Source organism: Kribbella orskensis, from assembly GCF_004342085.1.
In the GTDB taxonomy this organism is placed as follows: domain Bacteria; phylum Actinomycetota; class Actinomycetes; order Propionibacteriales; family Kribbellaceae; genus Kribbella; species Kribbella orskensis.
Window position 1 is genome coordinate 1 of record NZ_SLWM01000012.1, and the last position, 57,671, is coordinate 57,671.

At 67.2% G+C, this 57,671-nt stretch carries 43 protein-coding genes and 9 tRNA genes (1 of these 52 running past the window's edge); 19 read left to right on the forward strand and 33 right to left on the reverse strand.

The window, feature by feature from the left end:
• On the forward strand, positions 1-522 hold a 522-nt coding region (locus EV644_RS27345), incomplete at its 5' end, for an MFS transporter (protein ID WP_132191833.1).
• A 436-nt stretch (positions 523-958) separates the two neighbouring features.
• Positions 959-1,981, forward strand: a complete 1,023-nt coding sequence (locus tag EV644_RS27350) for an alpha/beta fold hydrolase (RefSeq protein ID WP_199240024.1) — start codon at positions 959-961, stop codon at positions 1,979-1,981.
• 1,174 nt (positions 1,982-3,155) lie between these two features.
• On the opposite strand, the gene EV644_RS27355 is transcribed toward EV644_RS27350, so the two are convergent.
• Positions 3,156-3,713: a TetR/AcrR family transcriptional regulator gene (locus EV644_RS27355; protein ID WP_132191835.1), complete on the reverse strand. Its 558-nt coding sequence runs from the start codon at positions 3,711-3,713 to the stop codon at positions 3,156-3,158.
• 98 nt (positions 3,714-3,811) lie between these two features.
• Between EV644_RS27355 and EV644_RS27360 the strand changes: the two genes are divergently transcribed.
• Complete coding sequence (locus EV644_RS27360; RefSeq protein ID WP_132191836.1) at positions 3,812-4,654, forward strand: alpha/beta fold hydrolase; 843 nt, start codon at positions 3,812-3,814, stop codon at positions 4,652-4,654.
• 587 nt (positions 4,655-5,241) lie between these two features.
• On the opposite strand, the gene EV644_RS27365 is transcribed toward EV644_RS27360, so the two are convergent.
• Together EV644_RS27365 and EV644_RS27370 are read right to left on the reverse strand one after the other, a co-directional pair.
• Positions 5,242-5,955, reverse strand: coding sequence for a DUF1214 domain-containing protein (locus tag EV644_RS27365; protein WP_132191837.1), 714 nt, complete (start codon positions 5,953-5,955; stop codon positions 5,242-5,244).
• 721 nt (positions 5,956-6,676) lie between these two features.
• Positions 6,677-13,501, reverse strand: a complete 6,825-nt coding sequence (locus EV644_RS27370; protein ID WP_132191838.1) for an RHS repeat-associated core domain-containing protein — start codon at positions 13,499-13,501, stop codon at positions 6,677-6,679.
• 332 nt (positions 13,502-13,833) lie between these two features.
• Between EV644_RS27370 and EV644_RS48175 the strand changes: the two genes are divergently transcribed.
• On the forward strand, positions 13,834-14,358 hold the full coding sequence (locus EV644_RS48175) for a hypothetical protein (RefSeq protein ID WP_132191839.1): 525 nt from the start codon (positions 13,834-13,836) through the stop codon (positions 14,356-14,358).
• 205 nt (positions 14,359-14,563) lie between these two features.
• Positions 14,564-14,986 (forward strand): hypothetical protein, encoded by a 423-nt coding sequence (locus EV644_RS27380; protein WP_132154882.1) that lies wholly within the window; start codon positions 14,564-14,566, stop codon positions 14,984-14,986.
• Positions 14,987-15,070: 84 nt separating this feature from the next.
• Here EV644_RS27380 and EV644_RS27385 read toward each other — a convergent pair whose 3' ends face one another.
• The 16 genes from EV644_RS27385 to EV644_RS27460 form a co-directional block, all read right to left on the reverse strand.
• Positions 15,071-15,931 carry a bifunctional DNA primase/polymerase gene (locus tag EV644_RS27385; RefSeq protein WP_132191840.1) on the reverse strand — a complete coding sequence of 287 codons (861 nt, stop codon included), beginning with the start codon at positions 15,929-15,931 and terminating at the stop codon, positions 15,071-15,073.
• Between the two features lie 46 nt (positions 15,932-15,977).
• Positions 15,978-16,202 (reverse strand): hypothetical protein, encoded by a 225-nt coding sequence (locus tag EV644_RS27390; RefSeq protein WP_132191841.1) that lies wholly within the window; start codon positions 16,200-16,202, stop codon positions 15,978-15,980.
• The gene (locus EV644_RS27395) at positions 16,199-16,495 is read right to left on the reverse strand and encodes a hypothetical protein (RefSeq protein ID WP_132191842.1); all 297 of its coding nucleotides are present in this window, start codon (positions 16,493-16,495) and stop codon (positions 16,199-16,201) included. The genes EV644_RS27390 and EV644_RS27395 overlap by 4 nt, the downstream gene beginning before the upstream one ends.
• 5 nt (positions 16,496-16,500) lie before the next feature.
• Positions 16,501-17,121, reverse strand: coding sequence for a hypothetical protein (locus EV644_RS27400; RefSeq protein ID WP_132191843.1), 621 nt, complete (start codon positions 17,119-17,121; stop codon positions 16,501-16,503).
• Between the two features lie 12 nt (positions 17,122-17,133).
• A complete protein-coding gene (locus EV644_RS27405) occupies positions 17,134-17,343 on the reverse strand; it encodes a hypothetical protein (protein ID WP_132191844.1) in 210 nt (69 codons plus the stop codon).
• Positions 17,344-17,438: 95 nt separating this feature from the next.
• Positions 17,439-18,983, reverse strand: a complete 1,545-nt coding sequence (locus tag EV644_RS27410; protein ID WP_132191845.1) for a DNA cytosine methyltransferase — start codon at positions 18,981-18,983, stop codon at positions 17,439-17,441.
• Between the two features lie 494 nt (positions 18,984-19,477).
• Complete coding sequence (mobF, locus tag EV644_RS27415) at positions 19,478-22,204, reverse strand: MobF family relaxase (protein WP_241998910.1); 2,727 nt, start codon at positions 22,202-22,204, stop codon at positions 19,478-19,480.
• Entirely contained in the window at positions 22,086-22,853 is a 768-nt protein-coding gene (locus EV644_RS46595; RefSeq protein ID WP_158292937.1) for a relaxase domain-containing protein, read from the reverse strand. Before EV644_RS46595 ends, mobF begins: the two co-directional genes overlap by 119 nt.
• A gap of 241 nt (positions 22,854-23,094) precedes the next feature.
• Positions 23,095-25,311, reverse strand: a complete 2,217-nt coding sequence (locus EV644_RS27425) for a DUF2637 domain-containing protein (RefSeq protein ID WP_132191848.1) — start codon at positions 25,309-25,311, stop codon at positions 23,095-23,097.
• Entirely contained in the window at positions 25,311-25,508 is a 198-nt protein-coding gene (locus EV644_RS27430; RefSeq protein ID WP_132191849.1) for a hypothetical protein, read from the reverse strand. Before EV644_RS27430 ends, EV644_RS27425 begins: the two co-directional genes overlap by 1 nt.
• Positions 25,505-26,239: an RRQRL motif-containing zinc-binding protein gene (locus EV644_RS27435; RefSeq protein ID WP_132191850.1), complete on the reverse strand. Its 735-nt coding sequence runs from the start codon at positions 26,237-26,239 to the stop codon at positions 25,505-25,507. Before EV644_RS27435 ends, EV644_RS27430 begins: the two co-directional genes overlap by 4 nt.
• Positions 26,236-26,577: a hypothetical protein gene (locus EV644_RS27440; RefSeq protein ID WP_132191851.1), complete on the reverse strand. Its 342-nt coding sequence runs from the start codon at positions 26,575-26,577 to the stop codon at positions 26,236-26,238. The genes EV644_RS27435 and EV644_RS27440 overlap by 4 nt, the downstream gene beginning before the upstream one ends.
• Positions 26,574-28,811, reverse strand: a complete 2,238-nt coding sequence (locus EV644_RS27445) for a type IV secretory system conjugative DNA transfer family protein (protein ID WP_132191852.1) — start codon at positions 28,809-28,811, stop codon at positions 26,574-26,576. Before EV644_RS27445 ends, EV644_RS27440 begins: the two co-directional genes overlap by 4 nt.
• Before the next feature lie 29 nt (positions 28,812-28,840).
• Positions 28,841-29,356 carry a Pycsar system effector family protein gene (locus EV644_RS27450; RefSeq protein WP_132191853.1) on the reverse strand — a complete coding sequence of 172 codons (516 nt, stop codon included), beginning with the start codon at positions 29,354-29,356 and terminating at the stop codon, positions 28,841-28,843.
• Positions 29,353-29,754 carry a hypothetical protein gene (locus EV644_RS27455; RefSeq protein WP_132191854.1) on the reverse strand — a complete coding sequence of 134 codons (402 nt, stop codon included), beginning with the start codon at positions 29,752-29,754 and terminating at the stop codon, positions 29,353-29,355. Before EV644_RS27455 ends, EV644_RS27450 begins: the two co-directional genes overlap by 4 nt.
• Positions 29,755-29,882: 128 nt before the next feature.
• A complete protein-coding gene (locus tag EV644_RS27460) occupies positions 29,883-30,143 on the reverse strand; it encodes a helix-turn-helix domain-containing protein (RefSeq protein WP_158292938.1) in 261 nt (86 codons plus the stop codon).
• Positions 30,144-30,422: 279 nt separating this feature from the next.
• Here EV644_RS27460 and EV644_RS27465 point away from each other — a divergent pair, with 279 nt between their 5' ends.
• The gene (locus EV644_RS27465) at positions 30,423-33,065 is read left to right on the forward strand and encodes a hypothetical protein (RefSeq protein WP_132191856.1); all 2,643 of its coding nucleotides are present in this window, start codon (positions 30,423-30,425) and stop codon (positions 33,063-33,065) included.
• Positions 33,066-33,330: 265 nt separating this feature from the next.
• Here EV644_RS27465 and EV644_RS27470 read toward each other — a convergent pair whose 3' ends face one another.
• The 4 genes from EV644_RS27470 to EV644_RS27485 form a co-directional block, all read right to left on the reverse strand.
• Entirely contained in the window at positions 33,331-34,650 is a 1,320-nt protein-coding gene (locus tag EV644_RS27470) for a hypothetical protein (protein WP_132191857.1), read from the reverse strand.
• Positions 34,651-34,768: 118 nt separating this feature from the next.
• On the reverse strand, positions 34,769-36,013 hold the full coding sequence (locus EV644_RS27475; protein ID WP_132191858.1) for an MFS transporter: 1,245 nt from the start codon (positions 36,011-36,013) through the stop codon (positions 34,769-34,771).
• Positions 36,013-36,243, reverse strand: coding sequence for a DUF397 domain-containing protein (locus EV644_RS27480; protein WP_132191859.1), 231 nt, complete (start codon positions 36,241-36,243; stop codon positions 36,013-36,015). The genes EV644_RS27475 and EV644_RS27480 overlap by 1 nt, the downstream gene beginning before the upstream one ends.
• Positions 36,236-37,111: a helix-turn-helix domain-containing protein gene (locus EV644_RS27485; RefSeq protein ID WP_132191860.1), complete on the reverse strand. Its 876-nt coding sequence runs from the start codon at positions 37,109-37,111 to the stop codon at positions 36,236-36,238. Before EV644_RS27485 ends, EV644_RS27480 begins: the two co-directional genes overlap by 8 nt.
• Before the next feature lie 68 nt (positions 37,112-37,179).
• Here EV644_RS27485 and EV644_RS27490 point away from each other — a divergent pair, with 68 nt between their 5' ends.
• Complete coding sequence (locus EV644_RS27490; protein WP_132191861.1) at positions 37,180-38,061, forward strand: alpha/beta fold hydrolase; 882 nt, start codon at positions 37,180-37,182, stop codon at positions 38,059-38,061.
• Here EV644_RS27490 and EV644_RS27495 read toward each other — a convergent pair.
• Both EV644_RS27495 and EV644_RS27500 read right to left on the reverse strand, forming a co-directional pair.
• Positions 38,040-39,836 (reverse strand): tyrosine-type recombinase/integrase, encoded by a 1,797-nt coding sequence (locus EV644_RS27495; protein ID WP_199240026.1) that lies wholly within the window; start codon positions 39,834-39,836, stop codon positions 38,040-38,042. The genes EV644_RS27490 and EV644_RS27495 overlap by 22 nt on opposite strands.
• 91 nt (positions 39,837-39,927) lie before the next feature.
• Positions 39,928-40,003: transfer RNA gene (locus tag EV644_RS27500), tRNA-Thr, on the reverse strand.
• A 1,020-nt stretch (positions 40,004-41,023) separates the two neighbouring features.
• Here EV644_RS27500 and EV644_RS44715 point away from each other — a divergent pair.
• From EV644_RS44715 to EV644_RS27545, 11 genes are all read left to right on the forward strand, one after another.
• Positions 41,024-41,167, forward strand: coding sequence for a hypothetical protein (locus tag EV644_RS44715; RefSeq protein ID WP_158292939.1), 144 nt, complete (start codon positions 41,024-41,026; stop codon positions 41,165-41,167).
• Positions 41,168-41,403: 236 nt separating this feature from the next.
• Positions 41,404-41,479: transfer RNA gene (locus EV644_RS27505), tRNA-Pro, on the forward strand.
• Between the two features lie 175 nt (positions 41,480-41,654).
• Positions 41,655-41,728 (forward strand) — tRNA-Arg (locus EV644_RS27510).
• A 2-nt stretch (positions 41,729-41,730) separates the two neighbouring features.
• Positions 41,731-41,807 (forward strand) — tRNA-His (locus EV644_RS27515).
• A gap of 98 nt (positions 41,808-41,905) precedes the next feature.
• Positions 41,906-41,979, forward strand: a tRNA-Leu gene (locus EV644_RS27520).
• Positions 41,980-42,084: 105 nt separating this feature from the next.
• Positions 42,085-42,531 (forward strand): HNH endonuclease, encoded by a 447-nt coding sequence (locus EV644_RS27525; protein WP_132191862.1) that lies wholly within the window; start codon positions 42,085-42,087, stop codon positions 42,529-42,531.
• Between the two features lie 390 nt (positions 42,532-42,921).
• Complete coding sequence (locus tag EV644_RS27530) at positions 42,922-44,115, forward strand: RtcB family protein (protein WP_132191863.1); 1,194 nt, start codon at positions 42,922-42,924, stop codon at positions 44,113-44,115.
• A gap of 113 nt (positions 44,116-44,228) precedes the next feature.
• Positions 44,229-44,318 (forward strand) — tRNA-Ser (locus tag EV644_RS27535).
• A gap of 4 nt (positions 44,319-44,322) precedes the next feature.
• Positions 44,323-44,394, forward strand: a tRNA-Glu gene (locus EV644_RS27540).
• Between the two features lie 13 nt (positions 44,395-44,407).
• Positions 44,408-44,490 (forward strand) — tRNA-Tyr (locus EV644_RS44720).
• Between the two features lie 5 nt (positions 44,491-44,495).
• A tRNA-Cys gene (locus tag EV644_RS27545) sits at positions 44,496-44,566 on the forward strand.
• Positions 44,567-44,936: 370 nt separating this feature from the next.
• Here the strand turns inward: EV644_RS27545 and EV644_RS27555 are convergent.
• From EV644_RS27555 to EV644_RS27590, 8 genes are read right to left on the reverse strand one after another with little or no spacing between them, the layout of a single operon-like run.
• A complete protein-coding gene (locus tag EV644_RS27555; protein WP_132191865.1) occupies positions 44,937-46,331 on the reverse strand; it encodes an alpha-L-fucosidase in 1,395 nt (464 codons plus the stop codon).
• 3 nt (positions 46,332-46,334) lie between these two features.
• Entirely contained in the window at positions 46,335-47,723 is a 1,389-nt protein-coding gene (locus EV644_RS27560; protein WP_132191866.1) for an FAD-binding oxidoreductase, read from the reverse strand.
• On the reverse strand, positions 47,720-48,595 hold the full coding sequence (locus tag EV644_RS27565) for a hypothetical protein (RefSeq protein ID WP_132191867.1): 876 nt from the start codon (positions 48,593-48,595) through the stop codon (positions 47,720-47,722). Before EV644_RS27565 ends, EV644_RS27560 begins: the two co-directional genes overlap by 4 nt.
• Positions 48,592-49,935, reverse strand: a complete 1,344-nt coding sequence (locus tag EV644_RS27570; RefSeq protein WP_132191868.1) for a nickel pincer cofactor-dependent isomerase, group 22 — start codon at positions 49,933-49,935, stop codon at positions 48,592-48,594. The genes EV644_RS27565 and EV644_RS27570 overlap by 4 nt, the downstream gene beginning before the upstream one ends.
• Positions 49,935-51,794: an IlvD/Edd family dehydratase gene (locus EV644_RS27575; RefSeq protein WP_241998893.1), complete on the reverse strand. Its 1,860-nt coding sequence runs from the start codon at positions 51,792-51,794 to the stop codon at positions 49,935-49,937. Before EV644_RS27575 ends, EV644_RS27570 begins: the two co-directional genes overlap by 1 nt.
• Complete coding sequence (locus tag EV644_RS27580) at positions 51,791-53,245, reverse strand: aldehyde dehydrogenase (NADP(+)) (RefSeq protein ID WP_132191869.1); 1,455 nt, start codon at positions 53,243-53,245, stop codon at positions 51,791-51,793. The genes EV644_RS27575 and EV644_RS27580 overlap by 4 nt, the downstream gene beginning before the upstream one ends.
• A complete protein-coding gene (locus EV644_RS27585; RefSeq protein WP_241998894.1) occupies positions 53,242-54,171 on the reverse strand; it encodes a fumarylacetoacetate hydrolase family protein in 930 nt (309 codons plus the stop codon). Before EV644_RS27585 ends, EV644_RS27580 begins: the two co-directional genes overlap by 4 nt.
• A 5-nt stretch (positions 54,172-54,176) precedes the next feature.
• A complete protein-coding gene (locus EV644_RS27590) occupies positions 54,177-56,963 on the reverse strand; it encodes a UxaA family hydrolase (RefSeq protein WP_132191870.1) in 2,787 nt (928 codons plus the stop codon).
• Positions 56,964-57,036: 73 nt separating this feature from the next.
• Between EV644_RS27590 and EV644_RS27595 the strand changes: the two genes are divergently transcribed.
• A protein-coding gene (locus EV644_RS27595) for a GntR family transcriptional regulator (protein ID WP_132191871.1) crosses the window boundary here: on the forward strand, positions 57,037-57,671 show its 5' portion. The gene runs 46 nt beyond the window's last position; only the first 635 of its 681 coding nucleotides appear in the window; it begins with the start codon at positions 57,037-57,039; the stop codon falls past the right edge of the window.

A 57,671-nucleotide genomic window follows, 5' to 3' on the forward strand; every position in this document is an offset into this window, starting at 1 on the left:
AGCCTGTTCTTCGGTGCCGGGCAACACCTCTCACCGCTTGCGATCGGCGTGCGGCTGCTGTTCATCAACGGCGTCACTGCCGTGGCGAACCCGCTGGTCGGACGGCTGCTGACCCGCTGGCCACCGGTCGCGCTCCTCGCCGCCGGGCTCGCGCTCGGCTCAGTGGCGATGTTCCTGCTGACCGGGATGCAGGCCGACACCTCGATCGGGGCTGCCGCGTGGAGGCTCGCCATCCTCGGCGTCGCCGACGCATTCATGCTCAGCGCCGTCGCGGTCGCCGCGATCAACGCCGTCCCGCAACGCCTCGCCGGCATGGCGGCAGCCGCGAACACCGCCCTGCGCCAGTACGGCGCCGTCCTCGGTCCCGCCGTCCTCGGCGTGATCCTCACCAGCCGGATCGCGGGCGGCGCCAGCATGTCCTCCGCCCTGCACACCGCGCTGAACGTCAACGGCGTACTGCTGGTCATCGCCGCCATCGTCTGCGCAATGACGGTGCGGCTGGGACGCAACACCACAAGCTGAGCACCGAATCATTCACGGCACTGCTCGCAGTCCTGCCTTTGACGCCAATTGCCCAGGAGAACCCAAAGAGAAGGGTTCCTGCGCTGTACCGGCAGCTACCTGGCCCTCCGATGAGGGGTGCATGGGCGAGAACGAGAGAGAAACGAGAGCGAGAAAGAGAGGACGAGATGACCGCACGAAACGGCCGCGGCGAGTGGCACGGAAATGTCCAGGACGGTGCCGGAACCGTCCCCGTAAGGAACACAGTCAGGACAGGAGATCCGCCCGTGGCAGACCACCCGACGGATGGCGCCGCGCCAGTCATCTGCCCCAAGCGAGGGGAAGCCCCCGCATTCCTAACGTCGCAACTCTCCCTAACCAGCTATGCAAACCGCACCTGGCACAAACACGGAAAGGCAGGACAATGAAACTCACCCGCACCGCACACCCGATAAGCGTGCGCACACTCGCCATCGTCATCGCGGCGGTCGCCGGCATCGCCGGGCTGCTCATCACGGCCGGAGCAGGAGCGTCCGCCCACACCAGATCCGCCCACGCCCAATCCGCCCCGGGCGGCGCTGCCCCTACGGCCCAGCCCGCCTGCCAACTCAACCCGTCACCCCCGGTCGGCTTCATCGAACGCAAAGCCAACGTCAACGGCATCGGCATCAACTACGTGCGCGGCGGCCACGGGCCCACCCTGCTCCTGCTGCACGGCTACCCACAGACCTGGTACACGTGGAACCACATCCTGCCCGCGCTCGCCCGCCACTACACCGTCGTCGCGCCCGACCTACCCGGCGCCGGGCTGAGCGATGCTCCCGCCTCCTCCGCCGCCTACACAAAGAAGGCCATGGCCGCCGACATCCACGCGCTCATGGTCGAGCTCGGCCTCAGCCGCAACATCAGGATCGTCGCCCACGACATCGGCACCACGGTCGCCTATCCCTACGCCGCCGCCCACCCCAATGACGTCGTGAAACTCGTGCTCAGCGAAGCCCCGATCCCGGACCCGACCATCTACACCTTCCCCTCGCTGACTCCGAACGGCCCCGGGCTGTGGTGGTTCGGCCTGTTCGCCGAGAAAGACGGCCTGGCCGAGGACTTGATGACCGGCCGGGAGCAGCAGTGGGTGACCGACTTCATGCCGACGAGCGAGGTGGTCAAGGGCGCCGTCACCGCATGCGACATGGACATCTACGCCCACGCCCTCGCGCAACCCGGACACCTGCGGGCAAGCATCGACTGGTTCGCCACCCTGCCGCAAGACGTCAAGGACAACGCCATCTACCAGAAGACCAAGCTCAGCATGCCGGTCCTTGCCATTGGTGCCTCGGGCAACCTGGGCACCCGTGAGGCCACCTGGGTCCGCAAGTACGCCACCAACGTGACCGGGCTGGTCATCCCGAACTCCGGCCACTGGCTGTACCAAGAGCACCCCGCGGAGCTCACCAGCGTCCTCCTGCAGTTCCTGCGATAACCGGCGCTCGGGCGGCTGCCGCTGCGACCAACGACAGCCGCCCGTCGGGAACAACGACTGAATACGCCTGGAACGACATGGACCTCACCCCGGCCGCACGGACTGCAGCGGTCACTTGGGCCTGACGGTTGGCCGTCTTCGTACAGTCCACGCGTGACGGCCGCTCCGCAGCTCGTCGAGCTCGACGGCGACCCTTCGCCCGGGTCAAGGGTGGCCGTCCACCCATCTGGGATACGCCTTCCGGCCCGAGAGTCCTTTGAGACCAGCTGACTGGCCAGACGTTGAGCTGTCGGTCGGAATCGAACCGACGACCTTCTCATTACGAGAAGGACCTACAGCGTGCGATTCGTCCTCAACCACGGACTTTGGTTACACCCTCGCCCGCACCACGCCTCGCTGATCTCCATGAATTGACACCATTTCACACCACGTCCGGCACCACAGCCACGAGGATCTGAAGAAGCGGCGAGTGCGGCAGTGTCGCGCCGCTCTTGATCTCGACAGTGGCGCAACACCGGCCGTTGGCCGGCCAGTCTCGTCCACTACACCGAAGCCGACGTGCTGCAGTCCCGCGTTCAAGCGCCCGCTACGCAGCAGTTGGGCGGCTGCTGGATCGACCAGGGCGGCCTCGAGCATGGCCCCGAGACGTTCAGCCGTGGTGGCACTGATCTCCGACCTGGCGCGGCGGCGTCCTCCCTCGCTGCATCCACGAGGCCGCCCACCATATCGTGGCGCCGCGGCGTGAGCTCCTTGAGGCGGTCGCGGTCGCCGGTTCGCTGGGCCTCGCGCAGGTCACCTCCGAACTCGGTCAGCTCCGCGATCCGGTCCGGCGCAATACGGACCAGTCGATTAGCCAGCCAGGCCGCGACCGTCGGCTTCCGCAGCGCCTTTACTGCTGCGCTGGCGCGTGTGTCGCCCGCGCCGGGGAAATGCGCCGGCGAGTTGGTTGCGGGCGGCAATGAATTGCTCGGCTGGCAGCCCGTACAGCTCCAGCACTGGGTCAAGCTCGACCTGACCACATTGCCTGTCGCGCTTACCGCGGGACAACCCACGGCCTACTTGGCAACGCATGAGGTGGTTCCGCGGTCGGGCTCGCACTGCTCGTCGCGATTGTGGTCTTGCGTCAAGGTTCTCGCAGGTTGTGGCAGTGACGTCCGCCTCCGGCGCGCGCCAGTTATGCCGCAGCGTCGAGGAGGGTCTCCGCGGCGGCACGTGCGTGGGCGGCCGCATCGGGGCGGCCCGCAATTGCGGCCGTGGTTTGCGCCCCTTCGACGAGGATCGCGATTTGGGCTGCGACGGCTTCGGGGGCACCGGTCTCAGCTACCAGTCCGGATAGGTATCGCTGGAAGGCCTTCTTCTGTGCCCGCACGGTGCGGGTAGCCTTCGGTGAACTTGGACCGAGTTCGCCGAACACGTTGATGAACGCGCAGCCGTGGAAGTCGGGCTCGCGGAACCATGCGTCGAGGAAGTCGAAGATCGCCAGGATCTTGTCACGTGGCGTCACCGCGTTGGCGGCGAAAGTTGCGATGCCGGATTCCCAGGTGGCGCGGCGGCGATTCAGGACCGCCACCAGCAGGTCGTCCTTGGAGTCGAAGAGTGAGTAGATGCGCTTCAGGGAGACGCCGGCGTCGGTTCTGACCTGGTCCATCCCGACGGCTTGCACGCCGTGCGCATAGAAGAGCCGGTCGGCGCTTTCGAGTAGTCGCTCCCGGGCTTGTGTGTCCTCTGTCATGTTTCCTGCCTGCAGCTTGCGTGGAGAACGGTCGTTCCCCTACTGTAGCAACCATGCGGAGAACGACCGTTCTCCACCGAGGAGTTTGGAGCTGCGAAATGGCCACAGTCACCGTCGGGACAGAGAACAGCGCACCGATCGAGGTCTACTACGAAGACCATGGATCCGGTCGGCCCGTGGTGCTCATCCACGGTTACCCGCTCGACGGCAACAGCTGGGAGCTACAGGCCCGCGAGCTGATCGCCGCCGGATTCCGCGTCATCACCTACGACCGCCGCGGGTTCGGCCGGTCCACCAAGGTCGGTGCCGGCTACGACTACGACACCTTCGCCGCCGACCTCAACACGCTGCTGGAGACCCTCGACTTGCGCGAGGTAATCCTGGTCGGCTTCTCCATGGGCACCGGCGAACTTGCCCGCTACGTCAAGACCTACGGCCACGACCGTGTCGCCAAACTCGCCTTCCTGGCCTCACTGGAACCGTTCCTGCTCCAGCGCGAGGACAACCCGACCGGCGTGCCGCAGGAGGTCTTCGACGGCATCATCGACGCCGCACGAACCGACCGCTACGCCTGGTTCACCGCGTTCTACGAGAACTTCTACAACCTGGCCGAGAACCTCGGCAGCCGGGTCAGCCAGCAGGTGGTCACCGCCAACTGGAACACCGCAACGGCCTCCGCTCCCGTGGCCGCGTACGCGGTCGTGCCGGCCTGGATCGAGGACTTCCGCGACGACATCGCCGCGGTACGCGCATCGGGAAAGCCGGCGCTCATCGTGCACGGCACCAGCGACAACATCCTACCGATCGACGCCACCGGCCGGCCCTTCCACGCCGCCTTCCCCGAGGCCGACTACGTCGAGATCGACGGCGCCCCGCACGGCCTGCTCTGGACCCACGCCGCCGACGTCAACAAGGTACTGCTCGACTTCGTCACCACCTGATCCCGGCAACGCCTGCATCCGCACGCATCCGCCACCCACCGCAACCACGGCACCGCGTTCCACAAAGGGTGGGAGCCTGTCGCCGACCAGATCATCGACCCGGGAGCACAAAGCGAAACCACCCAGTCAACTCGAGTGCAGCGAGCACCCTGACGGCGTCGACCATGTAGAACCCGAGAGAGCCCGGGGCGGTCACCACACAAGACCGACCTCGGGCTCTCCCGGATCTATCCCCGGCCAGGCACGCACTCTCTGATGGACCCCGACGGCAGCGACTCATCGTCGCCGGGCTGGCGCTACTTCTTGCCACCACTCTTAGCCATGTCGCACGCGGTAAGCAGCTTCGTACCACGCGACCAAGATCAAGACACCGCCCGGGCGAGGAAACTGGACCTGGGGGTTTGGGTGGAGCCGCCTGTCGGAATCGAACCGACGACCTTCTCATTACGAGAAGGAACGTCGGCGTAGCATCTGCTCTCTACCAGCGATCCTGGTAACACGGTCGCCCGCAGCGGACGCGAGATTCCCCATGAGTATCCGACATTTTGTGCCACGAGTGATGCCACACGGCGGGCCGAGCAGGCAGGTCAGTCGAGGGGTTCGAGGTCGCCGGGTTTCCAGGTGAGGTCGAACCACGGCTGCTCGGGTCCGTAGAGGCGCAGGAGCGGGAACCAGCCGGTGTCGGGCAGGGTGCGGATCCAGTTGCCTTCACCGCCGGCCGGGGGTTCGGGTCCGATGAACACGTCGACGGAACCGTCGTCGTCGACCTTCAGGTCGGGCGTGTAGGAGTTGAGGCTGGGGAATGGCTGGCCGTTGGCGAGCATCGATCGGGTCCACAGGTCGTAGACGACGATCGACCAGAAGTCCTTGGCCGGGATCGGGCCGGGCAGGCGCATCTGGTAGCTGCGGCGAGGATCGAGCCATACGCCGTTGGTGTCGCGATAGGTCCACGTGTAGGCCGAGCCGGTGCCAGGCTTGGGGTGGCCCATGGCGCTGGCGCGCCCGGTCGCGAACCAGGCCATCTGCACCATGTTGTCGATCATCGGCCGGCCCTGCTCGTCTCGGAAGTGCGGATAGCCCGCGATCATGCCGTGCCATTGCCGGTCCGGGGAGCACAGGTGGTCGGTGCGGGGCGCGTTCGCGATCGAGAAGGCCATGACGCTGGCGACCCGGGCCGCTTCGCCGAAGATCTCGCGCATCCGCTGGTCCGGGGCGAACGGGCTGCCTTTGCTGATGCCGATCTGGGCGAGCTGAGCCGCGAGCTCGGTGTCGAGCGCGTCCTCCGGTTCGTAGTCGACCATGGCGGCGAGGTGGTCGAAGTAGCGGCCGTCGATCGGGTGGATGGTGTCGAACTGGTATCTCTTGAGCGCCGCCTATGAGATCGCGAACTGGCCGGCCAGAGGGACGTTCATGCTCGCCCGAGTCAACGTTGCACCGTGATAGAGGAGGTCGGCATATGAAATGGTTGAGTTGTAGGGTCAATCGGGTCGGTTCGGCGCTGGAAGGACAAACGGGCGTCGTCTTCATCGAACTCGTGGACCTTGCGACCCGTCCAGCCTGGCCGGGGGCGCGGTGGTTCACGGCACCGGAAGTCATCGAGCGCGAGGTGCTTGCAACGGGACTATCCGCGATCAGCACCAGATTCCGAGTCGACGCAGTGCTACGAGAACCTCCAGACGAGTACACAGAATGTAACCGTCTGTACCTTGCCGCACCATAGCGCCGCAGGCGGCCAATTCCTACAGCCGCGCCGCCACCAAAGCCGCCGCCCGTGATTGGCCACCAACGCCGACAAGGTGCCCTACTCACATGGTCACGTTAGGCGACCCAAACTCGAAGGCTTCGACCTGCGTTCCTACCCATTTGGCCCTATCCCTAAGATCACCTTGTTCGACCTGTAGTGGGTCACTGAGTGAAGGCAATGGCACGCTGGGCTCCGCCGCCTTCGGTGGGTCGGGCCTACGGTGCGGGACTGTGATCATGGACTGGGGGATCGGGGCTGATCAACCCGAACTCTGGTGCTTATCTCCCGCCTGATCCCAATCCCTCGAGGATGAGGACCGACTCGTCCGACTCCCACCACCGCGCCGGGTGCACCGGGTGGGATGGCGGGCCCTGATAAGGGGTGGTGCGCCTGACTACTTCCTCGGCCCAGGCATCGAAGCCATTTTGAGTGCGTTCGGAAGTGAGATCTCGGAAAAGCTCATAGTACCCAATACCGCCTTTTATCATGGCAGTGGCGACCACGCCGAATGTGGTGGCACGCACAACCCAGCTCGAAGCAAGCATCTCGGCCGCTGCCGAAAAGCTCACTCCATGCGTGAACGCGGTCCACGCAGTGCTTATTGCGATACCTGCCTCTGCGCCGGTGAGAGCACCTTGCCACAGTCCCCAGAGACCCTCAACCCAGCCGACCGTCTCTTCGGGTTCCTCAAATGGGGCATAGAAGCTGTCGTAGATAGCGTCCAACGGGCCGAGGATGGATCCGAATTGCGCAGCATCAAGGAGGTCCAGCGCCGTCCCGACCATTCCCAATGTGCCACTAGAAAATGATTCCTCGTCCTCGGGTGCCACGCCCTGAACCTCAATGACTTCGCCGGTGGTCCCGCCGCAAGGGGCACCACACATGGCATCCGCAGCCGCCGCCAACGCAGCGTTCACCAGGGAGTCGTTGGCAGCAGTGCTGGACGTGTCGTCGTCGGAGCTGGACGTTGGCTCGGCATCGGTCGAGGTCGGGGTCGCACTGAAACTGCCGTTCAGACCTCCCAGCCAGCCAGAACCGGCGCCGCAATTCGGGAACTGTTGACAACCCGGGCCCGGGTTGAACGGCCCGGTGCCACCCGTGAACGGGCCGTCGCCGGACCCCGGATTGAACGGCCCGCTGCCGCCCGAGGTCGGATATGTAACAAATCCGGTTGGGTCGGTGAGGGTGGCTGGGTTGTTCTGGACGTAGCTGTAGCGGTTGTAAGTTTGGCTGGATGTTGGCCCTTGGATGGGGTCGGGGGTGAGGAAGCGCCGGGCCTCGGGGTCGTAGATGCGGCCCTTCATGTTGATGAGGCCGAACTCGTCGTCGTGCTCGTGGCCGGTGTAGCCCTGCCGGGGACCCGCCCGCCTGCTGTCGTCCAGCGGATCGTTCTGGGCATCGATGCGGCGGCCGAACGGGTCGTAGAAGATCCCCCGCGGGGACGGGGCGGCGGCTCCGATCGGTTCGCCGTTGTGGTTGGTGAGCGCGATGGTGGAGCGCTGCAGGTCGTTGTGCAGGTAGGTCACATGGTCCACCGGGTTGATAGCCCCGGATGCATCTTGGGTCCGGTTGAGCTGTGCGACGACGCGCCCGTCGGCGACGATGTTGTGCAGGTTGTGCATCTCGTTGCCGCCGGTGCCGGCGGGGCTGCGGCGTTCGAACAGCCCCGCCACAGTGACGACTGTCTGGTCAGCGTCGCGTTTGAGCACGCGGGCGCCGTCCGGGTCGTAGGCGAACTCGGTGTGCCGGACCTGGCCTTCGCCGCTGGTCCAGTCGAGCACCGCGGGCAGTCCGGAGGTGTTGTACTGCACGGTGCGGTTCGGGCCGCTGATCTGCTGGCCGGTGCGGTCGTAGCCATACTGTTGGCCGTTGCGTGAGGTCAGCCAGTGTTCCGTTGTGCCGTGCTCCCCGTATCGGTAGATGGTGGTCTTTTCTGGTTGGTTCGGCCGTTGGACGGTCTCGGTCTGGAGGTTCCCGATCGGCCTGTATGCGTAGGTGGTGTTCATCCCGGGTTGTGCGGGGTCGGTTTTGATGGACCAGCCGTCGAGTCGGTTGAGCACGTCGTAGTGGTAGGTCTCGAACCGTTGATTGGCCTGGTCGTTTCGCTGGGTCACGTTGCGGTTGTCGTCGTAGTCGTAGCCAATTTCAGCGACCCTGCCCAGCGTGTCGGGGCTTGTGGTCAGGATGCGGTCGAGCAGTCCGGTTGTGGGCCGGTAGACGCGGGTGGTGACCACTTCGTTGCCGAGGCGTTCGCGTTCGAGCTGTCCGGCGCCGTTTCTGGCCTCGGCCGCCCAGTACATCTCGCCCCCGGCCTGGCAGCCGTCCTTGGCCTGGGCGAGATAGCCGTGCGGGTTGTAGACCTGCCCGACGGTGAGCCGCTCGGCGGCCTGCGGCCCGGTGGCGCCGGGGATCATCGGGTAGGTGATGCAGTCAAGCCGGCCGATATCGTCGTAGCCGTAGCCGAACTCGTAGCGGGTTCCCTCGATTGTCCAGGTCGTTGTGGCATCCCTGCCCAACTCGTCGTAAGTGTGGCCGATGGTGACGCCGTCGGGGCTGCGGGCCTCGGCGAGCTTGCCTTTTCCGTGGAGGGCCGTGTCCCAGGTGTTGGTCGCAACCCCGTCGGGTGAGGTCTTCTTCTTCACCCGGCCCAGCTGGTCGTACTCGTCGAAGGTGGTGACGCGGTTCTCCGCGTCGGTGATGGTGTCTATCTCGCCGAAGGCGTTGTAGGTGGTTTTGGTGGTGCCGTTGCTGGGCATTCTCACGTGATCCGGTCGGCCGAGCGGGTCGTGGTGGATGGTTTGTGCGGTCCTGTCCGGCTTGAAGAGTATTTTGGTCGTTTCGCCGAATGGGCCGTACCCGAAGTCGGTAATCAGCCAGTTGGTGGAGGCCGGGTCGTCGTCGAGGCAGCCGCTCATATCGATGGTGGCGCACTCGTAGAGGAAATCCACCTCCCCGTCGACAGTGTCGATGGTGTAGCTGTGCACGCCTTTGGCGTCGTAGGTGTGGGTTTCCCGGTCGATGAACGCGTGACGCACTTGTGCTCCGTCCGGTGCGGTGACGGAGGTGACACGGCCGCGATCGTCATACTGCGTCACGGTGTACTGCGGCGTTTCGTCGGGCAGCGTCGGCCGGGAGGTCCGCGACACTTTTCGACTGACGGGATCATAGTCGGTGTAGGTGGTCGCGATGCGTCCGTCGAATGTCTTGACCTGCAGCTCACGGGTCCGGCCGAGCTGGTCGACCAGCACCGCGGTTTCCCCGCCGCCGGCCACCGTGGTGGTAGTGAGCTGCTGATCGCCGAGGTTGGTGTGGGTCACGTGTTCGAAGCTGCCGTCGGCGCGGTTGGTTTCCCGCAGCCGGCCGAACCGGTCGTAGCGGAACGTGGTCCGCACCCCGTTCGGGTCTGTGGTGCTGAGGGGTACACCGAGCCCGGAATGCGTTTCGATCACGGTTCGATGACCGGCCGCGTTGATGATGTCGGTGGGATGTAGCTGGTCGGCGTTGTTGTACTCGCGTATGTCGGTGCGACTCTGCCCGGCGTTGTCGGTTCTGGTGATCGAGGTGATCACACCGAACGGGCCGTACTCGGTGGTGGTGGTCAGCTTCAATCGCGGTCTGGTCGGCTCCACCACGCTGACTGTCGGGTTGCCCTTGTCGTCGTAGTAGAACCGTGACTCCCGTGTCATGCAGACGCCGTCGCTGTTACAGCCGGTGCTGAGCGTGTGGTTGGGCAGCCCGATCAGCCAGGCGGCCGGGTCGTTGTTGTAGTCGAAGTCCTGGGTGAGGGTGCGGCCGTTCGTGGTGTCCGACTTGACGACGTCGGTGTTGCCGAAGTCGTCGTAGCTGGCCTCGGTTTTGGTGGTACGTAGAATCCGCCAGTTGTTGGCGCCCACGCGGCGCTCCTGCTCGATTGCGGTGGCGTGGCGCAGTTCCACGGTGTAGGTGCCGCTATCGAATTGGCGGAGTTCGTAGTCGTTAGTGGTGATGCTCTGGAACTCGCGTCCGGTGCCATCGTTCACGTTCTTGACCGTGTAGGTCTCTTTCTTGGGCAGGTGGGCGAACGGATAGGTCTTGGTGGCCGGATCACGCCTCACGTTGTCGAACTCGGTCACCGTGATGGCGCCGGTGGCCACCCGGGTGACGGTGTGCTTGGCGAACCCGAGCCACCCGCGCCCGTGACGGTCCGCGCGCGCCGCCTCGTATTTGTGTAGGTAGCGGTCCCAGGTGGGCTCGGCGCCGGGGCCGAAATCCGAGGCGACGCGGTGTTCCGCCACCACGCTGCCGCCGCTGATGGGACAGGTCTGCGGGAAATTACAGTTACCCGGAGAGTGCACGTCCCGGTCGGCCAGCGTGGTGTAGTCGATCTCGGTGCGGCCGCGGGGTGACCCATTTCCGATTCGGATCAGTTGGTCTGGAACCCCGCCCAACCGCTGGAAGACCCGCAGCCGCCCGTCGGTGCCGGCGTTGACCAGGTCCAACACCCCGTCCCCGTCGAAGTCAAGTACCTGCGTGTTGTCCCAGTTTGCCCCGTTGGGCGAACTGGGCGAACCGATATTGAGATCGAGTTCAGCCCGGACGAAGGCGTTGTCCGTCCACGTGTAGACCTGCAGCCCCCGCGAGGTGTCCCCATGCCCGGGATTGCCCTCATGGAACACCAGCACGTCGTCGCGTCCATCGCCGTTGAAATCGACCACTCGTACCCCGTCATCGCGCAGATAGTCTGAGCCTGGATAAGGGTGCGGAGCCTGGTAGCCGTCCGGGCTCGGCGCGGTCAAGCGGGAGCCAAACCCGTTGCCGCTGTTGAGCTGTACCCGCAGCTCGCCCGGGTCGCTCGAGGAGAGTCCGTGGGGTATCACCGCGTCGACCAGGCCGTCGCCGTTGACGTCGCCGAAGTGAGTTGTCCTTCGCCCTCCTGTGAGGTTCAACAGCCCGACTTGCACGTCACAGCCCGCGTTCCCCAGCCGGACTTGCACACCACAGGCGGCATTTAACCCCCAGCTCGCCCAGCCCAGCTCACCGGCGTCTCTTCTGCTGATCAACTCGGTGCGCCCATCACCGTTGGCGTCCATCGCGAAGTTGCCCAAGGTGATGTTGCGCCGGATGGTCGTCTCGTCCTTCGGACCGAAGCGGTCTAATCCTATCGCCCCGGTATTGAGCTGGTACGACCAGGGCTTATCGGTCGCGAACTCGGTTGCGACGAAGTCTGGCAGGCCGTTGCCGTCGAGATCGGCCATATACACCGGCGGCGGGGATTCGAAGCCGGTGTGGACGTATCCGAGGTTGCCGAGAAGCGGCGTGAACCTCTCGGGGGAGTTGGTCGGCTTGAACGGCTGATATCGGTAACGGGGAGGCACATTGTCGCGAACCGAGACGACCGCTTGGGGGCGACGATCCGCGCCGAAATCCAAGATCTCAGGAGTGGTCAGCGGCAGCGCGCAGTTCGCCGCGCAGAGCGGACTAGTGTCGAAAGGAAGACCTGAGTACCGCGGTGGGGCGAACCCGTTGCCTTCGGCGACTCGTAAGTCGGGACCGCCGTTGACCGCGTCGATAAGATCGCTGCGGCCGTCACCGTTGATGTCCACCACAGATACCGGCGTTGGCTCGCTAGCGCCGACGTCGATCTCCTTGAACTCGTACCTTCCCAGCGAGTATTCGAATGGCAGAGGTAGCTTGCATCTTCTGGTCGCGCTACTCGCGGACTCCAGTTCGAGATCGCCACCGTCACATTCCGTGACCGAGGCCAGCAAGCTTCGTAAGGTGATGCCATTTAGTCGATATCTGAGTCTGTAGTGGCGCAGCAGCTCCTGCTCGCCGCCGTCCGGACCGCCCCACATCTCGACCCGGCTCATCCGCCGATCGGTGCGGGTGTGCGTGCCCCCGGAGAAGCCATCAATCGGGTCCGGGCGGTCATGCTCCTCGTAGATGAACCGGACCTGTCGGTTCGGGGCGTAGGTGATCCGCGACGGGCGAAGTTGCGTCCACCACAGCCCAGCCGCGTCCCCCTCCGTGCGGGTGTACTCGACGGTGGCGGCATTACCGTTACGGTCCTCGATCCTGTCCAGAACCCAAGCGGTCGTCGCTCGCGGTGCGCCGGGCTCCTGTACCAGAGATGGCTCGTTCTGATGGATGCCCATCAGCATGTAGGGCTGGACCCTCGCGTCGGCGGTTTCCCCAAGAGTGAGGATCTTTCCGTCCTTGGTGAAGACCTTGAAGAAGTTCGGGACGTTGTCTTGCGTCTCGTACGCGATGATCTTGGTGAAGGTCTCCTGCTCGGTGCGGTACTCCCGCACCGGCGAATACGGCGGCGAGATCGGAACCAGCCGGTTACCGTTGAGACAGAGCCCACCTTGACCATCGAAGTGGCCACCGTCGGTGTATCCGTCCTGCGCGATCGTGCGGCCACACCATGTGATCGTCGACAACCCACTCAGTGTCCACCCAACACCCAGGAGTCCATTGCCGGCCCGACTGCTGTAGGACAAGGACAGCTGCGGGGTGACCGCCCCTCGGCCGGCTGGCACCCACAAAGGCACGCTGTACTGAGCGGCACCGTCGTGGCTGACCGAAAACTGCCCCTCCGTCCAACCGATGTTCGGCTCGCTGTCCACCAGCCGACCCGGCGGTGGCTCCATCGCTGCGGCATTCCGCCCTGTCGACGGCGCCGTCACCGGCGGAACAGACCCAAGAGACGACAAGATCAAAGTGACGGTGAGGAGGACCGGCACCAGAACCCACGCGGGCCTTGGTACTGTTCGCGGCTTGGGTCGCACCTGACGCACCTCCACGACGAGGTGTTGGCCCAATACGCTGCGATACCGCAGCGTGGCGACAGAGCAGCAGACCGATCGGCAACGCCACCCTTCACCGGTCACCTCACACACATAGGATCCCACCGATACGGCCCATTGCGCGAGCCCGAGGACTACGTCTGTCGACGGTGGCGGCACCGCACGGTCTGCTGCACAAGCCAGGGCAGGGACCGCTTCAAGCCTTCTGTAGCCTTGCGCTTCGGCGATTGCCTGACAGCTGCGCACGTTCGCCGTGGCTAACCTCCACGTAGCGCGCCATGGTTGGACCCTCGACTTCGGGTGTCGCAGAGCCATGGCGCCCTATTGGGAGGGCAAGGAGGACCGCACGACCGGCTGACCCTACGCGCACCATCAGCTACGGGCGCCGAAGGTGCATTGGCTAGGAAAGTGTTCCACCGTGATCGAACGACAGAAGCGAGACAGAATTCTCAATGAACTCCATCACGGGGGGATTCAGGACGCCGGATACATCGATCCGGCCGACCCGGCCAACCTCGACCCCGCCAACTCCCGCTACGTGCGGCCGACCTTGCTACTGTGCCGGCCCACTACGACCGAATTCGCGCTGAGGCCCAGACGCGGGCTGAGCCGGACGACCTCGACGCGCTACGGCGCCGGACCGGCGAGTGAACGTCATCCCGGAAAAAGTGACGACACTTGTCGCTAGTGTCCCGCTTTTGAAGTGTCTTTACTTCGAGCGGCGCTGGGATGATCTGCTCGGCAGTCTTGGTCCAGACGAACGGCGTGCAGCGGTCGTTCCAGCTGTCGTTGAAGATGCCGATGGCGGCGATGAGGTCTTTGACCGAGGTGCGCATGCCGCGCCTGGTGAAACCCTCGCGAGTTCCTTCATCGGCGCCAGAGCCATGTTAGGTACCTTGGCTCACGTGAGTCAGTCGGGAGAAGATCCAGCGGTGCCGCGCGTCGGTGACAACCAGAGCCTGCACGTGCTCCCAAGGGGGGCGGTGCAGGCTGGGATCAGCGCATTGAAGGCCGAGCAGACGCCTGGTCACCTCGAAGTCGACCTGGCCGCTGCTGGACGCGTGGTATCTGCAACGCCTCATATCCCCCACCCCATCCTCGGACTATCGGACGACGCCCGGTCGCTGTTACAGGTCATCGCGAAGGCGGGAGCCGCCGTCTCGGAGGTTTAGTTGTCAACGAGCGGGTACCTCCGGATCAGGGCAAGCCCCAGTGATCCCGGCCGGGATGGAGTCAGCGCCTAGGCCCCGACGTTCAGAAACAGCGTCAGGGCCGCACTCGGCACCGTTCGGCAGCGGCTTTGGCGACCCCTCGGTCTCGGCTCACCGGCAGCGGACCCCTCGAAACTGTCCGCGCGGTCTGGGATCGTCGTGTGGTATGGAGCTGACTGCCCGGGATTTCGAGCGGATACCGCGGGAGAACCTGCATGTGCCGGTGCGTGAGTTCGCCCGGCTCTGGTTGACGGCTGAGCGGCGTGGCGACGCATTGCAGGCTCAGGACCGGGAAGATTCGTACCTGACTGGCGTACAGGTGACCTGCCGGTGGCTGGCGGGCGCCATTGTCACCTTCGAGTACGCGACCGGGCCTGTGCGCGATTGGGCGTACGCCCCGATCACCGATACTCGGGAGAAGGCGTACGAGGAGCTAGTCGAGCTGGAGACCCAAGCTGCCGAGCTTGCGGTCGCCCGTAGCATGCCGGGTCGGCCGGGGTTTGCCGATGGCGCGCTGGCGACGCTGGCGTGGGCGTGGCGCCGATCGGGTGTGCCGCCGATCGACGTAGAGAACGCCCAAGCGGGCTGAACCTCTATCCGTCCGAAGGGGCTCAGGAAGCTGCTGGACGGCTTCCTGAGCCCCTTCGCGGATCTTCCGCATTTCATGGCGGGGTCAGGCTGTTCGTTGCCGTGGCTGGCGTGTGCCGGCGGCGAGTCCTGAGCTGATGGTGCGTTCGGATTCGGTGCGGGGTAGCCCGATGCGGCCGGCGGCGGACATCAGCTCGTCGCGGGCGGCCGTTTCGTCGAGCAGTCGCGCGCCGACGAGTTGGCCGAGTGCGAAGGCGGCGCGGTTCAGGGTGTCGTTGCGCTGTCCTGGTGCTGCTGCGAGGACGTTCTCGAGTTCGCCGGTGAGTGCGGCGAGCGCGTACGAGCTGGCGTTTGTCAGGCTGGCTGCGGTCCGCGGTGCAGAGGTGGCGGGGCTGGTGGTGTCGAGGGCGTTGGTGATCCAGTCGGGCAGTGGCTGGGGTGGTGTGGTGTTGCTGGCCTGGTAGCGGCCGTGGTCGGTGATTGATCCGGCGCCGACGATGTAGCCGCCGTGGCCGCGGGTGTCGATCTTCCATCCGATGCGGCCGGCGCTGTTGCCGAGCTGGTGGCCGGTGGGTTGGCGGTAGTAGAGGTGTTGCCCGCCGGATGGTGTGTCGACGGTGTAGGTGGTAGGGATGCTGGCGTTGTGGTCGGCGGCGGCCAGGGCGAGTACCTCGGCGCCGTTGGTTGCTCCTCGGGTGCGCCACGGTTCGGGTGCCAGGTCTGTGGTGGTCTTGGGTTGGTCGAGGTCCACGACGAGCAGACCGGATGGTCCGGCGGCGACGCCGATGTTGTAGGGAGCATGCCGCCAGGTCCGGGCGATCGCGAGGTGGTCGGTGGTTGCCGCGTGTCCCCAGCTCTTCTCGACGGCGGGTATTTTGCGGCCGGGGGCGAGCGGGAAGACTGCCATGCCGTGATCGGCGTGCCAGTGCGCTGCCCGGCAGAGCATCCGGTGGTCCGCGTCCAAGGGTCGCCCGCCGCGCCGCGTGTGGTGGTCATGGCTCGATTCCTCTCCGGTCGGGGTGGACGTGTTCGCTACGGATTCGCCGCGAGTCCCGACCCGCGGTGGGCTGGCGGAGTTCGAGGTAGACGCGGACGCCGAAGGATCCACGGTTCGGGTAGGCGCGGTCTGCGCCGGCCACCTCGAACTCCCGTCGTAGATGCTCGACCAGGCGCGCGATTTCGTCGGCCTCGCCGGACAGCCTGACCTTGATCGTCATGCCGTCACCTCCTCGTCCTTGTTCGCTCCAGGCCATGTCTCGGGGCTTGTGTCACCGTTGAACACCACGCGCAGCGGGCCGCGCGCGCACAGCCCGTCGAAGTCTGTGCGGCCGGGAATGTCGTCGTCGGGGCAGGGCACGGTGACCGCGTAGTCGTCGCCGTCCTCGGTCTGGAACACGATCCACGGGGTGCCGTCGCGGTCGATCACCACCGGGGCCACTGCGTGGGACACCAGCTCGATCAGGTGGTCATACGTCGTGAGGAGGGTGCCGTTCGGGATGCGCTGGGACATGCTGGTCAGTCCTTTCTGGTGTTCGTTGGTACGCCGTAGTGGGCGAGGGTGGGGATGCGCAGGTGTGGCCAGTGCCCGGCAGCCAAGACGGTGTCGGCGTGGCGTTGGCCGGCCATCCAGTCGGGGGCGGTGTCGGTACCAGGAAGCGGTGTGGTTTCGCGGGCGTGTTGATAGAGGAGGCTGCCCAGGTCGCTGCCCCATCCGTCGGTCAGGTCGTCGTTGCTAATGGGGTAGCTGGCGTCTTCGTCGGCGAACCGGACCGTGACGGTCAGGTGTTCGGGGTAGCGTTGTGGTTCGTCGGTGCGCAGCTGCTCGAACCGTGCGTGGACGGTGGCGGTGAACCGTTGCTGGTACTCGGCGCGGTCCCTGTGCTCGAGCTCGGCTAGCAGTTCCTCGACGTCCTCGATCTGCTCCAACTGGTCCAGGGTCAACTTGTCGCGTGACGGTGTCCAGCGGTGACCGAACAGCACCTGGCCGATGTGGTTGGTGCTGGCTTCGTAGGTCTCGAACATGCCGAGGTCGTCCAGTTCGTAGACGCTGTTGACGACGATCTCGACCGGTTCGGTCCGGTACGTGAGCAGGTATTCGTCGTCGTAGCCCACGGTGCTGCGCAGCAGGTCGCCCACGCCGGCGGCTTCTCACGATCCGGGGCGGCCGGCGGTCACCGCCTCGGTGCTGCCGAGGTTCGCGGCGACCGTGGCGAGCAGGTGCGCGATGAACTCGGCGCCGTCGCCGCCGCGCTGGTTGTTGTTGATCGCGCGGATCGCGCGGGTGATCGCGGTCGCGGCCACCTGGAAGTCGTCCGGTTCGGTGCCGGTGTCAATCTCAATCTTGGTGGATTCGCTCATGGTGGTTTCTCCTCGCTTGTTGACGGTTACGTGTCAGTGGCCGGGCGGCCGAGGGGCCGGACCTTGGCGGGAGGTCCGGCCGACTGCGGCCCGGATCAGGCGGTGGTCAGGTCGGTGAGGTCGTGGCCGAGGGATTCGGCGACGGCGGCGATCAGGTCGCGCGCGGCGGGTGGGGTGACGGCGTTGCCGAGCTGGCGGACCTTCTCGCGCTTGTTGCCCAGCACCACGTAGCCGTTGGTGAACGCCATTCCGGCGGCGACCTCGTGCGGCTCCAGCATCCGGAACGTGCAGTCCTCGACCGCTATGGTTCGCGGCTCCAGCAGCGACTGGTGGCCAGCGGTGGTGAGGGTGCGTAGCGTCTCGGTGACCGGCGTGCACATCTCCGCACCGTCGTAGCGGGAGCCGTTGTTCCGCATGACCAGCGCGTACCGGTCCCGGGTGGTGAACGTGCCGTGCGGCTCGCTCGTCTGACGGCTCGTGGCGTTGCCGTAGTACGGCATCAGCAGCCCGTGGTGGTTGCCTGCGACAGCGAACGTGTCGAACGGGTCAGTTGCCTTCTTCGTGGTGTTGTTGTTCCGCAGCGGCACCACCAGCGCCTCGGATTCCCGCGTGGTCCTGGTCCGCATCACCTCCGCCAACGTGGTCGCGGTCTCGTTCCAGGTGCCGCCCGCCGGGACCAGCAGCCCGGTCTCGTTGCGGGTCGTCATGGTGCGCATCGCCTCCGACAGCGGCGCGGCGGTCTTGCCGTCGCGGCCCTCGACCGGCACCAGCAGCTCGGGCTTGACATAGCGGGCCAGCCCGGCCCGGATGCGCTGCATCGTCTTGTCGGCCAGCGGCTTGACCCGGTCCCCGATCCGTTCCCCGGTCAGGCTCCAGTCGATCGCAGTAGCAGCGGGCAGCCAGCCCGGCTCGACCACCTGGTTGCGGCAGGCAACGTTCGGGCAGCGCCACACGTACTGGGCGCGGTAGCGGCCCCAGGTCCGTTCCGGCTTCTTCCACGCCTGCATCGCCCGCACCAGCTGCCCGCAGCCCTCGCACCACGCCTCCGGGCGGGTCCATCGGTTCAGGTCCGGGCACACCGACGTGCGCAGGTGAGCCACGACGTACAGCCGGTCGCGGGACTGCGGCGCGGGGCGGCCACCGGCCTGGGCGTGCATCGAGTTCAGGTACACGACGTGCACGCAGTAGCCGAGCGCGTCTAGCCCGGAGCGCCACGCGGGCCACAGCACCCACAGCGCTGCGTCTACAACGTTCTCGACCAGGATCGCGTCGTAGCGGTGGTGCTCGGCGAACCGCACCACGTCCCACATCGTGGCTCGCGACCGCTCGGCCGCCTCATCCGGCAGCGTGTCCCCGAACAGGTCTGGCATCGCGTCCACGTTGCGCTTCTTGCCCTTGGCCTGGGAGTGGTTCGTGCACTCCGGCGACGCCCACAACACATTGGTGCGTGGGTAGCGGCGTGGCTCGACCTGGGACAGGTGGGCACAGTCGTGGTCGGTGGTCGGGTGATTGCTGTTGTGCGTGTCAATGGCCAGCTTCCAGTGGTTCGCGGCTAGCTTCACCGTCACACCTGGCACCTGCACAGCACCGGTGCTCGAGCCCCCGGCTCCGCAGAATAGGTCGGTCATCGTCAGCGTCATCGGTCCTCAACCCTTCTCGTGGTTGGTGCGGGGAGGCGCCGTGGGTGCGTGGTCCTTCACCACGGCCCTCCCCGGGTCGGTGGGTCAGCGTGGCTTCGGCGGGCTGGAGGGGCATCCGGGTCGGCCGCATCCGACCTGGCGCCTCGGCTGGCACCACGGCGGGCAGGTGGTCTGTTGGGTGCTGGTGGTTGTGTCCGGCATCGTGATCCCTTGTCGCTGGTGGGCTTTGTGTGACGGCAGCCCCTTGGGGCCTGCCGGCTACTGCCGTCTGCCGGGCCGCTAGAGGCTCCGAAGTCAAGGGGTTCTCGGCTGGTGGACAAGGAAATAAGCGGAGCTTGCGGAGCGTCGGCGTCCTCCAGGCGAGAACCCCTTGACTTTGGAGGGGGCGGTCTGGCACCTGCCCACCAACCTCAGCCAGAGAAGGGCTTTGTCCCGGCCGGAGGCCGGGGTGCTCTCCCGCCCGCCAGGGGCGGGAGAGCCTGGACTGCGCGTGGTTACTCGTCGTCGTAGCGACCGAGTTCCATCACCGGTACGTGATCGTCCGCGGCCTGATCGGCTGCGGTGGCCGTTGCGGTGTTGGCCTGCTCGGCGTTGGTGTCCTCGGTGTGCCAGCGGGCGAGTTCTTCGGCCCGGGCTTCGGCTTCGGCGGCGGCGTGGCGTTCTTCCGCTGCGCGGCGGTGCTGAATCTCGATCAGTGCCCGCTGCGCGCGGCGTACGGCTTCGGCGGTCTCGTCCGCGGACGGCACCCGTGGAGTGTCGGACTCCGCCACCGGCTGCTCGCCCGCGGCGACCTCGCGGATGTCGGCCGGTGCCTGGTTGTCCAGCACGGCCCGATCCTCGGCCGCCTCATCCTCGGCGGCCTCGGCTACTTCTGCCGACGCCTGCGCTGTGGCCGTGTTGTCGTCGGCAACGATTTCCGCGTCCGGGATCTCGTTGGCTGCAAGGTCCGGTTCGGCGTCCTTGCTGGCTAGCTGGTCGTTGACCGGTGCGGCCTCAACGAACTCGTCGGCGGGTATTGCGAGCGTCATGTCGGTGTCTCGCTGTTCGGCGACGTCGGCCAGTTCGTGCTCGTCGGTGACTTCGCGGTGTTCGTCCACGGCAGCGTCGTCGGCGTCGCCCTGGGAGGAGTGGACGGTAGCGGCGTAGCCGAGCGCGACCCAGTCACGCACGTAGCTCGCCGGCAGCACCATCGTTTCCCCTGGCGCGGGTTGGCGGGTGCCGCGGATCAGCGGCGCGACCCGCAGCCCGCCGTCGTCCAGGACCTCGACCACCTTGAACTCGTCGCGGTTGAACGCGGCGCGCTTGTTGCCGCGGTAGCCGTTGAGGTGCCAGGCGTTGAGCCGGGTCTGGATCAGGTCACCGGCGCCGACGCGGTTGCCGGTCGAGGCGAGCCAGGTGGTGCGCTCGTCGTCGACCTGCCCGTACTCGACCAGCCGGGCGCGCAGCTGCGCGGACAGCTCGGCGGCCTGGGCGTTGGTGTCCACGATCAGCAGGGCGTGCAGGCCGTTGAGGTGGTCGGCCAGCCACGCGTCGGCCGCCGAGCGGTGCGCGGCTTCGAGGTGGCCGCCGGCGAGGATGCGGCCCTGCTTGTGGTACTCGGCCAGCACGCCCTCGTCGCCCTGACGGAGCCGCAGCGACGCGGGGCCTTCCCACTCGTTGGTGAAGCGGCGGGTCTCGGTCAACTCGTGCGTGAGGGCGCCCGCGGCGACCAGCTCCATGCCACCGCCGGCGCCGACGGCGGCGAGCTGGCGGTGGTCACCGACCAGCAGCAGCTTCGCGCCGGCGGCGTCGCAGTGCGCCTGGATTTGGGACAGGTTGTCGGTGTTGGCCATGGCGGACTCGTCCACGACAACAAGGTCACCGGCGCGCAGCGCCCACGCTTGGTCTTCGGGCGTCGTCGAGCCGTCGGTGAGTCGCTGCTGGGTCATCAGCCAGCGGGTGATGTTCTTCGCGGTCACGCCGTCGGCGGCGAGCACTTCGGTGGCGACCTGGGACGCGGCCAGTCCGATCATCCGGCGCTGCTCGCCGTCCCAGAGGTCGGGGTCTTCCCACGCCTTCGCGAGGGCGCCGACGACGCGGGATTTGCCGGTGCCGGCCGGGCCGATCAGCGTCTCGACCTTGGCTCCGGACGTGAGGATGCCGCGCACCGCGGCGGCCTGGTCGTCGCCAAGCTGGAGGCCATCGGCCGCGAGCCGCTTCACGAACGCCTGCACGTCGGTCGGGCTCATCGCGGCGGCGCCGCGGGCGTAGCCCGCTTTGGCGAGCTGCCGCTCGGCCTTCACGTGATCCGGGGTCACATACCGGGCCGCACCGGGAGCCGAGTACGCCGACGATCCGTCGCCGCGGCGCAGCTCGTCGGGAAGTGCCGCGAGCTCGTCGGGGCTTTGGCCGGGACGGTCGGCATCGACCTGCTGCGCGAGCCTCAGGCCGCGCTCGGTCAGCCGGTCCAGCAGCCGCGCGATCTTCGCCGGCTTCATGTTGCCGAGGTTGTCGGGCAGTGCGTCGCTGATGGCGCGGGTCAGGTCCGCGGACCGCCAGGTGGCGTGCTTGGCCTGCACCTCGGCCAGCGCCGTCTCGAGCACCTTGGCCTGGTTGATCCGCCCGGGCAGCCACTGGCGCTGCCGCAACGCGAGCACGTCGCGGGCGACCTTGCCGAGTCCCCCGCGGACCTCGGCGCGCAGCTGCCGATCCCATCGCTCCAGCCGCTGCTCGACGGTCTCACCGTCGTGGGACTTGGCTTTGCGGGTCGCCAGCGACGCCTGCTGTTGCATGTAGGCCAGTTCCAGGTTGTTCGGTTCGCGGCCCATCCTGGCCTCGAACGCGCGGACCAGCGCGGCGGTCTTCTTCGTGATCGCCTTGCGGCGGGAGCTGAACAGGTCCATCACGGCCTGGTCGATCCCGACGATCTCGCGGGCTTTGCCGTCCGGGCGTTCCTTGAACTGCACGCCGAGCGACTTGACCAGGTGCTGTTCCATCACCCGCTCACCGACCGCGCCGGCGGCAGGCTTGCAGCGGTGCAGGGCCTTGGAGTCGATCGTGCGCCACTTGCCATCGGGTCCCTGCACACGATTCAAAACGGCGTTGTGGATATGCAGCTGCGGGTCATGCTCGCGTGAATCGTGCTGGAAGAACGACGCAATCACCCACTCGTGCGCGTCGGCCCACCGGCCAGCGGCTCCACCGAAGTGCCCGACACGGGTATAGCCGGCCTTGTCCTGCAGATAGTTCAGCGCCGCGGGTGTTCCCGGCCCAGATCGCGTCCTCGACCGCCTGGCGGTGCTGGCCCCACTGCACCGCTTCCCGCTCCGCCTGCCGCACCGCACCGCGGTAGCGGTGCACCGCTTCACGGTCCCCGGTGCGGTGCGCCTCGGCGAGTGCACCGCGGGCCGCCTCGGCGGCGGTGCGGGCCTGCACCTCCTGCGCCTCAAACGCGGTGTGGAGCACCGTGACGCTCTTGACCGGGCTGAACGTCGCATCGTGAAACGAGACGTTCTTGCGCACCGCTTTGCCAGCCAGTGCGCGCAGTTCGGCGCGCCGCTCCGGTGATGCACCGGGCTCCTTGGCCAGTGCATCGGCGTACACCTGCTCCTCGCTCTTGTACGCCCGCCCGGTGTGGCCGAGGGTCGCGGCTTCGTCCCACCGCGACGGCTCGCGGAACGCCTCGTCGCGCGGGTCGATGAACCGCTCGTACAGCGCGGTCATGTCCTGCGTGCCGACCTCGCCGGACAGCCCGAGCGCCTCCGCGCCCTTGCCGAACCACCGCCCGGGCGGCTCGCCGGCCGCCACGGCGCCGGTGTAGTAGTTCTCCCGGCCCGACGCGACCGCGCCGGTGAGATAGTCGGCACGGTGGCCGCTGTGCACGCTCAGCACGTGCCACCCCCAACCCGCGCCGCGACCGGCGCGACAGCGCCGATGGCCGCCGCAGGCGGCAGGCCGATACGACGACGCGAAGCGGAGTCGAGGCTCCATTTGATCGTGATGCCTGGGTGTGATCTGAGTTCTTTGGTCCTGTGGCTGTCTGTCGGGGTCTGCTGGTTCGTCGTGTGCTGGGTGATTTCGTGGGTTACGTTCGAGTGCTGGTTGCTGACTGCTGCTTGGGTGTTTGGGCTGTTCATCGGCTGCTGCTCGATTCGAGTTCGCGGTCGGTGCTGGTCTGGTCGTCGGTGTCGCTGGGCTTGTCGATCGGGGTTTCGCCGGGCTCGGTGACGAGTTCGAGTTGTCCCGTGGTTTTGGGGTGCTGGTCGTCGCCGGATGCGGGCCGGGCAGCGCCCGGGTCGAGCCACCCGGCGAGGTGAGCGAGGCGGCGGGCCTTGGAGAACCCACAGTTGAGGACGCGCATGATTTCGCGCTGCGGCAGCGGCGCACCGTCGTGGTCAGTGTCGGAGACCCGCCGCAGTTCGGTCAGGTCGTCATCGTCGGAGCGCCGCGCCCGCGGCTCCGCCGGTGCGGGCTTGGCTGGTGCGGTGGTCTTTACGTCGGTGGCGTCGGTGCGGTGCGGTGCGTGCACCGGTGCGGACGCACCGACGCGATCTGCCTGGTGCACCGCTGCGGGCAGATCGGTGCGGTTGGTGTCGTGCACCGATGCAGGCGACCCGACGCGGAGTGCACCGAGCAGGTAGGCGACCAGCCATACCGGTGCAGAGGTCAGTGGTGCAGCCGCACGGTCATCCGGACCGGTCGCCTCGGCCGGCGCGGTTGGGGTGGTCAGTCCGACCGCGGCGGAATCGACCAGCGCGAGGAGCTCGCCCGGACTCAGACGGCCGGTGGCCGGCAGCAGGGCGGCCAGGTCGCCGGCGGACAGGAGCCCGTCGCGGATCGTTTGAAGGCACGCGCTGCGGGCTGCCTTGGCGGCGTCCAGCGGCCAGAGTCGGTGGCTCGGGCACAACGTGGCAAGCCGCGACGCCATCCGGACGACCTGCTGGACCAACGCCCGGGCCTCGGCGGGGTCGTCGGTGCCAGTCCGGGCCAGGTGCAGCCACACCCGGGTCGTGATCACCGGGGAGGTGAACCAGGTCAGCGCGGACAGCTTCGCGCGGGCGGGCTGGGCGAGCTTCATGTGCAGGCGCAGCAGGTGGGCGAGCATCTCGACCAGCACCGCGTAGGCCAGCGGCGCGAGGGCGTGCGCGACGGCGTCGGCGACACCGGTGGCGGTGTCGACGTTCAGCCACACCGTGCCGCCGATGAACACGTACGTCGTGACCAGTGCGCCCGGGATCCGCCAGCCGCGGGTCAAGGCGGCGAGGCGCAGCGCGGTGCAGGCCACGATCATGCCGTCGGCCACCAGCGGCACCAGGGCGCTGTCGAACTTCACCGACACGGCCCGGAAGGAACGGGCACCGCCGATCACGGCGACGCCGAGCGCGGCGACGATCGCCACGACGATCAGCACCCTGGCGACGGTGAGCCGCTCGGTCTCGATCGCGGCCGTCACCGCCCGGGCCGTACGGCGGATCGCCCAGACCAGCCCGACCGCGAGGCCTGCGGCCAGGGCGAGTCCGACTCCGCCGGCCGCGGCCATCGGCCACGTCACGCCGCCGGTCGGCAGGTGGTCGAGGAAGTTGCGCGGGGCAACAGTGAGGGTGATCATCGCGGGCCTCCAGCGGTGTCGGGGGACGGCGGTCAGGCCGCCGCGGCGACCTGCCTTGATCTGCTCGGTGGTCGGCGCGGGGCCGTTGTCGTCGCGGCGGGTGGCCCACCAGGTCACGAACGGGTCGGCGTCGGCCGCGAGCGGCACCGTCACCGCGGACTGCCCGGCGCCGTCGCGATGTGCGAGCACGTCACAGCTCGGCGCGTACTCGCCGATGCGGCGCGTGACGCCGGGGCGTTGCCGGTCGTGCCAGTCACCGACGAGCTTGGTCGATGCCTCGGGGCCTTCGTAGGCGCCGGTCCAGGCGTCCATCAGCCACAGCAGTTCTTCGACGATCTCGGGGTGCCACAGCCAGCACGGCGGTAACGCCTCGCGGGCGGTGGCGTAGCGCAGATAGGTCGTCTGCATCCACGGCAGCAGCTCGCTCAGAACAGTCTCGGCCGCGGCCTGGTCCTCGGGCAGCCGCAGCCAAGAACGCACCGGCTCGGCCGAGCCCGGCTCCGCTTTGCCCTTGCCGGGCTTGGCGGCGATCCGGCTGAGCAGGTCTTCGAAAGACGCGACGGTGTTGCCGAGCGAGGCGACGGTGTCGCCGAGCCGCGTTACAGCGGCCAAGCTGGCGGTCTGCTGCAGGCCCGTCTTCATCGTGGCCACATCCCTGGTCAGAGACTCGACCGAGCGGGCCAGTCCGGCCACCGCCGCGAGCGCAGCGGTGCCGGGGTCCTTCTCGTCGTCGTACCGCATCAGTCGTCCTCCTTCGCTTCCTCGCGGTGGTCGGCGAGCCAGGCGTCCAGGTCGGCCGGGTCGATCGCGACCCGACCGGTCGGCCGGCCGTGCTCGTCGTAGGCGGGTACGGCGGACGGGTTCCACAGGTCGGCGTAGTGGTCACACGCCCAGCGGGCGCGCAGGTCGTTGCCTCCGGCCTCGATCGGCGCCGTCATGCCACTCCCCTCCCGTCTCGCCACTGGTCCTGGCCGTCGCCGATGTCGGCCTGCTCGGCAGTGGGCCGGGCGGCTCGGTCGTCGTCGTGCCAGCGAGCGAGCTCCTCGTCGCGCTCCACCTCGCCACCACCACGCCCCTCGGCGCGGGCGGAGTGATCGAGCCGGGCAGCAGTCCGTGCCAGAGCCTCGGCGGCCCGGGCAGCCACCGCCGAAGCCTCATGCCGCTCGAGCCGCCCGGCCCCGTGCTCGTCTGCTTCGTTGTCGGTCGGGTCTTGGGCCTCGGCGTCGGCGTCGGACGTTTCTTCCTGCCAGTGCTGGACGGTGCGCCATCCGGCGGTGCCGCCCGCGGTGGGTGTGACTGCGGCGGCGTGGCAGTCACCGCACAGCTGGTCGCTGGTGCGCACGTAGTGATCGACCGGGCCGCACTCGGCGCAGACCTTCCGTGCGGCCAGCGCCTTGTTCACCGCGGCGAGCTGCTTGTCGCTCGGGGTCCGCTTCGCGCGGGCCTTGTCGTCCACGTACAGCCACGCGAACCGCCGGTCGCGCTTCCACGTCAGCCGGGCGAACGGCTCCTGGCCACCACGTGACAGGCCACGCTCACGCAACTGCCGCCGCGTGGACAGCCCCCTTGGGGCCTGCCCGAACGTGAACTCGGGCAGGCCGTCACGGACCCGGCCCGGCCAGCGCCGGCCGTCCCACAACCGCACCCACTCCACCCCGCGCCCCGTCATGACGCCACCTCGACGAGGAACCACACGGGCTTGCCGGTAGTCCTGGCGTACTCGATCTCGCGTCGGGTCGAGTCGCCGACATAGCCGCCGGGATTGACCACGTAGATCCACCAGGCCAGGTCGATCTTGGCCAGGTGCAACCGGTCCAGCCTGGCTTTGTCCGCGTCGGTGATCTCGTCGCCGTCGTGGGCGAAGACACCGGGAGCGAGGACGATGTGTCCGGCCAGCGTCAGCTCCCGGTTCACCTCGGCCATCTCGGCCCGGAACCGAGTGGAACCGCAGATCGTGACCACGGACAGGCGGCCGGCCGCGCCGGTTGTTGCCGTCGGCCACGTCATCGCCGGACCCCGTCCAGCTCGTTCACCGAGGTAGGCTGCTCGGTGCCGCGAGCGGCCAGCGCCGCACGGGCCCGCCGGGTCGCGCTGGCCAGACGGAGCCGGGCGATCAGCTCCCGGGCCGGGTCGTTGACCTCAAGCCACGTCAAGGCGGCCGTCAGACCATCCACGACCCGGCGTACGGCGGGTCGGGTGGCGCGCCGACGGGCCACGGCGGCCTGGTCGGCCAGCGCCAGGATCTGGTCACGCAGCCAGGCAGCATCGGCGAGCAGCCGGGCACCGACCCAGTCCTCAACGGCCGATAGTTGATGCCTAGTCCACCGCACGGCGCGGTGGTTGTGGAACCGCTCCAGCCGCAGGTCCCGGCGCTTCCACGCCATCTTGACCCGCCCGATCGCGGGCGGCATCCCGCGGGTGATGATCAGGGCCTGCCCGGCGCGCAGCTGCGCGACCTGGCCTGGGGTGAGGACCGCGACCCGGCGGTCGCTGACCGACACCCCGCCGGTGGTGCGGTCGCGGGTCGCGACCTGCTCGAGGCGTTCGCCGCACAGCGTGGACCAAAACTGCAGGTCGTCGTCGTCGGAGGTGCCGGCCAGCAGCACCTTCGTGGTCACGTTCGTCATCAGCGCGCCGGTCGCGGCCTCGCCGAACCGGTCGCGCAGCTGCGCCCGGGACTGGGCCGAGAGGTGCAGCGTGATCCCCCGGGACCCGAAGTCACCGGTCCACTTGTCCAGCGGGATCAGGCAGATCAGCGCGGCCTCGTCCAGCACCATCGTCAGCTGCGGGTCCAGCCGCCGCCCCGGCGTATGGACCGCGAGCGCCTTGGCCTGGCGGGCGATGTGCGCGGTCAACGCGGTCACCAGCGGCGCGGTCTTGCGGTCGTCCGCGCCCAGCAGGTACACCGTGCCGGTCTCGGCCAGCAGCCGCTCCACGTCGAACGGCACCCCACCCGGTGCCGCGGCCGCGGCCGCGGCCGGCACCGACAGCCAGCTCAGGGCGGGCATGATCGTGGTCGAGATGCTCGAGCGGGTCCGCTCGTTGTTGGTGAAGAACTGCGTGGCCTGCTGCTCGAACCCGGTCGCGTTCGCGGCCCGCAGCTCGTACAGCACGTCATGCTTTGCGCGGTCGTCAGGGTGCGCGACCCACCGCTGCACGTCGCTCATCGAGTAGCCGCCCAGCGCGGCGGCGTGCATCACCGCGGTCAGGGCCTGCTTGGCCAGGTCCACCCAGTGCGCGGCGTCGTCGGACTTGCCACCGACCCCGTCGAGCAGATCGGCCGCCCGGTCCATCACCACCGCCGCATCGGTGCACCCGGTCAGCGGATCGAAGGTGATCGTGGAACCATCCGTCGTGAGGCCGTCGGGGTCGAACACCCACACCGGCCCCCTCTTCGCGCGCAGGGTGCGGGTCACGTCGAGAATGTCGGTCTTGGTCGAGGTCGCGATCACCGCGCCCGGGGCGTCCAGCAGATGCCCCATCAGCAGGCCGGTCTTACCGGCCCGCGGCCCGGCGAACGTCGCGGTGTGGTCCTCGGCCGACGACCGCAACCGCGACCAGCCGACCGTCGCGACCGTCGTCCCTAGCTCGGTCAACGGCACAAACCGCCGCTGCCACGCCGGCAGCTGCGCCAGCGACGGGCGGATGACCTTCGCCTTCTTCCGCAGCATCCGGCCCGACGACACCCGGTGCACGTCCCAACCCGAGGCCAACCCATCGGTCACCCGCCCGGCCCGGCCGAGCCGCCGCAACAGGCCGCGCGAGCTGGACCGCGACCGCAACGCGAACCCGGCCGTCCCGACCGCCACCACCCCGGCCGCCACCAGCACCAGCCACCACCGCGACGACACCTGCACCTCCTCGGGCAGCGCGCGCAGCAAGAACCCGACGTAACCCAGCCACAGCGCGAACGCCACACCGCCACCGACCGGGCGGTTCACCGCGACCAAGCCGAACGTCACCAGCAGCAACACCCCAGCAGCGATCACCCACCCCGCCGCACCACCCGGCGCGCCGGCGCGCAGCCCGACCGCACCGGCCAGCAACACCCACAACGGCGCCGCGATCACCGCGCCGTGCATCAACCGCCAAAACAACAGATCAGCCGTCACCACCCCGACCGCACCGACCGCCGCGGCCCAGTAACCCGCCTCGGTCAACACCGGGGTCCGGCCGGCCGCGACCGCGGCGACACCCGCGCCCAGCAGCGCCACCATCGCGAGGGTGAACCGCGGAACCATCGCGCCCTCCCTGGTCGTCGGCCGCCGGTTCATCGGGAACCACCGCCCAGCAGCACCCCGGCCACCGTCAACGCCGCGCCGACCACGACCGCCAGGCACGACACCCGCAGCCACCGGTGCTTCGTCCACGCGACGTCGGCCAGCCACTTGGCCTGGCGACTGATCGCCTCCCACGGCTCAGCCACTTCCTCGCTGAGGCGCTCGGGGTGGACGTGCCTGCGCAGCTGCTCGATCGAGCGGCGCCGCACAGCACCGAGGTACAGAAACTCCCCCGCCACCAGCGCATCGGCCGGGCGGTGCAGCCGCGGAACCACCGCCAGCAACGCCGAACCCAGCGCCACCGCCAACGCGACCAGCGCCAACCCGAACAACACCCGCGCACCGATCGGCGCGGTCTGCGACTGCGACACCAACGTCAACACCGCCGCGGCCAGCGCGGTCTCCACCACCGCCGCGAACCCAGCCTTCGTGTCGGCCCGATCAACCGCCTCCGCCGCCGAGTCGTGCATCCGCCACGCCAAATCAAGCTCCGCGCGCCCGCTCATCGCGACTCACCCGCCGCGAAGTCCTCCACGGGCTGGACATGACCTCTGTACGACGACCACGCCTCGTAGACCGCCATGTGCTCAGGGGTGATCGACAGGCAGTACGCCCGCACCGGCCCGAAAAGCCGCTCGGCCTCGTAGTGGCCGCCGCCGGCCCTGAACTCCGCCTCGACGCCAAGCGCGTCAGCCACGTCATCGACCAGCGACCGCTCGGCATCCCAGCCGTCGTACCGCGTCGGCACACACGCGGTCACTGCCGGCACGGGCACCTCGGGGTGATCGGCCACGAACGCCGCCAGCTCGAACAACCCCCGGATCAGCTCCGCGCGCTCCCGCGGAACCTCCAACATTCCAAACCGCGGCACCCACTCCGTGCCCTTCTCACCTGCGTCAGTCATGCTGTAGACCTCTCGAACTCGTACCTGAGTGATGGGAGAACCGGCCCTGTTCTGGTTGGCGCCTCTGCAGGGCCGGTCTGTGCTGCGTGCCGCAGGCAAGCCAATGAGCTGGCTGTCTAGGCGGGGCGTCACGAGGCAATCTCTTCGCCGGGCGCTGGCCTCCACTCGTCGAGATCGACCAACTCGCCACCCATTACCGCCTCGACCAACTGATCGAGGACTCGGGCGGGGACGACATACCGCCCGCCGAACTTGAGCGCGGGCAGGTGCCCGGCGTGGATCGCCCGGTACACCGAGGCCGTACCGATGCCGACGGCCTTAGCGAAGGCACCGACGCCGTAGAACGACGGCGCCGCCTGTGCCTCCTGCTTCGTCGCTTTCACACTCATGCCACTCTCCGATCGCATAAAACCGCATAAGTCTCATGAGAGGGGTTATGCGGTATTATGCGAAAGTCAAGCGCTGGATGGCTCGAGGGGCACGGGAACGATCAAACCGAGGTGGAGCGAAGAAAACCGTGCGCAGCAGAGGATTCGTCGCGTCACGACGCATGCGGCCAACGGCAACCGAGCGCCTGGAGTCGCGGATCGTCCGCAGCCTCTGGTAGTTGTGTGCGCGTGAACAAGAAATCGTTCGCCGACAGGGTGGATGCGGCTTATGAACGTCTGATGACAAATCGCAAGTTGTGGGCGGCGATGATCGTGGCCACGGCACTGGTGACCGGTGGGGGGCTGTGGGGAGCGCAGTCAGACGACGCTGGAACCGCTCTCGGCTTGATGTGGCAGGTTCATGCGTCGTTCGTGTCGATCGGCTTCGCGGGCCTGACCATCGCGTTCCAGATCCTGAGCGATCCGCCGCTGGCCGTCGGATCCGCGCGCAAGTCGGTCGTCGAGCACGTCCGGTTCTACCCCATGCTGCTGCTAGGGGCCGGATCCAGTCTCCTCATCGGCGCCGCCGCGATCCTGGCTGCGACCAGATTCAACATGTTGCTGTGTCTGTGCGCGATCCTGCTTCCATCACTCGTCGCGATCGGATGGGCGTACCGGCGGCTGGCCAAGCTGTACGGGTCTCCCGATCACATCGAGGAACTGACACTGCGCAGGCTCGAGCAGACTGTCGACGATGCGGCCGCGCAGATCAAGGACGTCCAGGCCGAGGCAGATGCCTTCGGCAACAAGCTCGATCCCGACCGCGGACTGTTCCCGGCCAGCATGCTTCCCGTCGCCGACCTGCGACTGAGCCGATCGATCCTCCACCTCGACAAGCCGGGTGTCATTGAGGCGCGGATCGGTCCGCTCGTCCACGCGATCGACTTCCTGTCCTACGAATCGATCCGGGCCATCCCATCGGAAACCGATGTCGCAACGGGAGGCGCAGTCGGCGAGCGACCCGGGATCTATGTCGCGGCCCTCCCCGGCGCGCTGGCCAAGCAGGGCCGCCCGATTGCCCACATCCGCTACTCCAGCCACGTCAGTGACGCCTGCGTCGACACGACCGAACGGTACATTCGAGCCGCGTTCCGCGTCCGGCCCCCGGACCCGGACAACCCATCGACGACGTTCCTCGGCGAGACAGCCTCCCTGCAAGACGGCGTGATCAATGCCATCAGCAGTGGACTCGCCGAACGCATCCGGACCGGGTACGGGTACTACGACCGCATCCTCGGCTATTTGCGGTTGGCGGGACACGAGCCCGTGTTCCTGGCCGACACCAAGCAACGGCTCGAGCGGCAACTGTGGGAGATCGACTACGCGGCCGCGCAGAGCAATCGACGATTGGCGATCGACGCCGACGATGCCGCCATGCGCCGGGCGATGACGTCGGTCCGAGCGTCCGACCTGCCGGGTCTCAGATCTGCGCTCGTCAGCTTCCCGACGATCTGGCAAGGCCTGCTCGAGTCTCAGATCCCCGGCGGCCACGCTGCACGCGAGCACCTGCTCGTGTCGCTGCACAACCTGACCGAATTCACCATCCCTCACAGCTATACGGCCACCGACTTCATGCTGCAGGCCGCCGAGGAAGCGGTCTGGACATTCGTAGAGATCGCCAAGACATCGATTGACGCCGATGATCCCGGCTCACTCGAGCGCGCACTTGGCTACCACGGCCTCCTCTATCGGTTCGCCAACGACAAGACCGCCGCTTTGGAGCCGGAGATCCTCGCCGGTGCCGTTGTCCTGCTCGCCTGGATCCTGTACTGCAAGAACGAAGGCGAAGGTCTCACCAACGTCAAGACCTCGGCCATCAACCTCGATCAGCGCGACGGCGTGAGCCTGTACCGCGTCGTCGACGGACTGGACCGGCATGCAGGTGGCGGACGGTGGCAGAACTGGGAACGAGCCGACGCGCTACCGTTCAAGGCCTACTGGACAAAGCTCGACCACTACGCCGCTCACGCGACGCTATTCCTCCTGGCCGACGGATCGATCGCCGCACCCGATATCCCGTCCGACCATCGCGAGGCGGGCACACTGGACTGGTTGCTCAGCCACACTATCGCCGCAAAAGACCTCTGGATCAGCAGCGGCGGCACCGGCGAAGCTTTCGACACGGCCGCGCAGACGCTAGAGTCCGCGCGGGATGCCTGGACAGCCAAGGCCCGCAGCACCCTGAGAGCAGCCGGACTCGACCCCGACCGGGTCTCCGCATTCGAGGACGCCGTCCGCGAAACTCTTGCCTCGAAGCAGTCCCTGGCCGGCAACCTCGACCCCGTACCCCACAACACGACCACGACCGCGGAGCCAATCAGCCTCAACCTGACCGCGGTCCCCAAGGAGTACTTCGTCGACGTCCCAAACGTCTACGCCGATCCCAAGGATCTCGGCGCCACCCTCGCAGGCGGGCTCCTCCGCCACCAGGACACCATCATCGTCAAGGTTCTCCTCGACCACGCTCAGACACGCCACTGCAACCTCGCCACCGTGCAGGACGTTCTGATCAAGCTGCTCAGCCGGATGAGTGCCCCCGTCCTGATCCTTCCCGGCCACAGCCAGGTCGCAGAGACACTCGGCATCGACTATGACGCCACTACAGCAACGATCGGCCCACATTCGGCGGCCATCTGCGCGACGTACGGCCTGCTGGAACACCACGGGCAACTCATCGTCCTCGACCGCGAACATGGACCCTACGTCGACGTGACCCCACACGCTGACAGTTCCGAACTGCCGGTCGCAGTGAAGGAACTGCCTACCGACCCCGGCCCGGCCGCACCGGCTGCGGTCGCGATCACCGGCGGACAGGACCTCAACTGGGCCATCTCCGCGCAACCCGCAATCACCAGCGTCGTCGTCGAGGACGCCCTGTGGTGACCCAAATCCTGGACCATCGAGTCACATCAGCCCCATTAGCAATGCCAGCCTCAGAACACTTCTGAGATAGGGCGACCGAGACCTAAGATCTAGCGAATCTCGACAATGGATCCCCCCGAAGGGCGGCACTAGTCCGGGACAAACTGTTCATGTCGCCAGCCCCGACTCGCGTCACCGCGAGGGAGTGGCTGCCCCCGCACAGCGTCGAGGCGGTGTGGCCCCACCGGCAGGCAGTCCGGGCTGGCGACGCCTGGTCGTGGGGCTGTCAGTGGTCCTTCAGAAACGCCCGGCCAGCAACGATATACGCATGGAGCTGCGCCGCCTTGGTCGTGATGCTTCCTTCACCGCGGCGTCGTACAACGCTAATGAATGCGCCCTCTACCTTGTCCCCCACGATCGCTCCGTGAACAAGAAAAGGCTGGAGTTCCGGTGCCTGAGCAGGCACGCCGATGATCATGATTCCTTTGTCGTCTGCGGTGTGGACCACTTCGAGGGTCAACCCGTCAATCGGGGGTATCACCCGCTCATCTATAACGCCTCTGTATCTGTCGACATCGAGGATCGATGTCGACGCCGGTGAGGCTTTGCCCACGACCGAACGTCCATCGCGCTTGGTCTCTTTGAATCCGATCAGGAGCAGTGCATCGACGTCCCCGTTTGCGAATCGGGCGACATCCTGCGCCAGTTCAATCTTCGACCGGACACCTGGGTCACCGGGTAGGTGGATGTTGTAGGGGGCGCTCTTGACCTCCAGCCAATCAGACTCAGGCTGGACGCTGAGTAGCGAAGCCTTCCCGGCGCGCAAGAGGTTCCGGACCGTTCCCGCATTCAGCGGGCCACCCTTGTAGGCGTCAAGTAGCGCGGAGGCGTCCCGGGCGGCCAGTATCAGTCGCTCCGCCGTGGCCGGCAGGACGGCTTCGATCTCGACCCGGATGTCATGCGGTTCGGCTTGAATGCTCTCCCGCATACGTTCGACCTCCTCCGGGGGCAGGCCCATTCCCTCATACGACGCCAGATCACCGCCGAAGCTCTCGAAGGTCACGTCACGCACGACGCATCCGTACTCCCGAACGGCGGGAGTGAGGAGCTCCGTGAGCTCCGCAGTGGACCAGGGAGGCAGACGCCGCGTGTGAGCACCGGCGACAGCGACAACCCGATCGGTATCGACCTCCAGATGTATGTCGTCGTAGTCGGAGGACAATGCGTGGAAGTCCGGGTCGTCCGCTAGTGCGATGTAGATGGACTCCGGTGAGCTTGAGCAGCATCGCCTGTCATCGGCTACGGCTTCACGCAGACTGTCGAGATCGGCAGCGGCTACGACTCGTTCGATCGCTATGAAGCTGTGATGCTTGGGTCGGACAATCCAACCGTGCTCCACGACTTGTACTGAGTGGCCACCGTAGCCCCCGACGCTGTCGACGTACGTGTCTTCTTCGTCGTCTTCGACTGGGTTGAAGACGACGCGAGCGCCGCCCGATGCAGTCGTCGATTGTTCTGAGGCCACGATGTACTCGCTTCCGCGCAAGGGCTGCCAGCCCACCGCGGGGAAGGCTACCCGGAACCGGTCAACGCAGTCGAGGTACACCGCACGATCGAGTCAGATCGAACATGTCTTCCAGTCCTGGCATGGCTAGGCGGGGAATCGGTGATTTGCGACCTGTACTCGCGGATCGTCAGCCTCTCTGTGAGGCGGGAAGGAAGCTCTACCGGAGCGTCTCCGACCGGAGTAGTCGCGGAAGAAGGAGAGCCGACACGACCGCCAGGAGCACGCCCGCCGAGACGAGGGTTCCCCGGAGGCCAACAAGCTCAGCGAGAATCCCGCCGAGCAGCGCGCCGACTGGTGCGGCGCCGTTGCCGATTGTCCGGAATGCCGTGACTACGCGCCCAAGCATCGGCCGCGGGCTCAGCTTCTGACGGGCCGAGGTGACTGTTACCGTGACGAAGGTCGAGGCGAGGCCAGCGGCCATGAGGGCTAGTGCGGCAACGACTGGCTCGTGAGTGATTGCGATGGCTGGCCAGACCAGCGTTCGCGTCAGGAGTGTGGCTCCGACCACTCTGCTCGCTCCCCATCGCGCAAGCAACCGTGGGGCAAGCGGCCCTGCGACGACGCCGCCGATAGCCAGGGCGGTGAGCAGGAACCCGTACTGGGCCGGCTTCAAATTTAAGCCGACGGGATCGCTGGCATAGAGGACGAGGACGACAAATGCGCAGTTGGTAGTGAGGTTGGCCGCCCCGGTGAGGACGGCCAGAGTCCTCAGCTCGCGGTGTCGCATCAGGAATGCGACGCCTATCCGGATCGCACTGCGTACCGATTCCCGGGGCGCGGCTGGTGGCTGCTTCTGATCAGTTCGTATGGCCAGTACACATGCCGACGAGAACGCGAAGGATAGGGCGTCCGCTAGGAACGGTAACCAAGTGAAGGCGGCGAAGGCCGCTGATCCGGTCGGCGGCCCGGCTAGCGACGCGCCGCCGACATCGAGCGTGGACATTCTGGCGTTCATAGAGTCGCGGACAGCGTCGGATTCGTCAGTGAGATCGGCCACTAGGGATTGCTGAGCTGCCCCATGGAAGATTGATCCCGTAACGACAACGAAAGCGGTGACTGCGAGGAGTGGCACTGAGACCGACTCGGTGAAGAACGCCAGTACTAGAGCTGCGATGACGCCGGCACGTCCGAGATCACTGACGATCATGACCCTTCGGGTCGGCCAGCGATCCACAAGTGCTCCGGCTACTGGGGCAACCGCCAGCCACGGCAGCAAGGCAACCGCGGACACAGCAGCTACCGAGGAAGCCGACCGATCGATCGCCACAGCTGCGAGAGGTACCGAAGCGGTCCACATACCGTCGCCGAGGGACGAGACACCAGCCGCAGAGAGCAGGAGTCGACGACTCCGACGCTCTTGGAGCTGGCCTGGCTGGCGCCTCGCACCCTCGACGCTCGGCATTACATCTCGGCCGGGGCGAGAGAACCGTTCTGAATCCCGAGCACCATGTTGTCCCAGGACTTGCGCGGGATTCTTACGACTGCGCCTGATGGGTCATCGCTGTCGCGGAGAGCGACCCAGCCGCCCGGCCCGTCGGCGATGTAAACGCAGGCACCGTCATCGCTCGTGTTGCTCTTTCGCCACCCTGAGAACTCGGTAACGGCCGGGATCGGCGTAGTTCCTTCAATCATTGACTTTTCCTTCCGTCCGAATTAGTTGCCTCAGCAGCGTAATCGATTCGTCTGGATCTAGCGCGGCGTCGGACATTCGCGACCAGACCAACTCAAATGCCGCGACCTGGTCGGCACCCGAGAACGCCATATGCGCGGCCGGTGTCTCCATCCGGACAACCTGCGGCTCGGCTGGGTCGATCAACGTAACCATCACGAAGCCGATCATCGGGGCGACCACCAGCTCAGCATCCAGCGGAATGATTCGGATATCGATGTGCTCGGCGGCACTGAACTCAATGAGCTTGCGCCATTGCGACGAGCGCGTGCCGGGCGGGCATCCCTTCGGCCGCCACCGGATGCCGGCCTCCATCAGAATCGCGTCATACCGGGGACTACTGGTCTCAAGGATCCGGCGACCTCGTTCCATCCGGTCCAGGACGGCCTGCTCAACGTCGATCGCCTCTGTCAGGTTTCCCCCGGTGATCGCTGCCCGAGCGTAGTCGGCGGTCTGGAACGGCCCCGGGACCAGATACGGCTGGAAATGACGAATCTCGCGCGCCACCTTGTCGGTCGCCATCAGCTCCCGCTGGCGCCCTGCGAGTGAGCCTTTTAGCACAGCCTGCCACTCAGACACCTCTGTGAGTGCCTCCTCAGCAAGCTTGAGAAGGGCATCGCGTTCGTGACCCACGAGTGAAGCGAGGGCCGCCCATGCCTGGACATCAGCAAGCTTCGGCTTTACGACGGCGTTCTCGATCCGACTGACTCGCGTCTGCGTAGTGCCGATCAGCTTCGCAAGCTCGGGCCCTGTGAGACCAGCTCGTTGTCGGAGGATCTTCAACTCGCGACCGAGCTTCCGCCGCTTGTCCAAGGGAGCGTCGTCCGCCATCTAACCATCCCGTCGCTGATCGGTATGCGATTCTATGCGATTCCGAGCGCCCACGCTAACTTGGACCGATGACGACGAGTCTCGCTAAGCTGCGAAAAGTAGAGGTCCAGGGGAGCAGCCTGGCCGTGTATCAATCCGGCAGTGGCTCACCACCTGTGATCTTCGTCAGCGGCCTTGGCGACGGCGCCGAGGTCTGGCAGGCCGTCACTTCGGGGCTCACAGATGGTCGGCGACTCGTCGCGTACGATCGCGCCGGCATCGGCAATAGCGGGCAACTGAACCCCGCCGATCTGCGCTCCCCACAGCCGGCGAGTTGGGCAGCATCCCAGCTGCGGGCGCTGCTAGACGAACTACGGATCGAACCTCCGTTCATTCTCGTCGGGCACTCGGTCGGCGGGCAGATTGCAGACGCATTCTCGATCCGTTGGCCAACGCTCGTAGCGGGCCTGGTGTTGGTAGACGCGGTGGACCCGACCCTGAACCTTCAGATCGAACCGCCTCGGCAATTCCTCGATGACGCCATCAGCATTCGACCGGGCCAAGGCTGGATCTGGGACGTCGCCGCGAGCGCTGAGGAATACGCTTCATCGGCGCCAACGTTCTGCCCTCCCACGACGGTGGTCAGCAGCGCGATCTGGCGGTGGTTCGAAGCTGAACAGCCTGCCCTCTATGCGCCGCTGTCGCTCTCAGAAGTAGACCAGCGCTGGCAGCTGGCACAGCTGAATCACGCGAGACGCTGGCAGGGGCAGCTAGTGGTCGCACACGAAGCGGGGCACCGTGTTCACCAAGACGCCCCGGAGTTGATCTGTGAGGTCATCACTGCCACTACATCTGCTGCTGCGACTGGATCAACGCCTAACCTCGACAGCCAGAGACTCCGGCGGGTGGGTGGAAGCCTCCGGCCCACCTCGGCTCCGAGTGCTGCGGGTCAGGGGGCCAGCGCGACGTAAGTAGTCAGGATCTCGACGCCTCCCGGCACCCGCACAACAAGCTCATAGTCTTCAATCTCTGATGGGAGGCCGCCGTGCCGCTTAACCGCACCGACCAGCAAACGGTGGAGCGAATCGTCATCGTCTGCCGCAACTTTCGCCCTGAGTGTCGTCATGGAAGTGCCGAGCTTGCGGACCTCCAACTCGAGTATCTGTCGAGGAGGGCGGATGTCGTCGCCGTCAGCGACAGCTTCGCCAGGCACACTGACATCGACCGGCGACAACTGGCCGGCGGGCGGTGCTGATGGAAGGACCAGAGTCGGCCTCGCCGGCTCAACCCGAACCAGTCCCCACTGCTTGAGCAGATGCAGAGCGCGATGAATAGTCGACCGCGCGACGCCTCGATCCTGCGCTAAGTCCGCTACTGAAGGAATCGCGGAGCCGATCGGCAGCCGCCCCTGGTAGATGTCATCGCGCAATTGGACAGCGATGTGCTCGAAGGGATGCGTTGGCTCGAACATCACCATTGGCGGCAGAGTGCCTGCCTGCGGGCGCAGAGGAGCCCGCACAGCCATGGGCCCGGCCGCCCTCTGGTCCGCCTCCGAGACCCAAGGGACGTAGTGCCGCATGGTGGTGACGCCTCCGGATCCGTGCCCAAGGCGACCGGCGACGATTCGGAGGTCAAATCCGGCTGAGATCAGTTCAGTCGCGTTGTAGGACCGAAGCTTGTGAATCGACGTAACGATCCCAAGACGGTTGACTAGCCGACCGAAGCGCTGAGTCACCGAGTCGGGCCGCAGATGGCGAGACCCGTCCGGCTCACGCGAGAACACGAAGGCATCGTCCGAAAGCTTCGCTCCGCTTGCAGTGGCACGCTGCGCGCACCGCTCATGGTGCTCCTGAAGTACTGCCACCGTCTCCGGATCCAGCACAACTCTGCGGTCACTCTCGGACTTGGTGTCGCTCTCCCAAGTCTCGCCGCCGTATTGCCCGATCGCCCGCTGCACGTGGATGACCTCACGCTCAAGGTCCACATGTCTCCAGCGGATGCCGCAGAGCTCCCCCCGTCGATTGCCGCCCATCATCGTCAGCCAGATCAGCGTCCCCCAGTCCGGATCCTTCCACGCTTCGGTAAGGATGCGCGCAGTCTCGGACACCGATGGCGGCCGAGCCTTCGGCTTCGGCGCGGCCGGCGCCTCCGCGAAGTCCATAGGGTTGATCGAAATCCACTTGTAGCGGACTGCCCGGCGGAAGGCTCCACTGAGGATCTGGTGAATGTAGAGGATGCTGGATTCCTTCAGTGGGGTGCACTTGTGGGGCTTGCAGCGGCTGTCGCACTCATGTGCAAGGCCCGTTCGGTGATCGGTGCGGGGTTTCCCCTCGCAGTGATCGTTGCATCGGCGAAGCTCCGAGTAGAACGACTCGATGATCTCAGCATCGACTCGGCGGACCTTAGTGAATCCGATGCACGGCACGATGTGCTTGTCCGCCTGGCCTCGGTAGTTCTTCAACGTCTTCGTGCCGAAGATCCCATCCTTCAAATGCCGTTCGAGTAGCTGCTCGACGGTGGCATCAGTGCGGGGGTGGCGACGTTGGTAGACCTCGGCGACGAACTCTGCCCGCAGAGCCTCAGCCTTCGCCTGGGCGTCCGGCCCAGCGGGGACCGTCTCCTCCAGGTACATCTTGTGCTTCTTAACCGGGTCGATTCCGGCGTACACGCGGACCCTCAGCGAGCCGGAGGGCAGCGGGTTGATCCCGCCTGGCTGTCGCATCTTCGGACTGGGCTTCTTCGACACAGCTCGCATCGTAGAGGCCACTGGATCCACGAATGGCTCCACGAACCCTGCCCGGAGGAGGGCGGGGCCCTGCGTTTCCGCAGGTCAGAGGTGGAGCCGCCTGTCGGAATCGAACCGACGACCTTCTCATTACGAGTGAGACGCTCTGCCGACTGAGCTAAGGCGGCGGTGGCCCTAGGGCCGATGCAAGAGTGTAGCGGGAGGGCGGGAGGATTCCGAATCGGATACCTCATCCTGAGCCGTCGGCCTCGGGGAGGCTCACCCGGCACGGCGGCCATGGCTCACCGGCGGGGCCGGCGCGGCGTACTCACTCGGCCGTCGGTCGCGCACCCTGGGACCGTCGCGACTGGTCGGCGCGGACGCTGCGGCGGATCGGCGGCAGCTGCCCGACAGCCAGCAGTCGTCGGCCGGGTGGTCCTGTCGGCGCCGGGCCTGGTTCGGGGGTTGGTCGTCCCAGGCGCCTGCGGCGGCAGCAGTGGTGGCGTATGCGACGAAGGGATTGGGTATGCGGCCGGTTAGGCCGTTGGACGGTGGGTGTGGGGTGGCGTCGCCTAGTTTTAGTTGGTTGGTGAAGTAGGCGGTTTCTGGGGCGGTGGCGGCGGGGTTAGGCTGCCTTGTAGTCGGCAGGTGACCCTTTGTAGTGGATGGGGGTGTCCGGTGGACTCCGAGATGATCGTTACGCCTTCGATGTAGGTCAGGGCGTCGGGGCCGGTGACTTCGTAGGTCTTGGCGGCGTGGTCGGGGCCTAGGAGGGCCTCGACGGCGACTGCGGCGATGTCTTCGGGCGTCGACGAAGGCCTGGCGTTGGTCTGCGAGCGGTATGACGAGTTCGCCGGCCAGGATCGCCGAGACGTCGGTCAGGGCCGGGACCCAGGTGTCAGGAGGAGACCAGTCGAAAACGACCTCGCCGTGGCGTGAGGTGGCTCGGGCGGTGAGCCGCGTTCCCTGAACTGACGGGTCACGCGGCAGCCGGTCGAGCCGGTGAACCGAGAACCAGAACAGTCATCGCTCCACCGCAACAGACTCCACCGACAATCCCGGAACCACCGCGGCGGCAGGCGCGTCGTACCGGCCGTCCGACACCGGAAGAAATACCTGGGAATAAGAAGTCCGAGAAATGCATTGACTTAGGCAACGGTTGCGGGTGAAACTAATGCCCGCAAGGACAACAGACCAAGGAGACCACCGTGTTCGGCAAGCAGAACCTCACCAGGGCGTGGCGCCTCGAGCGCGTCGCCATGCCGGTGTGTCTGCGATCCCTGCACGAATACCTCTACACCCAGCGCCCCGACGCGAGCCCGAGCCCGAGTCACGGCGGTCCGCCTGTGTGATCTCCACAAGGATCATCAGGAGCCGCCTGAGTCGGGAAACCCGACCGAGGCGGCTCTTTCTTTTTGCCTGTCGTCGTCGGTGAGCTTTGGAAGCGGACCGGATTCCAAACCCGCGCCTAGAGGGTTCGATTCCCTCCACCGATGCTTTTGTCGACGCTTACGAGCGGCGAATTGATCAATTGACAACTGGATATGCCATTGCAATTCCCCGATGCCGGCGAAGGCATCGGGGAGAGCGAGCTGTAGGCCAGCGGCCAGGCCACCTCATTTGGGTTGAGGTCATCGGGAGTTCGAGTCTCCCCAGCTCGACCAGGCGCCCGCAGCATGCTCAGCTACCGGCCGAGCGGGCGCCCCAAACGGCGCCGGCCGAACTCAGGCCGGACCAACCTGATCGGTACCGGCGGCTCGCCCAGAGTCCGCCCGAAGCCGGTCGACAGACGTGCCCTGCGCCGGAAATCCGCAGTCCATCCGGCGCAGGGTGCGGTGAACGCCCGTGGCTCAACTGGAGAGGGCACCTGCCTACGAAGCAGGAGGTTGCAGGTTCGAGTCCTGCCGGGCGTGCTGTGTCCGAAGCAGAAGCGGGCGATGCGCCGGGATGTGGACCCGGAGAAAGCGGGTTCGAGCCCCGCCGGACACCCCAGCACCCCGTACTACGAAACCCCCGCGCCGGCGGGACCAGCCGGCGGACCGCCCAGTACTGCGTATCGCCGCCCACCGGCGGGCCGCAGTACGGGCTGAGCGGCTCTGGCCCAATTGGAAGAGGCGTCTGGCTTAGGACCAGAAGGTTCAGGGTTCGAGTCCCTGGAGCCGCACCCTACGAGCAGCAGCATCCGGCGGCCCGCAGTACCGGAGCCGCACCGAGATACCTGACCCCGCGAGTAACTGTCGGGCACACTGGATGAGAGGAGGAACCAAGCATGAGCGGTGTCATAGTGCTCAACGCCTCATATGAGCAGCTCCACGTCGTGTCGATCCAGCACGCCATCCGGATGCTCGTCCGGGAGGTCGCCGTGGTCGAGGAGGCGCATGACGGCGCCAGCATCGGCCCGTTCCCCCTCCCCCGTGTGCTGCGACTGGTCCGGTACGTCGTGACGAAGTGGCGGTATGCGTCGGGTCGGCTCCAGTACACCCGGGCCGGCGTTCTCAAGCGGGACAAGTTCCGTTGCGCGTACTGCGGCCAAGCCGGCGCCACCACGATGGATCACGTCGTACCTCGGTCCCGGGGCGGGCGTGGTGAGTGGCTGAACGCTGTCGCGGCCCACGCGTCCTGCAACGAGAAGAAGGGCTGCCGCACGCCCGAGGAAGCCGGGATGCCGCTGTTGTGGCAGCCGTGGATCCCTTCCCGTGCGGAGCTAGCTCTCTGACGCGCCGCCCACCGGTGCCGCGTCAGAGCGGTGCCAGGTGGGCGTCGGTGTCCCACCCTCGGTTCTGACCCGAGGTCCCGCAGGTTCGAGCCCTGCCCTGGCAGCTCTGTACAGCGTAAAGAGTTTCCGAGCACGCCGTACCGCATCTTCGGGTGCTGCGCTGAACAGGTGGTGCGGCGTGCTCAGGTGGTGCGCCGTACGGGGATCGCGTCGGCACGCGGGTGACCCTTGCAAGGTCGCCTCACCGGGTTCGACACCCGGGATCTCCACGCCAGGTGAGCTAAGCCGAGCGCAGGCCTACCGGCAGCCGTCTCGAAAACGGCCGATCCTTCACAGGATGTCTGGGTTCAAATCCCAGGCTCACCGCAACCAGACAAGAGGAGTGGGGAGATGAACGTTCAGTACCCGGTCCCGCTGAGTGGGGCCAAGAGCTCCACTCTGATGTGGGCTCAGGAGCATGAGGTCGGGGCGCAGGCGCTGCAGCAGCTGCGGAACATCGCGGCGCTGCCGTGGGTCCACGGCGTGCGGGTGATGCCGGATGTGCACCTCGGCAAGGGCGCGACGGTCGGCTCGGTGATCGCGATGTACCAGGCCGTTTCGCCGGCAGCCGTCGGGGTGGACATCGGCTGCGGCATGGAAGGCGTGCTCACCTCGCTGACCGCGGCAGACCTCCCGGACGACCTGTCGGGGATCCGCTCGCGCATCGAGGCCGCAGTACCGGTCGGTTTCCGGGCGCATTCGTACCCGGTCAGCGTCCGCAAGCTCGGGCTCGACCGGGGCTGGGACCGCTTCTGGGGTTCGTTCTCGAGCCTGCACGACGGGGTGCAGGACCGGGAGAAGAAGGCCCAGCAGCAGATGGGTTCGCTGGGTGGCGGCAACCACTTCATCGAGGTCTGCCTGGACGACGAGGACCGGGTCTGGCTGATGCTGCACTCGGGTTCGCGCAACATCGGCAAGGAACTGGCCGAGCGGCACATGCGGATCGCCAAGGCGCTGCCGCACAACGCCGACCTGCCGGATCGCGACCTCGCCGTGTTCCTGACCGGCACGCCGGAGATGGAGGCGTACCGGCGGGACCTCACCTGGGCGCAGGAGTACGCCTCGCGGAACCGCGCGGTGATGCTTGCCCTGGTGATGCAGGCGGTCCGGGAGTCGTTCGTCCAGGAGATCACCTTCGAGCAGCCGATCTCGTGCCACCACAACTACGTGGCGGAGGAGACGATCGACGACCTCGACCTGCTCGTCACCCGCAAGGGCGCGATCCGGGCGGGCAAGGGTGATCTCGGTCTGATCCCGGGTTCCATGGGGACCGGGTCGTACGTCGTCCGCGGTCTCGGCTCGGAGCAGTCCTTCTACTCGGCCTCGCACGGGGCAGGCCGGCGGATGAGCCGCAGTGAGGCGAAGCGCCGCTACACGGTCGACGACCTGATCGCCCAGACGGCTGGAGTCGAGTCCCGCAAGGACGCCGGTGTGCTGGACGAACTGCCGGCTGCGTACAAGGACATCGAGTCTGTCATCGCCGCCCAGTCCGACCTGGTCGAGGTAGTCGCCCACCTCAAGCAGGTCATCTGCGTCAAGGGCTGAAGCCGTACTGCGGTCCGTCGTGCTCAGGGGACACGACGGGCCCATCGTCTGGTCACCGGAATCGCTGGTGACATGGAGAACCCGGCCGTCGTGGGGGCACGGCGGCCGGGTCGGGTGAGGTCCGCCTGATGGCAGGGGCAGCGGTTTGCTAAACCGTCGATCGGCTTCGGGCCGGTTCGCGAGTTCGAATCTCGCCCTCACCGCCCCGCCCCGTTGGTCTAGTGGGAGGACGTCCGGCTCTCATCCGGAAGGTCGCCGGTTCGAGTCCGGCACGGGGTACGTAGGTCAGCGAGCAGGAGCGCCACCGTGGGAGAGGTGGGGCGGGTTGTAGCCCCGTTGCCATGCGCTGAGCAGGTTCGAATCCTGTCTCCTGCACACCAGGCGGTATGGCTGAGTGGTCAGGCGCCGGGTTGCAGCCCCGGTTACCTCGGTTCGAATCCGAGTTCCGCTTCGCATCAATCAACAATCAGTTAGGAAGGAGGACCGGCCATGGCCGATCTCAGAAACAAGCGCAGGAAGATTCCTGGCGGTAGGACCGGTGCTCCGGTCCAGCAAGGTCACGCCTTGCGCCGTGTGCAGCTTGCCTGTGGGCATGTCCAGCGCGATCGGATCGCCCGCACTGGCGATCACGTTTGGTGTGAAGGCGACTGCTCCGACTGGGTCCGTGTGGTCTCCGTCGAGGAGTAGTCACCTCGATGTACGTCGAGCCGCCGCGCAACCGAGCGGCTCGACGTACTGCGAACTCTCTGGTGACGGATGCACGCCTGGCCCTCCGAAGGCTGGGTCCCTGGTTCGACTCCAGGCAGGGAGACAAGACAGAGTTACAGCGTTGGGTCGAAGTGAAGAGACAGCGTGACGGGAGCCTCTGCCCGGGACGACAAGATCCGCAGTCGTACCGCCGTTGGCTCGATGGGGTCGGACAACGGAAGGAGCCGTCGGTGACCGATGGTCGTGCCGGTGGCGATCTCCACCCACTCCCCCTCGATCGACGCGTCGACGGCGAACGACTCCACCTGCTGTCCCTGGGTGATGTCCTCACTCAAGCCCACCACGTTGATTGCTGCAGGCAAGGAGCCGGATAGGTCGGTGCCATATGCCGCCCGCACCGTCGCGCCGAACTCGGTCAGGCGAGCCACATCCGTCTCGGAGAACAACCCACGCCCGTCCGGCGGAATGTTCAGCAGCAGCACGGCATTGCGTCCGACCGACTTGCGATAGATGTCCAGCAGCTCCGGAACCGACTTCACCTGGTCGTCCTCTTCGGCGTGATAGAACCACCCCGGCCGGATGGAGACGTCGACCTCGGCCGGATACCACCTGAGGTAGTCCGCCTCCAGCAGCTGCGAAGGCCCCGCCACGTCCTCCGCCTGCTCGCCGGCGACCATCGACCGCCCGAGATCACTCGGCACTCCAGTGAAAGGCACCACGCTCCACTCGCTGTCGCGCGCGTACCCACTCTCGTTCCCAACCCACCGGACATCCGGCCCACCAACCGCGATCGTCGCCTCCGGAGCCAGCCGACGGACCAGGTCGAACCAGGCGCCGTAGTCATAACCCTGAGCCGTCCCCGTCGGATTCGCGCCATCCAGCCAGACCTCCGCGATCGGCCCGTACTGCGTAAGCAGTTCGTACAACTGGTTCAGATAGAACCGGTTGTAATCATCGACGACATACGTGAAGACCGGCAGCTCCCCCGACGCGACCAGCGATGCTCGATCATCGCCCTCCACCAGCGTAGGAATGACCGACTCAGCCACCGGGCTGCCGTTGCCGTAGTACCCGCCGGACGCCTTCTCCTGATGCAGATCCGCCGGCGACAGGTAGAACCCCATCGCAAGACCATGCGCCACGGCCGCCGTCGCCAGCTCAGCCACGACATCGCCCCGGAAAGGGCTCGCCGCGACAGTGTGCTCCAAATACCTGCTCGGCCAAAGACAGAAGCCGTCGTGGTGCTTAGCGGTCAGGATCACGCTCCTGAACTCAGCGCCAGCCAACGCCTTCGCCCACTGGCCGCAGTCGAGCCCCGACGGGTCGAACACCGCCGGATCGTCAAGCCCTGTACCCCACTCCAAGCCAGTGAAGGTGTTCGGCCCGAAGTGCACGAACGCGGTCAGCTCCTGGCGCTGCCAACTCACTCGACGCGGCGACGGCCGAACCGTCGACGCTTTTCGGCGCAGCTCGGACGGACCGTCGTCCGGCGTGATCTCAACCCACATCGTTCAGGCCCGGAACGGCCGCAGAACCTTGCCCGGGTTGAGCAGATGCCCCGGGTCGAAGACCTCTTTGATCTTGCGTTGCAGGCCGAGCCCGACCGGGCCGAGCTCCTGTTCCAGCCACTGAGCCTTGAGCGTGCCGATGCCGTGCTCGCCGGTGATGGTGCCGCCCAGCGAGAGCCCGAGCTCCATCACCGCACCGAAGGCCTCCAGCGCCCGTGCCTCGGCCGCCGCATCGTCGCGGTCGAACACCACGGTGGGATGCATGTTCCCGTCACCTACATGCCCAGGGCAACAGATCAGTACGTCGTACTTCGTGCCGATCGCGGCGATCCCGTCCAGCAGCGCGACGAGCTTGCTCCGCGGCACCGCGACGTCGTCCACCAACGTCACCCCGAGTGGCTCCAGCGCCGGGTTCACCAGCCGCCGGGCCTCCAGCAGCATCCGCGACTCCTCGGCGCCAGAGGCGACAGCGACCTCCACAGCGCCGAACGACTCGCAGATGGCAGCGATCGCGGCAACATCCTCAGCAGCCCGCGGACCGCGATCCGACTGGGCGATCAGCAGCGAGCCGACATCCGCCGGCAATCCCATGTCGCGGTAATCCTGAATCGCCCGAGCCGTCGGACCGTCCAGGAACTCCAGCAACGAAGGACGCAGCCCCGAGGCCATCACCGCGGCCGCGGCCGCGATCCCGTCCTCGATCGACATGAACGTGGCCGCCGCGGTCAGCGCCGCCTCGGGCTCAGGACGCAGCGCAAGAGTCGCCTCCGTGACGACACCGAGCGTCCCCTCCGAGCCGACGATCAGCCGCGTCAGGTCGTACCCCGCGACACCCTTCACCGTCCGCCGCCCGGTCCGCACGACCTCGCCGGACGCGAGCACCACCTCGAGCCCGCGAACGAAGTCACCCGTCACGCCGTACTTCACGCAGCACAACCCGCCAGCGTTGGTGGCGATGTTGCCGCCGATCGTGGACATCTCCCACGACGACGGGTCCGGCGGGTAGAACAACCCCTGATCGAGAACGGCTCGTGAGAGTTCGGAGTTCACCACTCCCGGCTGCACCACGGCGACCTGGTCCTCGACCGAGATCTCCAGGATCTGGTTCAGCCGAGCCGTCGACAGCAGCAGACACCCGTCGAGAGCATTCGCGGCCCCGGACAACCCGGTCCGCGCGCCCTGCGTGACCACCGGTACGCCGTGCTCCCCCGCGGCCCGCAGTACCTCCTGAACCTCCGAGGTAGAAGACGGCCGCACCAGCAACCGCGGTACTCCCGCCGAGCAGAAGGTCGCGTGGTCGTTGCGATGGCTGTCCAGTACGTCGGGATCGGTGACGACGGCCTTCTCTCCCAGGGAAGAACGCAGCCGCGCGATCAGCGGGTCGGAGGTCATTCCTCCTCCTGTTCGGCGAGCAGCCGGAGGATCAGCTCGGCCCGGCGAACCCGTTCCCGCCCGAGCGCCTCGGCCGTCGCGGCCAGATGTGCCCCGACAGGGTAGATGTTCGGGGAATTCCGCAAACCCATCTTCAGGTAGACCGGCGCCGCCACGCGCACCACATCGGGTACGTCGTAGAACCGCACGTGACCGCCCTGGTCGTCCGGCACCTCGATGTACATGTCGATCGGTACCGTCGTCACGGCCCGGATCTCGGCCAGCACGCCGATCGGCAGGTCGGTCGACACATTCAGGCTGGTCGCGCCGAGCCGCTCGTACAGTGCCGCAGTCGATGCGTTGGGCAACGGCATCAGCACGGACGTCTTCAGCACCAGGTCGGCCGGCAGCTCGCCTTCCTTCTTCAGCAGGCCGAGCAGCTCCAGCACACCGAGATCGCCGACCAGCAGACTGCGAACGCCGAGCTCGACCGCGCGGTACGCGTCACACAGCGAGGCGGCAACCATTTCGTTGCCGCGAGCAACTCCGCCGACGGCCGCCGAGACCTTGGCCTGGCCACCGATGTCCCAGGCGCCGCGCGGCCCGAGGAAGAGGCAGACCTCGACACCGTGGTCGGCGCCGAGGGTGAGCATCTCGTCGATCTCGCCGTCGGTCAGCATCATCACGCCGCTGCCCTGCGAGACCCGGTGGACGGTGACGCCGCGCGCCGACGCCTCGTCGAGCACGGTTCGCATCACCGCGGGTCCCTCGCAGCTCGGAATCTCCACCTTGTACTGCGCTCCGTCGGCGAACCGCCGCGTCGAGGCGAAGTCCGCCGGCGGCGTGGCCAGGCCCCGGTCGGCGAGCAGTGCACGGGCTTCCCGCAGATTCATCGTTCTCCCCAGCTCGTCAGCGATCCCGTCGCGTCGGTCAGGTCCCGGGCGGTCCCGGCGATCTCCAGATCGAATCGGTCCGCCGCCTCGGTCAGTAGCGCGGGCGTCACCATCAGCTCGTTCGGCGACAGCGTGTCCCGAATCCGGGCCAACCGCAACGATGACCAGTCCCGCCGCCCACTCATAGTCACCGCAGCCAGTACTGCGGCCGCGTCGTCCTCCATCACCATCGGCAGCCGGGACCTTCGTGCTCCACCGGCTCCCGAGGTCAGCGCGTTCACATAACTCGTCCGGAGGTCGATCTGCTCGAGCAGTCGGGCCGGCATCACATCTGCCAGGCCCAGCCCGGACGCGTTCCCGTGCGACGCCTCCGACAACCGATGCACGGTCACCGTCGCGATGGAAGGCGACTCGAACTCGGGGATCCCGTGCACCCAGCACCGCCCGAGCACGTTCGTATCCATCCCCGCGCCCGACTTGTCCTTGCCCATCTCATCCACGACCAGGACGTCGAGGGAGTCGAACGGCAACCGCGCCATCAGGCTCCCGGCCCGCTGCAGCAACGCCATCTCGGCCGCTCGACCGATGCCCTCGGCAACCACCAGTTCGACGGCAGCGGTCTTCTCCTGCGCGTTCTCCAGGATCGCCAGACCACCGAGAACCTTGCCGGTCTCGACGACCATCCGGGCAGCTGCCTCGATGGATGCGCCCAGCAACGGAATCCCACCCGCATGCAGCGCAGCGGCGCCCTGACGGTTGCCGAGCCCGATCGCCAGGATCTTGGCCAGCCCGCTCTCCACCGGCCCATGGAAGTCGGTATGCGGCTTCACCCGATTGACCAGCAGCACTCCATCGGACTTGGCCGCCACAGCATCGTGGTGAACGGGAGTCCCGTCCGGCAAGGTGCCCACGACAACCGTCTCCATGGTCGCCTCGATCGGGCACCCCACCGACTCGGGTGTCACTCCGAGGCCTGCCAGCATCTCCCGCTGTCCCTCGGCGGTCGCTCCACCGTGTGATCCCATCGCCGGTACGACGAACGGCTCCGCGCCGACCGAGCGGAGCCAGTCGACAGCCGCGCGCACGACCACCACCAGATCGTGGATCCCGCGGCTCCCGGCCGTCACCGCGATCCGGGCGCCTGGAGCCACCGAACCAGCCAGTGGAGCCAGGGCTGCCTGGGCGGCGGCATACGGATCGTGCTCGGTGGGGACGTCCGGCAGCAGCCGGCGGATCGTGGTGACCTGCGGGATGACACCGTCAGGGCGCAACCCGCGGATCGCCTCGAAAGGACCCCAGGCCCCGGTCCCGGCGGACGGGTCAGCCGGCCCGCCGGACATCAGTGGCTCTGCCGGCCGACGGCCGACCCGGTGCGTCCTACCAGGAAGTCGAGATCGCAGCCCTGGTTGGCCTGGGTGACGTGGTCGACGTAGAGCCGGGCCCAGCCGCGATCGGTCGGTGCCGACGGCGCCTGCCAGTCGGCCCGCCGCTTGGCCAGCTCCTCCTCGGACACGTCCAGGTGCAGCGTCCGTGCCGGCACATCGAGCTCGATCCAGTCGCCGGTACGAACCAGCGCCAGCGGACCACCCACAGCCGCCTCGGGCGCGACATGCAGCACCACGGTCCCGTACGCAGTACCGCTCATCCGCGCGTCGGAGATGCGCACCATGTCGTCCACACCCTGCTCGGCGAGCTTGCGCGGGATCGTCATGTTGCCGACCTCGGGCATGCCCGGGTAGCCGCGCGGCCCCGCGTTCTGGAGCACGAGAACGGTGTCCTCGTCGACGTCGAGATCCATGTCGTCGACGGCCTTGTCGTACTCCTCAATGCTGCTGAACACCAGCGCCTTACCGCGATGCTGCAACAACCTCTCGGACGCCGCGGACTGCTTGACCACAGCACCATCCGGAGCCAGATTCCCCTTCAGTACCGCGGTTCCCGCGCCGCTGCCGAGGGGGTTGCCCACAGCCCGGATCACGTCCGTGTCGACAGTCCGCTCGGAGTTGGCGACGTTCTCGCCGATGCTCTTGCCGGTCACGGTGATCGCGTCGGCCTTCAGCAGCGGCAGGATCTCCCGCATCACCGCAGGCAGCCCGCCCGCGTAGTAGAAGTCCTCCATCAGGTACTTGCCGGACGGCTGCAGGTCGACCAGCCACGGTACGCCGCGAGCCCACTCGTCCATGTCGTCCAGAGTCAGGTCCACTCCCACCCGGCCGGCGATCGCGAGCAGGTGGATCACCGCGTTGGTGGAACCGCCGATCGCCGCGTTCGCCCGTACTGCGTTCGCGAACGCGTCCCGGGTGAGGATGTCGCTCGGCTTGAGGTCTTCCTCGACCATCTGCACGATCCGCTGGCCGGCCTGCTGCGCGATCGCGTAGCGCCGGGAGTCCACCGCGGGGATCGCCGCCGAACCGGTCAGCTGCAGCCCGAGCGCCTCGGCCATGCAGGCCATCGTCGACGCCGTGCCCATGGTCATGCAGTGGCCGTTGCTGCGGGACATGCCGGACTCGGCCGCGGCGTAGTCCTCCTGGGTCATCCGCCCGGCGTTGACGTCCTGGGTGAACCGCCACACCGCCGTACCGGAGCCGATGTCGCAACCGCGGAACTTGCCGTTCAGCATCGGGCCGCCGGTCACCACGAGCGTCGGCAGGTCGACCGAGGCGGCGCCCATGATCGAGCCCGGCGTCGTCTTGTCGCAGCCGGTCAGCAGGATCGCGCCGTCGATCGGGTTGCCGCGCAGCGACTCCTCGACGTCCATGCTCAGCAGGTTGCGGAACAGCATCGCGGTCGGCCGCAGCATCGTCTCGCCGAGCGACATCACCGGGAACTCCAGCGGGAATCCACCGGCCTGCCAGACACCCCGCTTCACCGACTCCGCGAGCCTGCGCAGGTGCGCGTTGCACGGCGTCAGCTCGGACCAGGTGTTGCAGATGCCGATCACCGGACGGCCGTCGAACACCTCGTCCGAGAAGCCCTGCGCGCGCATCCAGGACCGGTGGATGAAGCCGTTCCGGTCCTTCTCGCCGAACCAGTGGTCGAAGCTCCGCCGGCCGATGTGCCCGTCAGGGCGGCCAGGCTCGTCGCCGGCGGCCCGCCCGGTCTTCTCGGGAGTCGGCTCACCCGCCGGGTCGGTGGTCAGCGGGTCGGCCTCGGAGCCGATCGTGGTGTTGGGATCGTTGGTGGGGGGAAGGTCGGTCATCGAGTTACCTCCGCGGTCGTCACTTCGCCGTTCACCCGGCGGCTGATCCCAGCCGGATTCGCGTCCTGCAGTACTGCGGGCAGCACCGTGTCCGGGGTGTCCTGGTAGGCCACGGGCCGCTGGAACCGGCGTGCGGCGGTCACGCCGACGCTGGTGTGGATCGATCCGACGGTCGAGGGGAACGGGCCACCGTGGTGCTGGGCCCACGACACGGCCACACCCGTCGGCCAGCCGTTCCACAGCACTCGCCCGGCGCGCTCCGTCAGCAGCGGAACCAGCTTGCGCGCCAGGTCGGCATCGGCAGCCTCCTCAGCGTGCAGAGTCGCGGTCAGGTTGCCTTCGACGGCCTCGACGGCGCTGATCAACTCGTCCTCGGAGGCGTACTCCACCAGGATGGAGACCGGCCCGAAGCACTCCTCGAGGATCTCGTCGCGCCGCTCCAGGACTTCGGCGACCGTGGTCTGCAGCAGGGTCGCACCGCCGGAGGCCACCACCCGGATGCCCTCGACCTTCTGCAACCGGTCGAGTCCGGACGAGAAGCCGTCGGCGATCCGGTCGTTGAGCATCTTCGCCTCGGTGACTCCACCGACGGCCTCGGCCAGCGCGTCCTGGAGACCGTGGCCGGCGGGCAGGAAGAGCAACCCGGGCTTGGTGCAGAACTGCCCGACGCCCAGCGTGAACGACCCGACGTACCCGGTGGCAATGTCGTTGCCGCGAGCATCGATCGCCGCCTGGGTGACGAAGACCGGGTTGAGGCTGCCGAGCTCGCCGTAGAAGGGGATCGGCTCAGGGCGGGTGACGGCGATCTCGTGGAGGGCCTTGCCCGCCGGTACCGAGCCGGTGAACCCCGCAGCGGTGATGCGCGGGTCCTTCAGTGCGGTGACGCCGACGTCATACCCCTGGACCAGGCCGAGGGTCCCGGCCGGTGCGCCCGCTGCCCGCAGGGCCTCGATCATCACCTCGGCCGTCTTCACCGACAGCTCCGGGTGACCCGGGTGAGCCTTGACGATCACCGGGCAGCCGGCCGCCAGCGCCGACGCGGTGTCACCGCCGCAGACGCTGAACGCGAACGGGAAGTTACTGGCGGCGAATACCAGCACCGGCCCGAGTGGAACCAGGACGCGGCGGAGGTCCGGTCGCGGTACCGGCTTGGCGTTGGGGTCGGAAGTGTCGATGACGACCTCGAGCAGCGAACCCTCTTCGAGCACGTCGGCGAACATCCGGAGCTGGCCGCTACTGCGAGCCACCTCGCCCCGCAGCCGGGCCTCTGGCAGGGACGACTCGCGCATCGCGATCGGTACCAGCTCGTCAGCGGCCGCGTCGAGGGCGTCGGCGACGGCGCGGATCCAACCCGCCCGGACGGCGGGCTCCGACGCGGCCAGCGGCTTGGCAGCCTCCGTGGCGTCGGTGAGAGCCTGCTCGAGCTCGGCGGGGGTGGTGTCCGGAATCATCGCGTCTCCTCCAAGGTCTGGGCGGCCAGGTAGGCGAACGGCTCCCGGCCGACTGCCACCGTATTCGTCAGCGTGCCGACCTCGCTGATCGAGATCTCGACCACGTCGCCGGCCCGCAGCGCGAAGTCCAGCTCGGGCACGATGCCGGTACCGGTCGCGAGGATGACGCCGTCGGGGAACTCGTTCGGCACGAACAGCACGTCCACCAGGTCCTGCAGCTCGCGGACCAGCTGCTTGGTCGAGGTGGTGCCGGTGAAGACCTCGGCGCCATCCCGGCGGATCACCAGGTCGATGGTCAGGTTCTTCGGGTCCGCGATCTCCCAGGCCGGGCGGATCCCGGTCGCCAGCGCGCAGCCGCCTGCGAACACCTTCGCCTGCGGGATGTAGAGCGGGTTCTCTCCCTCGATCGACCGGGAGCTGACGTCGTTGCAGATGGTGAACCCGACGATCTCGCCGCGGCTGTTCGCGACCACCGCCAGCTCGGGCTCCGGTACGTCGTGCCCGGAGTCGTGGCGGATCCCGATCGCCTCGCCGTCCGTGACGAGCCGCCAGGCCGGTGACTTCGGGAACAGCTCGGGCCGCGGCGCGGAGTACACGCGGTCGTAGACAGACTGCTCGGTGCTCTCCTCCATCCGGGCGCCGCGAGAGCGCTCGTAGGTGACGCCCGCGCACCAGACCTCGCCGAGTCCGTCGAGTGGCGGCAGCAGCTTCACGTCGGCCACCGCCACCTCGTCGCCGGTCTTGCCGACTGCCGTGCGCAGCTCGTCCGCGGTCAGGCGCAGGAGCTCCGCCATCCCGGTGACCCCGGCGACCGGCGCCACTGTGTCACCACTGAGGACGCCGGCCTGGGGCCGTTGTCCTGGGAGCTGGTACCGGACCAAGTGCATCGGGTGTCCACCTTTCACGTTGATGCTCTGCAGGGTCATTGGGTTCACATGGAGGTGCCGAGCAGACCGCGGGTGATCTGGAAGCCGACGTTGCCGGACGCAACCGCCTTCGGCACGTGCCGGCGGCTCGCGACATCCGCGATCGCCTCCAGCCCCACCTGCGCCTGCTCCTGCGGGTCGCCCGAGCCAACGGCATCCAGATCGTCCCCGTACTTCGCGACCGTCTCCGGGTCGTTGCTGAACTCCACCACCGGGACGAACCGCTGGGCCGACAAGGTGCCACCGGCAACATGGGCGAGCACCTGCTGGACGCCACCGGCGCCGAACCCGGTCGCCGTCTCCATCCAGTCGGTGCCCGGCATCCGCATCACGTGCCACCCCGGTACTGCGAACCGCTGGCCGTGCGCGATCGTCGGCTCCACCGCGGCGGGAGAGCCGAAGGCGGCGTACCGGAAGCCTTCGTCGGTGAGCAGGGCACCGCGCGAGGAGAGCACGACCGAGCCGCCGGCGCCGACGATCTCGCGGCCGATCAACGCCATCGTCTCGGCTGTTTCGCGGGTCAGCTTGCCGCGGGCTTCGAGGGCCACGGTGAGTTCGCCGACCGTTCCCTGCACCTGTTCCGGCGACGGCAGGTTGAAGCTGCCGAACCAGTCCCGCACCCGGGCGGTGACTGCGTCGAGACCACCATCGGCCTGGATGCTCGCCCAGCCGAAGCGGGACGGATCGGCGCCGGCCTCGACCAGGCGGGAGCGGAAGTAGTCGTTGTGCGTCTTCTCGCAGCCGTGCTCGAGCAGCAGCGCCATCCGGGTATTCGGGTGCAGCAGGTAGCCGAGCATCGTGCGCGCGAAGGTTTCCTCGGAAGCGCCGCCGCTGGAACCGCAGCCCTCGGTGTGCGGGAGCGCGACCATCCGGCTCACCGCGTCGCCGGCCCACCGGTCGGCCTCGGCCTGGGCTGCGAGCCGGAGGGCGATCTGGCCGGAGCAGAGGCTCGTCGGGAGAATCAGTCCGACCTGCTCGGGAGCCCGCCGGCCGTCCGCCGCCAGCAGGGTGACCGGAAAGCCTGTGGTGCTTGGGGTTTCGATGGCGCTTGGGGTTGCGACCTCCAGCGGCAGTCCGGGCAGTGGCGCGTCGCGGTCCTCGGCGGGGAGGTCGGCGAGGTCGCGGCTGGTACGGCCGTCGGTGGTGATCGAGATACCTTCGCGCGGACCGCTCTGCCGCCAGTTGCGCCAGATCGACACCTGGCTGTGGCCGGCGCGTTCGCCCGCGCTCGGCTCACCCGACGCCACTCGCACGGTGAGGTCGAAGGTCTCACCCGTCAGGTCGTCCATCGGCATACCGGTCAGGTAGCGGCCGGCGTCCACGTCCATCTCGGCGCGCAGCAACTCGTACCGGGTCGAGGTGGTGACGAACTTGATCGTCGGCACGAACGGGAAGTTGGTGATGGACCCGTTGCCGGTGGTGAAGAAGATCAGGTTGCAGCCGCTCGCGACCTGGCCGGCGACGGACTCCAGGTCGTTGCCCGGGCTGTCCATGAAGACGAACCCGTGACCGGGCATCGGTTCGGCGTAGTCGATCACGTGGTCCAGCCGGACGTCGCGGTCGAGCTTGCGCGCGGCGCCGACCGACTTGAGCACGATGTTGTAGAGACCCCGGTAGACGTTGCCGCCGGACGGATTCCCCTCGGCAGTGTGGCCGTGCCAGCCGACGCGTTCCTTGAACGACTGCACGGTCTTCAGGAATCTTCTTGCCGTCGGCAGGTCCCGGACGTTCTTGAGAACGTAGCCCTCGGCGCCGATCAACTCGTCGGTCTCAGCCAGTACTGCGATGCCGCCGTGGCGGATCACCTCGCGTGCGACGGCTCCGGACAGCGGATTCGCGCTGACGCCGGAGAACGCGTCGGAACCACCGCACTGCAGACCGATCCACAGATCCGCCAGAGGCACCTCCTCGCGACGCTGGGCCGCGACGACCGGCAACCACGGCTCGACCAGTCGCCCGGCCGCGGTGAGGTCCGCCTCGAAAGCGCCCTGCCGGGTGAAGAACGCGTGCGGCACGCGGATCGGCGGATAACCCTTCTCCGCCATGAAGTCCTTGATCGCCTGGCCGGAGACGAGTTCATCCTCGGTGTCGACGATCAGCACCGCTGCGACGTTCGGGTTCAGGGCGAAGCCTGCCAACGTGGCCAGAAGCACGTGCAGGTTGTTCGGAGTACCGCTCTCGCCGCCCTCGGTATGAGCCACCGGTACGACGCCGTCGAACCCCTCGGCTCCATCGAACCGGCGGGCCAACTCCGTCACGAACCCGCTGCTCAGCGAACTCGTCGCCAGCAGTACTACGTGGTTGCGGGTGCCGGCCGGTCCTTGCTCTCGGGGATATCCGAGGAACGTGCCGGGCTGCTCGACCGAGGTGACCTGCTGGCCGAGGTTCAGGGCGGACTCGTCGAGCTCGTAGGGATCGAGCGGCTCGTTGCGGGCGCTCGGCTCCCGCGGAAGCCCCTCCACCCCACGGGCGGACACGGCGGCCAGGCTGGTCGGAGTACAGACGTAGTCGCCGACTTCGAGATCGCGGAGGGCTCGGGCGAAGGGTGTGTGCCAGGAGAGCAGCGGCTCGCCGGTGGCGACGGGGCGAGTTACGAACCGGTGGCCTTCGAGCACGGTGTGCGGCAGCGTCACCGCAGTACCGTCGAAGTCGATCACCGTGCCGGCTTCGAGGCGGCGCGAGGAGATGGCGACGTTGTCTCCCGGCTCGGGTAGCACGCCGATCTCGTCGAACCTGAGCATCGTTTCTACGCCTCCGGGTAGCTGGCGGACCAGGAATCGTGCATGATGCATGATTACAGTGCCACCCTGCCGAACAACGCGGCCGGGGTCAAGGCCGTGACCAGTCCCCGGAGAATGGGCCTCGATGACTGAGACAGTGGACCCGCGGGACCGCCGCCTGTTGCGGCGGCAGATGCTCGCCGACGACGTGTACGAGGCGATCAAGACGATGCTGATGGACCACGTCGTCCGGCCGGGCGCGCGGATCTCGATCGACGGGCTGGCGCGCGAGTTCCAGGTGTCATCGACGCCGGTGCGCGAGGCCCTGGCGCGGCTGGAGTCGGAGGGGCTGGCGGACAAGGAACCGCTCAAGGGATACCGGGCGACGCCGCTGCTGTCTTTGGACGAGTTCGAGGATCTCTATCGGTTCAGACTGCTGCTCGAGCCCTGGGCGGCCCGGCGCGCCGCGGAACTGATCGACGACGAGGGCCGGGAACTGCTGACCGCCGAACTCTCGACCGCGGTGGAACCGACCTCGGTGGACTACGCCGGCTACAAGTCACTCACCGCACACGACAACCGCTTCCACTCGTTGATCGCCGGGTTGTCGGGCAGCGAACAGGTCCGCCTCGCCTTCCAGCGCACCCACTGCCACCTCCACATCTTCCGCCTCCACTTCGACCGGGACATCGGCCCGGAAGTCCTGGTAGAACACCGTCAGATCGTGGAAGCCATAACGTCCGGCGATCCGGTCGCCGCAGAGGCCGCGATGACCCAGCA

Bases quoted from the DNA above. Each gene is read 5' to 3' on its own strand.
- EV644_RS27355 (WP_132191835.1), bottom strand. From the start codon at position 3,713: ATGACAGAGGACACACAAGCCCGGGAGCGACTACTCGAAAGCGCCGAC.
- EV644_RS27360 (WP_132191836.1), top strand. From the start codon at position 3,812: ATGGCCACAGTCACCGTCGGGACAGAGAACAGCGCACCGATCGAGGTC.
- EV644_RS27365 (WP_132191837.1), bottom strand. From the start codon at position 5,955: ATGGTCGACTACGAACCGGAGGACGCGCTCGACACCGAGCTCGCGGCT.
- EV644_RS27370 (WP_132191838.1), bottom strand. From the start codon at position 13,501: ATGGCTCTGCGACACCCGAAGTCGAGGGTCCAACCATGGCGCGCTACG.
- EV644_RS27380 (WP_132154882.1), top strand. From the start codon at position 14,564: ATGGAGCTGACTGCCCGGGATTTCGAGCGGATACCGCGGGAGAACCTG.
- EV644_RS27385 (WP_132191840.1), bottom strand. From the start codon at position 15,931: ATGCTCTGCCGGGCAGCGCACTGGCACGCCGATCACGGCATGGCAGTC.
- EV644_RS27390 (WP_132191841.1), bottom strand. From the start codon at position 16,202: ATGACGATCAAGGTCAGGCTGTCCGGCGAGGCCGACGAAATCGCGCGC.
- EV644_RS27395 (WP_132191842.1), bottom strand. From the start codon at position 16,495: ATGTCCCAGCGCATCCCGAACGGCACCCTCCTCACGACGTATGACCAC.
- EV644_RS27405 (WP_132191844.1), bottom strand. From the start codon at position 17,343: ATGAGCGAATCCACCAAGATTGAGATTGACACCGGCACCGAACCGGAC.
- EV644_RS27410 (WP_132191845.1), bottom strand. From the start codon at position 18,983: ATGACGCTGACGATGACCGACCTATTCTGCGGAGCCGGGGGCTCGAGC.
- EV644_RS27425 (WP_132191848.1), bottom strand. From the start codon at position 25,311: ATGCGGTACGACGACGAGAAGGACCCCGGCACCGCTGCGCTCGCGGCG.
- EV644_RS27430 (WP_132191849.1), bottom strand. From the start codon at position 25,508: ATGACGGCGCCGATCGAGGCCGGAGGCAACGACCTGCGCGCCCGCTGG.
- EV644_RS27435 (WP_132191850.1), bottom strand. From the start codon at position 26,239: ATGACGGGGCGCGGGGTGGAGTGGGTGCGGTTGTGGGACGGCCGGCGC.
- EV644_RS27440 (WP_132191851.1), bottom strand. From the start codon at position 26,577: ATGACGTGGCCGACGGCAACAACCGGCGCGGCCGGCCGCCTGTCCGTG.
- EV644_RS27445 (WP_132191852.1), bottom strand. From the start codon at position 28,811: ATGGTTCCGCGGTTCACCCTCGCGATGGTGGCGCTGCTGGGCGCGGGT.
- EV644_RS27450 (WP_132191853.1), bottom strand. From the start codon at position 29,356: ATGAGCGGGCGCGCGGAGCTTGATTTGGCGTGGCGGATGCACGACTCG.
- EV644_RS27455 (WP_132191854.1), bottom strand. From the start codon at position 29,754: ATGACTGACGCAGGTGAGAAGGGCACGGAGTGGGTGCCGCGGTTTGGA.
- EV644_RS27460 (WP_158292938.1), bottom strand. From the start codon at position 30,143: ATGAGTGTGAAAGCGACGAAGCAGGAGGCACAGGCGGCGCCGTCGTTC.
- EV644_RS27465 (WP_132191856.1), top strand. From the start codon at position 30,423: ATGACAAATCGCAAGTTGTGGGCGGCGATGATCGTGGCCACGGCACTG.
- EV644_RS27475 (WP_132191858.1), bottom strand. From the start codon at position 36,013: ATGCCGAGCGTCGAGGGTGCGAGGCGCCAGCCAGGCCAGCTCCAAGAG.
- EV644_RS27480 (WP_132191859.1), bottom strand. From the start codon at position 36,243: ATGATTGAAGGAACTACGCCGATCCCGGCCGTTACCGAGTTCTCAGGG.
- EV644_RS27485 (WP_132191860.1), bottom strand. From the start codon at position 37,111: ATGGCGGACGACGCTCCCTTGGACAAGCGGCGGAAGCTCGGTCGCGAG.
- EV644_RS27490 (WP_132191861.1), top strand. From the start codon at position 37,180: ATGACGACGAGTCTCGCTAAGCTGCGAAAAGTAGAGGTCCAGGGGAGC.
- EV644_RS27525 (WP_132191862.1), top strand. From the start codon at position 42,085: ATGAGCGGTGTCATAGTGCTCAACGCCTCATATGAGCAGCTCCACGTC.
- EV644_RS27530 (WP_132191863.1), top strand. From the start codon at position 42,922: ATGAACGTTCAGTACCCGGTCCCGCTGAGTGGGGCCAAGAGCTCCACT.
- EV644_RS27555 (WP_132191865.1), bottom strand. From the start codon at position 46,331: ATGTGGGTTGAGATCACGCCGGACGACGGTCCGTCCGAGCTGCGCCGA.
- EV644_RS27560 (WP_132191866.1), bottom strand. From the start codon at position 47,723: ATGACCTCCGACCCGCTGATCGCGCGGCTGCGTTCTTCCCTGGGAGAG.
- EV644_RS27565 (WP_132191867.1), bottom strand. From the start codon at position 48,595: ATGAATCTGCGGGAAGCCCGTGCACTGCTCGCCGACCGGGGCCTGGCC.
- EV644_RS27570 (WP_132191868.1), bottom strand. From the start codon at position 49,935: ATGTCCGGCGGGCCGGCTGACCCGTCCGCCGGGACCGGGGCCTGGGGT.
- EV644_RS27575 (WP_241998893.1), bottom strand. From the start codon at position 51,794: ATGACCGACCTTCCCCCCACCAACGATCCCAACACCACGATCGGCTCC.
- EV644_RS27580 (WP_132191869.1), bottom strand. From the start codon at position 53,245: ATGATTCCGGACACCACCCCCGCCGAGCTCGAGCAGGCTCTCACCGAC.
- EV644_RS27585 (WP_241998894.1), bottom strand. From the start codon at position 54,171: ATGACCCTGCAGAGCATCAACGTGAAAGGTGGACACCCGATGCACTTG.
- EV644_RS27590 (WP_132191870.1), bottom strand. From the start codon at position 56,963: ATGCATCATGCACGATTCCTGGTCCGCCAGCTACCCGGAGGCGTAGAA.